The sequence below is a fragment of the Leptospira bandrabouensis genome, from assembly GCF_004770905.1.
In the GTDB taxonomy this organism is placed as follows: domain Bacteria; phylum Spirochaetota; class Leptospiria; order Leptospirales; family Leptospiraceae; genus Leptospira_A; species Leptospira_A bandrabouensis.
In genome coordinates this window covers 115,344-172,778 of record NZ_RQHT01000010.1, presented here as the reverse complement: position 1 = coordinate 172,778, position 57,435 = coordinate 115,344, and the positions used below count along the sequence as shown (strand labels likewise).

The 57,435-nt window shown below is 38.8% G+C and carries 62 protein-coding genes (2 of these 62 running past the window's edge); 33 read left to right on the top strand and 29 right to left on the bottom strand.

What is annotated here, in order from left to right:
* On the bottom strand, positions 1–450 hold the 5' end (the start) of the coding sequence (locus EHR07_RS02955) for an efflux RND transporter permease subunit (protein ID WP_135743703.1). It extends 2,754 nt beyond the left edge of the window; only the first 450 of its 3,204 coding nucleotides appear in the window; the start codon lies at positions 448–450; its stop codon lies beyond the left edge, outside the window.
* 12 nt (positions 451–462) lie between these two features.
* A complete protein-coding gene (locus tag EHR07_RS02950; protein ID WP_135743702.1) occupies positions 463–2,343 on the bottom strand; it encodes a hypothetical protein in 1,881 nt (626 codons plus the stop codon).
* 106 nt (positions 2,344–2,449) lie between these two features.
* Between EHR07_RS02950 and EHR07_RS02945 the strand changes: the two genes are divergently transcribed.
* From EHR07_RS02945 to EHR07_RS02935, 3 genes are read left to right on the top strand one after another with little or no spacing between them, the layout of a single operon-like run.
* Positions 2,450–3,109, top strand: coding sequence for a MotA/TolQ/ExbB proton channel family protein (locus EHR07_RS02945; protein ID WP_004788069.1), 660 nt, complete (start codon positions 2,450–2,452; stop codon positions 3,107–3,109).
* A gap of 11 nt (positions 3,110–3,120) precedes the next feature.
* Positions 3,121–3,762 carry an energy transducer TonB gene (locus EHR07_RS02940; RefSeq protein ID WP_135743701.1) on the top strand — a complete coding sequence of 214 codons (642 nt, stop codon included), beginning with the start codon at positions 3,121–3,123 and terminating at the stop codon, positions 3,760–3,762.
* Between the two features lies 1 nt (position 3,763).
* On the top strand, positions 3,764–6,175 hold the full coding sequence (locus EHR07_RS02935; protein WP_135743700.1) for a fibronectin type III domain-containing protein: 2,412 nt from the start codon (positions 3,764–3,766) through the stop codon (positions 6,173–6,175).
* Positions 6,176–6,189: 14 nt separating this feature from the next.
* On the opposite strand, the gene EHR07_RS02930 is transcribed toward EHR07_RS02935, so the two are convergent.
* Genes EHR07_RS02930 through EHR07_RS02920 form a run of 3 tightly spaced genes read right to left on the bottom strand, consistent with a single transcriptional unit; the run spans position 6,190 to position 8,223 of the window.
* Entirely contained in the window at positions 6,190–6,447 is a 258-nt protein-coding gene (locus EHR07_RS02930; protein WP_135743699.1) for an LA_0364 family Cys-rich lipoprotein, read from the bottom strand.
* Complete coding sequence (locus EHR07_RS02925) at positions 6,444–7,856, bottom strand: UTP--glucose-1-phosphate uridylyltransferase (RefSeq protein WP_135743698.1); 1,413 nt, start codon at positions 7,854–7,856, stop codon at positions 6,444–6,446. Before EHR07_RS02925 ends, EHR07_RS02930 begins: the two co-directional genes overlap by 4 nt.
* A gap of 1 nt (position 7,857) precedes the next feature.
* Positions 7,858–8,223, bottom strand: coding sequence for a hypothetical protein (locus EHR07_RS02920; RefSeq protein WP_135743697.1), 366 nt, complete (start codon positions 8,221–8,223; stop codon positions 7,858–7,860).
* Between the two features lie 115 nt (positions 8,224–8,338).
* Here EHR07_RS02920 and EHR07_RS02915 point away from each other — a divergent pair, with 115 nt between their 5' ends.
* Positions 8,339–9,181 (top strand): esterase/lipase family protein, encoded by an 843-nt coding sequence (locus EHR07_RS02915; protein ID WP_135743696.1) that lies wholly within the window; start codon positions 8,339–8,341, stop codon positions 9,179–9,181.
* A gap of 89 nt (positions 9,182–9,270) precedes the next feature.
* Here EHR07_RS02915 and EHR07_RS02910 read toward each other — a convergent pair whose 3' ends face one another.
* From EHR07_RS02910 to EHR07_RS02900, 3 genes are all read right to left on the bottom strand, one after another.
* Positions 9,271–9,717, bottom strand: coding sequence for a four-helix bundle copper-binding protein (locus tag EHR07_RS02910; RefSeq protein ID WP_135743695.1), 447 nt, complete (start codon positions 9,715–9,717; stop codon positions 9,271–9,273).
* Between the two features lie 73 nt (positions 9,718–9,790).
* A complete protein-coding gene (locus EHR07_RS02905; RefSeq protein ID WP_135743694.1) occupies positions 9,791–10,162 on the bottom strand; it encodes a hypothetical protein in 372 nt (123 codons plus the stop codon).
* Positions 10,163–10,202: 40 nt separating this feature from the next.
* Positions 10,203–11,426, bottom strand: coding sequence for a TraB/GumN family protein (locus EHR07_RS02900; protein ID WP_135743693.1), 1,224 nt, complete (start codon positions 11,424–11,426; stop codon positions 10,203–10,205).
* A gap of 60 nt (positions 11,427–11,486) precedes the next feature.
* Between EHR07_RS02900 and EHR07_RS02895 the strand changes: the two genes are divergently transcribed.
* The 15 genes from EHR07_RS02895 (at position 11,487) to EHR07_RS02825 (ending at position 29,203) form a co-directional block, all read left to right on the top strand.
* The gene (locus EHR07_RS02895; RefSeq protein ID WP_135743692.1) at positions 11,487–11,990 is read left to right on the top strand and encodes a chemotaxis protein CheD; all 504 of its coding nucleotides are present in this window, start codon (positions 11,487–11,489) and stop codon (positions 11,988–11,990) included.
* Positions 11,991–11,996: 6 nt separating this feature from the next.
* Positions 11,997–12,851, top strand: coding sequence for an HDOD domain-containing protein (locus tag EHR07_RS02890; protein ID WP_135743691.1), 855 nt, complete (start codon positions 11,997–11,999; stop codon positions 12,849–12,851).
* A gap of 42 nt (positions 12,852–12,893) precedes the next feature.
* Complete coding sequence (locus EHR07_RS02885; RefSeq protein WP_135743690.1) at positions 12,894–13,430, top strand: shikimate kinase; 537 nt, start codon at positions 12,894–12,896, stop codon at positions 13,428–13,430.
* Between the two features lie 449 nt (positions 13,431–13,879).
* Positions 13,880–18,457, top strand: coding sequence for a glutamate synthase large subunit (gltB, locus tag EHR07_RS02880; RefSeq protein WP_135743689.1), 4,578 nt, complete (start codon positions 13,880–13,882; stop codon positions 18,455–18,457).
* On the top strand, positions 18,450–19,892 hold the full coding sequence (locus EHR07_RS02875; RefSeq protein WP_135743688.1) for a glutamate synthase subunit beta: 1,443 nt from the start codon (positions 18,450–18,452) through the stop codon (positions 19,890–19,892). Before gltB ends, EHR07_RS02875 begins: the two co-directional genes overlap by 8 nt.
* A gap of 211 nt (positions 19,893–20,103) precedes the next feature.
* Positions 20,104–21,075 (top strand): LA_0442/LA_0875 N-terminal domain-containing protein, encoded by a 972-nt coding sequence (locus tag EHR07_RS02870; RefSeq protein WP_135743687.1) that lies wholly within the window; start codon positions 20,104–20,106, stop codon positions 21,073–21,075.
* 192 nt (positions 21,076–21,267) lie between these two features.
* Positions 21,268–22,698 carry a cytochrome-c oxidase, cbb3-type subunit I gene (gene ccoN, locus EHR07_RS02865; protein WP_135743686.1) on the top strand — a complete coding sequence of 477 codons (1,431 nt, stop codon included), beginning with the start codon at positions 21,268–21,270 and terminating at the stop codon, positions 22,696–22,698.
* Positions 22,698–23,393 (top strand): cytochrome-c oxidase, cbb3-type subunit II, encoded by a 696-nt coding sequence (gene ccoO / locus EHR07_RS02860; protein WP_135743685.1) that lies wholly within the window; start codon positions 22,698–22,700, stop codon positions 23,391–23,393. The genes ccoN and ccoO overlap by 1 nt, the downstream gene beginning before the upstream one ends.
* Before the next feature lie 4 nt (positions 23,394–23,397).
* The gene (locus EHR07_RS02855) at positions 23,398–23,547 is read left to right on the top strand and encodes a hypothetical protein (protein ID WP_002991638.1); all 150 of its coding nucleotides are present in this window, start codon (positions 23,398–23,400) and stop codon (positions 23,545–23,547) included.
* 5 nt (positions 23,548–23,552) lie between these two features.
* Positions 23,553–24,083, top strand: a complete 531-nt coding sequence (locus EHR07_RS02850; protein ID WP_135568538.1) for a c-type cytochrome — start codon at positions 23,553–23,555, stop codon at positions 24,081–24,083.
* A 1-nt stretch (position 24,084) separates the two neighbouring features.
* Positions 24,085–25,404, top strand: a complete 1,320-nt coding sequence (gene ccoG / locus EHR07_RS02845; RefSeq protein WP_135743684.1) for a cytochrome c oxidase accessory protein CcoG — start codon at positions 24,085–24,087, stop codon at positions 25,402–25,404.
* Positions 25,404–25,901: a FixH family protein gene (locus EHR07_RS02840; RefSeq protein ID WP_244288905.1), complete on the top strand. Its 498-nt coding sequence runs from the start codon at positions 25,404–25,406 to the stop codon at positions 25,899–25,901. The genes ccoG and EHR07_RS02840 overlap by 1 nt, the downstream gene beginning before the upstream one ends.
* Entirely contained in the window at positions 25,898–28,360 is a 2,463-nt protein-coding gene (locus EHR07_RS02835) for a heavy metal translocating P-type ATPase (RefSeq protein ID WP_135743683.1), read from the top strand. The genes EHR07_RS02840 and EHR07_RS02835 overlap by 4 nt, the downstream gene beginning before the upstream one ends.
* Positions 28,342–28,539, top strand: coding sequence for a cbb3-type cytochrome oxidase assembly protein (locus EHR07_RS02830; RefSeq protein ID WP_135743682.1), 198 nt, complete (start codon positions 28,342–28,344; stop codon positions 28,537–28,539). The genes EHR07_RS02835 and EHR07_RS02830 overlap by 19 nt, the downstream gene beginning before the upstream one ends.
* On the top strand, positions 28,517–29,203 hold the full coding sequence (locus EHR07_RS02825) for a sulfite exporter TauE/SafE family protein (protein WP_135743681.1): 687 nt from the start codon (positions 28,517–28,519) through the stop codon (positions 29,201–29,203). The genes EHR07_RS02830 and EHR07_RS02825 overlap by 23 nt, the downstream gene beginning before the upstream one ends.
* A gap of 57 nt (positions 29,204–29,260) precedes the next feature.
* On the opposite strand, the gene EHR07_RS02820 is transcribed toward EHR07_RS02825, so the two are convergent.
* The 7 genes from EHR07_RS02820 to EHR07_RS02790 all read right to left on the bottom strand — a co-directional run bounded on the left by EHR07_RS02820 (position 29,261) and on the right by EHR07_RS02790 (position 32,536).
* Complete coding sequence (locus EHR07_RS02820; RefSeq protein ID WP_135743788.1) at positions 29,261–29,548, bottom strand: hypothetical protein; 288 nt, start codon at positions 29,546–29,548, stop codon at positions 29,261–29,263.
* A gap of 132 nt (positions 29,549–29,680) precedes the next feature.
* Positions 29,681–29,944 carry a hypothetical protein gene (locus tag EHR07_RS02815; protein WP_135743680.1) on the bottom strand — a complete coding sequence of 88 codons (264 nt, stop codon included), beginning with the start codon at positions 29,942–29,944 and terminating at the stop codon, positions 29,681–29,683.
* Positions 29,925–30,449 carry an RNA polymerase sigma factor gene (locus EHR07_RS02810; protein ID WP_135743679.1) on the bottom strand — a complete coding sequence of 175 codons (525 nt, stop codon included), beginning with the start codon at positions 30,447–30,449 and terminating at the stop codon, positions 29,925–29,927. Before EHR07_RS02810 ends, EHR07_RS02815 begins: the two co-directional genes overlap by 20 nt.
* Positions 30,450–30,452: 3 nt before the next feature.
* Complete coding sequence (locus EHR07_RS02805; RefSeq protein WP_135743678.1) at positions 30,453–30,905, bottom strand: Spy/CpxP family protein refolding chaperone; 453 nt, start codon at positions 30,903–30,905, stop codon at positions 30,453–30,455.
* An 88-nt stretch (positions 30,906–30,993) separates the two neighbouring features.
* Positions 30,994–31,374: a TIGR04452 family lipoprotein gene (locus EHR07_RS02800; protein WP_135743677.1), complete on the bottom strand. Its 381-nt coding sequence runs from the start codon at positions 31,372–31,374 to the stop codon at positions 30,994–30,996.
* 92 nt (positions 31,375–31,466) lie between these two features.
* Positions 31,467–32,147, bottom strand: coding sequence for an SH3 domain-containing protein (locus EHR07_RS02795; RefSeq protein ID WP_135743676.1), 681 nt, complete (start codon positions 32,145–32,147; stop codon positions 31,467–31,469).
* 38 nt (positions 32,148–32,185) lie between these two features.
* Positions 32,186–32,536 (bottom strand): hypothetical protein, encoded by a 351-nt coding sequence (locus EHR07_RS02790; protein ID WP_135743675.1) that lies wholly within the window; start codon positions 32,534–32,536, stop codon positions 32,186–32,188.
* A gap of 68 nt (positions 32,537–32,604) precedes the next feature.
* Here EHR07_RS02790 and EHR07_RS02785 point away from each other — a divergent pair, with 68 nt between their 5' ends.
* The 3 genes from EHR07_RS02785 (at position 32,605) to EHR07_RS02775 (ending at position 35,145) form a co-directional block, all read left to right on the top strand.
* Positions 32,605–34,008, top strand: a complete 1,404-nt coding sequence (locus tag EHR07_RS02785) for an aspartate ammonia-lyase (RefSeq protein ID WP_135743674.1) — start codon at positions 32,605–32,607, stop codon at positions 34,006–34,008.
* Between the two features lie 65 nt (positions 34,009–34,073).
* A complete protein-coding gene (locus EHR07_RS02780) occupies positions 34,074–34,457 on the top strand; it encodes a response regulator (RefSeq protein WP_135743673.1) in 384 nt (127 codons plus the stop codon).
* A 52-nt stretch (positions 34,458–34,509) separates the two neighbouring features.
* Positions 34,510–35,145: a lytic transglycosylase domain-containing protein gene (locus EHR07_RS02775; RefSeq protein ID WP_135743672.1), complete on the top strand. Its 636-nt coding sequence runs from the start codon at positions 34,510–34,512 to the stop codon at positions 35,143–35,145.
* 16 nt (positions 35,146–35,161) lie between these two features.
* Here the strand turns inward: EHR07_RS02775 and EHR07_RS02770 are convergent, their stop codons facing one another.
* On the bottom strand, positions 35,162–36,493 hold the full coding sequence (locus EHR07_RS02770; protein WP_135743671.1) for a hypothetical protein: 1,332 nt from the start codon (positions 36,491–36,493) through the stop codon (positions 35,162–35,164).
* A gap of 101 nt (positions 36,494–36,594) precedes the next feature.
* Between EHR07_RS02770 and EHR07_RS02765 the strand changes: the two genes are divergently transcribed.
* Together EHR07_RS02765 and EHR07_RS02760 are read left to right on the top strand one after the other, a co-directional pair.
* On the top strand, positions 36,595–38,613 hold the full coding sequence (locus EHR07_RS02765) for a protein meaA (protein ID WP_135743670.1): 2,019 nt from the start codon (positions 36,595–36,597) through the stop codon (positions 38,611–38,613).
* Between the two features lie 103 nt (positions 38,614–38,716).
* Positions 38,717–39,706, top strand: coding sequence for a P-loop NTPase family protein (locus tag EHR07_RS02760; RefSeq protein ID WP_135743669.1), 990 nt, complete (start codon positions 38,717–38,719; stop codon positions 39,704–39,706).
* On the opposite strand, the gene EHR07_RS02755 is transcribed toward EHR07_RS02760, so the two are convergent.
* From EHR07_RS02755 to EHR07_RS02725, 7 genes are all read right to left on the bottom strand, one after another.
* Positions 39,699–40,121: an acyl-CoA thioesterase gene (locus EHR07_RS02755; protein WP_135743668.1), complete on the bottom strand. Its 423-nt coding sequence runs from the start codon at positions 40,119–40,121 to the stop codon at positions 39,699–39,701. The genes EHR07_RS02760 and EHR07_RS02755 overlap by 8 nt on opposite strands.
* Positions 40,121–41,761: a glycerol-3-phosphate dehydrogenase/oxidase gene (locus EHR07_RS02750; protein ID WP_135743667.1), complete on the bottom strand. Its 1,641-nt coding sequence runs from the start codon at positions 41,759–41,761 to the stop codon at positions 40,121–40,123. The genes EHR07_RS02755 and EHR07_RS02750 overlap by 1 nt, the downstream gene beginning before the upstream one ends.
* 4 nt (positions 41,762–41,765) lie before the next feature.
* A complete protein-coding gene (locus EHR07_RS02745; protein ID WP_135743666.1) occupies positions 41,766–42,692 on the bottom strand; it encodes a diacylglycerol/lipid kinase family protein in 927 nt (308 codons plus the stop codon).
* Positions 42,692–43,330 (bottom strand): TetR/AcrR family transcriptional regulator, encoded by a 639-nt coding sequence (locus EHR07_RS02740; RefSeq protein WP_135743665.1) that lies wholly within the window; start codon positions 43,328–43,330, stop codon positions 42,692–42,694. The genes EHR07_RS02745 and EHR07_RS02740 overlap by 1 nt, the downstream gene beginning before the upstream one ends.
* Positions 43,330–44,946, bottom strand: a complete 1,617-nt coding sequence (locus EHR07_RS02735) for an FAD-binding oxidoreductase (protein ID WP_135743664.1) — start codon at positions 44,944–44,946, stop codon at positions 43,330–43,332. Before EHR07_RS02735 ends, EHR07_RS02740 begins: the two co-directional genes overlap by 1 nt.
* Positions 44,947–45,034: 88 nt before the next feature.
* Positions 45,035–45,487 carry a VanZ family protein gene (locus EHR07_RS02730; protein ID WP_135743663.1) on the bottom strand — a complete coding sequence of 151 codons (453 nt, stop codon included), beginning with the start codon at positions 45,485–45,487 and terminating at the stop codon, positions 45,035–45,037.
* A gap of 41 nt (positions 45,488–45,528) precedes the next feature.
* On the bottom strand, positions 45,529–45,834 hold the full coding sequence (locus EHR07_RS02725) for an HU family DNA-binding protein (protein ID WP_004788037.1): 306 nt from the start codon (positions 45,832–45,834) through the stop codon (positions 45,529–45,531).
* A 177-nt stretch (positions 45,835–46,011) separates the two neighbouring features.
* On the opposite strand from EHR07_RS02725, the gene EHR07_RS02720 reads away from it, so the two are divergent.
* Together EHR07_RS02720 and EHR07_RS02715 are read left to right on the top strand one after the other, a co-directional pair.
* Positions 46,012–47,289: an STAS domain-containing protein gene (locus EHR07_RS02720; RefSeq protein WP_135743662.1), complete on the top strand. Its 1,278-nt coding sequence runs from the start codon at positions 46,012–46,014 to the stop codon at positions 47,287–47,289.
* Positions 47,290–47,838, top strand: a complete 549-nt coding sequence (locus tag EHR07_RS02715; RefSeq protein ID WP_135743661.1) for a hypothetical protein — start codon at positions 47,290–47,292, stop codon at positions 47,836–47,838. It abuts the gene before it with no gap.
* On the opposite strand, the gene EHR07_RS02710 is transcribed toward EHR07_RS02715, so the two are convergent.
* Positions 47,747–48,283, bottom strand: a complete 537-nt coding sequence (locus EHR07_RS02710; RefSeq protein WP_135743660.1) for a hypothetical protein — start codon at positions 48,281–48,283, stop codon at positions 47,747–47,749. The genes EHR07_RS02715 and EHR07_RS02710 overlap by 92 nt on opposite strands.
* A 78-nt stretch (positions 48,284–48,361) precedes the next feature.
* Here EHR07_RS02710 and EHR07_RS02705 point away from each other — a divergent pair, with 78 nt between their 5' ends.
* Positions 48,362–49,864: an HDOD domain-containing protein gene (locus EHR07_RS02705; protein WP_135743659.1), complete on the top strand. Its 1,503-nt coding sequence runs from the start codon at positions 48,362–48,364 to the stop codon at positions 49,862–49,864.
* Positions 49,865–49,872: 8 nt separating this feature from the next.
* A complete protein-coding gene (locus EHR07_RS02700; protein WP_135743658.1) occupies positions 49,873–50,124 on the top strand; it encodes a hypothetical protein in 252 nt (83 codons plus the stop codon).
* Here EHR07_RS02700 and EHR07_RS02695 read toward each other — a convergent pair whose 3' ends face one another.
* The gene (locus EHR07_RS02695) at positions 50,125–50,565 is read right to left on the bottom strand and encodes a Crp/Fnr family transcriptional regulator (protein WP_135568343.1); all 441 of its coding nucleotides are present in this window, start codon (positions 50,563–50,565) and stop codon (positions 50,125–50,127) included.
* A 109-nt stretch (positions 50,566–50,674) separates the two neighbouring features.
* Between EHR07_RS02695 and EHR07_RS02690 the strand changes: the two genes are divergently transcribed.
* On the top strand, positions 50,675–51,757 hold the full coding sequence (locus EHR07_RS02690) for an acyltransferase family protein (protein WP_135743657.1): 1,083 nt from the start codon (positions 50,675–50,677) through the stop codon (positions 51,755–51,757).
* On the opposite strand, the gene EHR07_RS02685 is transcribed toward EHR07_RS02690, so the two are convergent.
* From EHR07_RS02685 to EHR07_RS02670, 4 genes are read right to left on the bottom strand one after another with little or no spacing between them, the layout of a single operon-like run.
* The gene (locus EHR07_RS02685; RefSeq protein ID WP_135743656.1) at positions 51,702–52,304 is read right to left on the bottom strand and encodes an NADPH-dependent FMN reductase; all 603 of its coding nucleotides are present in this window, start codon (positions 52,302–52,304) and stop codon (positions 51,702–51,704) included. The genes EHR07_RS02690 and EHR07_RS02685 overlap by 56 nt on opposite strands.
* A complete protein-coding gene (locus tag EHR07_RS02680) occupies positions 52,301–52,957 on the bottom strand; it encodes a DUF1569 domain-containing protein (protein ID WP_135743655.1) in 657 nt (218 codons plus the stop codon). Before EHR07_RS02680 ends, EHR07_RS02685 begins: the two co-directional genes overlap by 4 nt.
* Positions 52,958–52,964: 7 nt before the next feature.
* A complete protein-coding gene (locus EHR07_RS02675; RefSeq protein ID WP_135743654.1) occupies positions 52,965–53,675 on the bottom strand; it encodes a ParB/RepB/Spo0J family partition protein in 711 nt (236 codons plus the stop codon).
* A complete protein-coding gene (locus EHR07_RS02670; protein WP_135743653.1) occupies positions 53,659–54,585 on the bottom strand; it encodes a ParA family protein in 927 nt (308 codons plus the stop codon). Before EHR07_RS02670 ends, EHR07_RS02675 begins: the two co-directional genes overlap by 17 nt.
* Positions 54,586–54,766: 181 nt before the next feature.
* Between EHR07_RS02670 and EHR07_RS02665 the strand changes: the two genes are divergently transcribed.
* The 4 genes in view from EHR07_RS02665 to EHR07_RS02650 are tightly spaced (at most 32 nt apart) and all read left to right on the top strand, a layout consistent with a single transcriptional unit that may run on beyond the window.
* Complete coding sequence (locus EHR07_RS02665) at positions 54,767–55,801, top strand: putative porin (RefSeq protein WP_238778667.1); 1,035 nt, start codon at positions 54,767–54,769, stop codon at positions 55,799–55,801.
* A gap of 32 nt (positions 55,802–55,833) precedes the next feature.
* Positions 55,834–56,508 carry a M48 family metallopeptidase gene (locus tag EHR07_RS02660; protein ID WP_135743651.1) on the top strand — a complete coding sequence of 225 codons (675 nt, stop codon included), beginning with the start codon at positions 55,834–55,836 and terminating at the stop codon, positions 56,506–56,508.
* On the top strand, positions 56,509–56,988 hold the full coding sequence (locus tag EHR07_RS02655; RefSeq protein ID WP_135743650.1) for a low molecular weight protein-tyrosine-phosphatase: 480 nt from the start codon (positions 56,509–56,511) through the stop codon (positions 56,986–56,988).
* A protein-coding gene (locus EHR07_RS02650) for an NAD(P)/FAD-dependent oxidoreductase (RefSeq protein ID WP_135743649.1) crosses the window boundary here: on the top strand, positions 56,985–57,435 show its start. The gene runs 821 nt beyond the window's last position; the window shows 451 of its 1,272 coding nt (coding positions 1–451); its start codon is at positions 56,985–56,987; its stop codon lies beyond the right edge, outside the window. Before EHR07_RS02655 ends, EHR07_RS02650 begins: the two co-directional genes overlap by 4 nt.

Genomic DNA, 57,435 nt, shown 5'->3' with positions numbered 1-57,435 from the left:
TCCTTCTGGTAAATCAGCAAAAAGAGAAATCCTCATGATCGGTTGGTCCGAGGGATCAAACCTCTGGACCAGTGGTTCTTTAGAAGATTCAGGGAAGAGAGGTTTGACGCGAGCGGTTTTATCCCGAACTTGTTGCTCCGCGTATTTGATATCAGTGGTTAAGTTAAATTCCGCAAATACCATCGAAATCCCCTCTTGGTTTCTCGAGGTGATTCGTTTGAGGCCGGAGATAGAACTGAGTTCCTCTTCCAATGGTTTGGAGATGGAGGTTTCGATTTCCTCTGGCCCTGCCCCAGGATACACAGTCGATACCACGACAAAGGGAATATTGATGTCAGGGAAAAGGTCGACACCGATTCGTTTTAAGGAAATAAATCCTGTAATCACCATAATGATGACTAACGAAGAAATGAAAATGGGGCGTTTGATCGAAAAGGAAGCAATACTCATAAACTTTTTTCTCTATTTGAGCAATTTATATTCTTGGAGACAAGCAATACCGGAACTCTCTCTGTAAGTAGACAGTAACGTTGACTTACTATTCAAGATTTTTGTTCGATTTTCAAATTTTTCTTCTACAAAACTATCCGGACAAACATCACTCAATAAAAGAACGGAATCAAAATCTGTCCATTCTTTCCATCGGTATTTGTTATCGTTTCGTACCATCCCTTGTTTATAGGTCTTGAGTTTCATGGCAAGATCGAAATCCGAGGCAAGCACTCTACCTCGTGTATTGTATTTTTCTTCAAAATGGAAGGCATTGATGAGAATGTATTTTTTATCAGGTACGATCTGTTCGGCAATCTCCCTGGCAGGTTGGAAATCACTAACATTCATCCCACGGTAACAAAACATTTTTGTTTCATAAAATTTCCCGGACAAAATCCCTTGTGAATACAATGAATTCGAAAACACAAAAATTGAAGTGAGAAGGAAAACGGAAACTGATGCCAGTTTTTCCATTTTTGTCTCAGCTAACTCGTACAAACGCAAGATCCAAAGAAAACTCATAAGCCCGATGGCAGGGATAAACTGCAACACATGCCTCGGTTGTTTATTTCCTGTTGTTACTTCTAAAATGAGAAGTTCCAAAAACAAAATCAAAGTCCCTGCCAGAAGTGGATCTTTTAATTTGGATAGAAATTTGGTTCCCGATCGGAACAAAAAATAAAGAAGGGATAAAACAGAAAAAAGGATTAGAGTTCGAAACCCCCAGATAAAATCAAAAACCCCTGGCACGGAAGGATCGAGTCCTGGTTCTGTCCAAAGTGTTAAGAAAAAACTACGAGTGTAGGCATTCACAATCATTTGGGCATCGATAAGGGCATTGACCCGATCTGGGTTCATAAACAACCATAAAAAGGCCGGGAAAACTGCATAAATCCAAAGGACCACGGCAGTTTTTGGAAATACTTTTTTGATTTCATCTCTTTTGCGGAAAAAATAAACAGACAAATCAACAAACAATAGAAAGGTGATTCCAAACATAAACTGTTTGAAACCCTTTTGGTTGAGATTGATTTTTGTAACCACCCTTAAAACTGGCAAAGAAAATACCATAAGCACTACAAAAACTAAATATACGAGCCTTATACCTCTCGCATAATTTTTTAATAAATATACCAAAACATCTTTGTATTTAGCAGGGGATCTAAGTAACTCATAGGCAAAACAAGCCATAAAGAATAAAATTCCATAAGGATACTTAGTAAAATAAAAACCAAATAAAGAAAAGAAAACAAGCCACTTCGTTCCCGAATCAATTTCAGATTCTCTGTTGTCTGTATCGTACAAACGGTAGATTGCATAGATAGAAAACAAAAGAAAAAACATGGATTGAGTTTCTAACATCGAAGAAAGCGAATAAGCTGGCACTTCTCCCGTTTGGATGGTTAGGATAAATATCAGTCCTGAAAGAATTCCTGCCAATAACAAGGATTTTGTGATGCGATAAGAGATATAAACCAAACCAGGGTACACTAAAATTAAAAAGAATAGTCCTAAAAAAGAATCCCGATAGGTTTCGTAAGCATCAATTGGCAGAAATAGTGTAACAAAAGTTAGGACCGAACGAAGCGGAGGCCAAGTCGGACTTTCCAAAAATGGCATTATCCCACGAAACCAACTTCCGTTTCGAAAATCGACGTACTGATCCAAAACTTGATTGAGTCTGATGTTCTCATCCCAAGACAAAAAATCTTTGTTGGGGCAAAGGTTAAGAAAAGTCTTCCATGACTTTGTAGCATAGAACACTACCAAAGAAATACCAAAAATGATGAAAATAAACCCCAAAACACTGGGAAGAATGTTTTTTGCCTTCATACCAATCCTTGGAATCATTCTTTCTCCTAGGTCGACTTGGAATCAACCGAAGTTCTTTTTCTGCAATTTTTCTCTTTGATTACAGTCCAAGGTAGAGAATTCTGTCCGTTAGAAGGTTCCAAAAATGCAAGATTTCGTAGACCTTGGGGAAAAAATCATCTTCCTCGTTATGTTATTTGCGAGTATTCTCGCAATTGCCGTATTTATCGAAAGGTTGATTGTTTATAAACGTAATTTTAACAAAGAATCCGAGTCACTTCTCGATTCACTCACTCTTCTCATCCGCCATAGAGACTTAAAAGGGACAGAAAAACTCTTAGAAACTCACCCTATGGAAAATTCTTACACGCGGTTCATGCATTTTGTTTTGGAACGAGAAAAGGAAAACCACAAAGGCCTAGAAGAGCTGATGGAAGGGAAAATTTTGAAAGAAAAATTGGGTCTGGAAGAAAGACTCCCCATTCTCAACACCCTTGGAAATAACACTCCCTTCATCGGACTATTGGGAACGGTGCTTGGGGTCATCAAAGCCTTTTATGGTCTTGGTACTCTTGGAAACTCAGGAGCGGAAGTGGTGATGCGAAGTATCTCAACAGCCCTCCTAGCTACGGCCGCTGGACTTGCTGTGGCAATCCCTGTGGTGATGGCGAATAACTACTTCACTCGTAAAATGAAACTCATCATCGGACACTTAGAAATTCTTTCTAAAGAAATCCATGCCAGTTTTATCACGAGTGGAAAACACAACCAGTCCTCTAGTTCAACACCGAATATCCACCACTAGAAGATCCTTCCATGAAATCATTTACCTTATATCTGCAATACAAACTGAGACGGTTCGGGCTCTTTCGGGCCAGTCTCTTTGCCTCTGTTGGGTTGCACCTATTTTGTTATTTGATTTATTTTATACTCACACTTCCGAGCAGTGCTGCCTACCAAGAAACATCGATGGAAGATATGGATGTTTCCTTTGAAGAAATTCCTCCCGAACTCATTGGCGGAACTTCGAGTCCAGCCCCTGTCGAAAAACAAGAATGGGTGGAAGGATCCAGTAAAGATGCAGAAGAAAAACCTGATAACTCTGACTTAAATCCCAACCAACTATCAGGAAATGGAACCGATAAAGACGGGTATTTATTTTCCTTCAATGGAGATCGTCCTCCGACTCCCATCATTGACTTTGATTTGAAATCATATTTTCCAGAAGCTGCCAAGGCAGCAAACATCAGCCAAAAGACTGTGGTGGTGATGGTGCAGGTAGACGAACAAGGTGTTCTGCAAGGAGTCAAAATTGTTTCCGGCAGAGCAGGATACGGATTTGACGAAGCTGCCATTCGCATCATCCAAAGAGCTCGTTTTTCACCTGGTTATGATAAAGGGAAACCAACTCGAATGGCACATAGACTCCCTATCAGTTTTGATTTAGAAGAGGACTGAAATGTTAAGGAACAACAAACATAGAATCGCCATTGGAACTATTTTTATAGTGGTTTCAGTGATCATCGCCGGATTCCAGTCCAAACCCATTACCGGAAAAACAGAATCCAAATCCTCGGCAAGAAAACCAGGCCTAGTTCCCGATCCATTCGAACTCTACCAAACCATCCCCCCTTTCCGAGCCGAAGGAACCAGTTCCGACCTTCCTGGAAGTTTTGATCTTAGTAATGAATTCCCATCTCCCTCCGACCAAGGAATTTACAAAGATAACGTAGGTTATACGGTAGGGTATGGACTTATTTCCTATTTAGAGGCCAAAAAAAAAGGGATTCGGAATTTATCTGCCATCTCACCCAATTCTGCCAATGGACAAAAAGTGCTCTACTCACCTAACTTTATATACAACCAACTAAACAGTGGGAAAGACCAGGCAGTTTCTCTTTTGGATGCGTTGGTTCTTGCGGAAAGCCGAGGTTCTGTCTCTTTAGAACAAATGAACGAATCCTCTTCCAGTTTCCGCACAAGACCCAAAGCTGACATAGTCGAATTAGGAAGAAAAGCTAGGCTTCGAAGAATTTATCGAATCGAACCACATGATCTGACTTCCATCAAACTTGCATTAATCGAAAAAAAACCGGTACTCATAGGATACTTGGTTTATGAAAATTTTCGGGATCCAAAACCAGATACAGTTTTCGAAATCGGAACGGGTGAAATTTTAGGAGCACAGTCTCTTGTCATTTTAGGTTTTAATGATAAAAAGAAAGCATTCAAAGTATGGAATTCTTGGGGAACAACCTGGGGAGACCAAGGGTATTTATGGATCTCTTACGATACCTTCCCCAAATATACAAAGTCGGTTTATGTAGCCGACCCTGAAACGGAAAATGAACTCCTGACTCCAAACAAACTGAGTGATGCTTTGGAATCATTAGAATACGGGGAACACAACCTATATCCTCCCAAAGAAGTATTTGCTTCCCGAGGTGATTTTTCCGATCGCATTCGCATTAGTTGGTCGAGAGAAAAAAGAGCCATCGGTTATGAAGTTTATCGCAAACGAAAAATTGATAACAAATACCAATTGGTTGGTCTTTCCAAACAAGCCTTCTTCGAAGACTTCGGAATCCAAAAAAACACGGCCTACAATTACCGAGTGGCTAGTTTGGATGAAAATTTTCTTTCGAAAGCCTCTCTGGATTCAAACGATGGTTATGCGGTAGATCCCCCCAAACCTGCGGGAATTCTTCCTGTCACGAACCTTCGCGCAACAGTAGCTCCGACCAATGATCGAATTTTATTAGAATGGGACCCGCAACCTATCTCCACCACTTATGCCATTTATAAATGGAACCCCATGGCAAGGATCTACCGATTTTTGGGTAAAACAGAAAAAACATCCTACATTGATTTAAAAGCCAGTCGCAATGGAGATAGCGAGATCTACCAAGTGGTCCCGGAAAGAAACCAATTGATTGGTGAGTCTAGTTATTATGTTTCGGCTCACTTAGACCCGTCGGAAGTATTAAAACCAAGACCAATCAACCTAACCGCTTCCAAAGGTTTGTATGCGGGATCCACAATTTTGCAATGGGAAGGATCGCCGAGTGCTCTTAACTACCGTATCTTTCGTAAATCGAATGGATCATGGAAAGAAATTGCAAAAACTACAGAGTTACAGTTCAAAGATAATGAATCCACTGATACAGAATCTTTTTATGCAGTAGCTTCTGAATTTGAGGGGAACTTGTTTAGCCATCCTTCGGAACCAGACATTGGATTTCCTTCGCTTGTTGCAGGTAGGTCTTTAGGAATCAAACCTCCCGAACTCAATGTTTCTGAAAATCGAAAGACAAGCGAATTTTTATTCAGCTGGAATCCGATTCCCAAAGTTACATCATACAAAATTTATATGCGCAAAAAAAATGATCCGGAGTGGAGTCTTGTCAAAGAAACATCTGAGACAAATTTCAAATTACAAAATCTAACCAAAAATCAGTTTTATTTTTTTGCGATCCAATCTGTTTCCAAAGGGAGCGGTGAAAGTTTATTTTCAAAACCTGTGACATCAGTGATTTCAGAAACTGTAATCGATACAAAAAAAGTGAAAACTTTTGGAGAGTCCGCCATACAAAAGTTTATTGGGCCGTGGACTGCCATGTATTGGGACGGGAAAAACAAAATAAAACCGGTTCGATTGACCATTGAAGCTGAGGATGTGGAAGGAAACATCATCATGAAATGGAATGAAAACGAAATCTTTCGTGGCAAAAACATAGTAGATTCCGACCTACTGGAAGAAAAAGGCAAATGGAAAATTAAACTATCACCTAACTATGATTCTCTATCAGGTGAATTTGAAGATAAAGGATTAGTTCCTGAAAAAAGCCAACTGTCTTTTATTCGAGAGTAAATCAAAACCTGAAACTAAAAAACAGTTCCACTTTCGCAGTTTTTGCGACAAGTTTTCTCTAAACCGATACAACTTCCTACGAGTGCGGCCAAGTCTGGGCCGCTATAATCGGGGCTATTTGTCGCGATTTTATAAAATGCGTCATTTTTTAAAAAACAATTACCTTCTATCGTAGAACATTTATTTCGTTCGTAACATGCCGAACGAAACGAAAATGGCGAACCACAATTTACTAAAACAACGAGGGCAATGAATGGATAAAATAATTTCATAGAGTGATGGTTTCGTTTTCAAATTCATTTCTACCAAGTGAAGAAATGGATTTTAATTCACCCGATACATTCTGAAACAGAACTTTACCTTTGATCGTGATGGGGATATCAAATAAAATTTCACCTGTTACTTTCAATTCTTCACAATGCACTAAAGATGGATACTTTTGGAAAAGATGATCGAATTGATGTATTTTTTTATAATAGGTTTCATCAAGTTGGACAAGAATTTCCCCGAGCCCTGCCGCCTTTCTTTCCTTTGTCATCGTGAGTGAAAAATCAGAATTTAGTACATAGGCATCGGAACGACGAATCAAATAATCTTCTGTTTTTTTAACAGGGGCAAACCGGTCTCGTGGGATGATGATTCCTTTAAATTTAGAAAAATTTCCCACAGCACTTCCCATTGCCGTTTCTAATTGAATGACCGATTTTCCATCTACTTGTTTAGGATTGACAATGAGTGATAAAGAAAAGTTTCCTTGGTTGAATCTTTCTTTTAAGGCACGAAGATTGATCCAAAGATTGTTCGTTGAAAAAGTTCTAAATTTGCCTAGCCCACTAAACTCATTTTCATGTTCCTTGGGAACCTGAGCCGTTTCCAATAACTCATATTTTATGAATTTTCCACCAACCATTTTGCGGTAGATGGCTCCTCCCTTTTTGTCTGCTAAAGTTTTAGGAGTCATCTCCATTGCAAAATGAATGTTTTCTTTTAAAAGATAACTGACAATATGCGGATCAACGGTAGCTCCTAAGTTGTCCCCATTGGAAAGGAAAGCAATTTCATAACCTTTCGAAAGTAATTCATCCAAAATGCCTTCTTGCACCATCGTAAAATAAATATCACCATGTCCCGGTGGGCACCAATTTTCTTTTTCATTTTTGTTTTGGATGGGTGCAAAGGTTTCTGCATCTAACCTTGGAACTTTGTTTTGTAAAAAACTGGTTCGTAGAGTTTGTTTGAATCCGTTTTTTTCTAATTCCTTTTGTGAGTCTTTTTGTGTATTATAAGAATCCATAAAAAGGAGAGGAACATCAATTCCATACTCGGAACGAATGTACTCAATTTGTTTTGCCATAACCGCAAGAAAAGACATCGAATCCTTAATCGGTATGAGGGACTTTGCCTTATCCAAACCCATACTGGTTCCAAGACCGCCATTCAGTTTGATGACAACCAATTTGGAAAGTAAACTGAGATCGATAGGATAAGATGAATGGATGGATTCTAAAGAAATTTCATCGGTTTTTGGATCTAAATCGCCAACTTCTTCCCATTTGACAATTCCGGTTTCCCCGTTTCGCACAGCATCTACCTTTGTGATAAAATCGGCAATGAAGGCATCTGTGAGGCCTGCCGCTTTCATTGTTTCTCTGATCAGTTGGTCCGATTTCTGTTTGTCCATATTATTTCCCTTCGTGTGGTTCCCCAAGTTCAATCCGGTAAGGTTCCTCTGTGATCCCCGGATTCCATAAAAAAAATACGAGGATACTGCGACCCTCTTCTTTTGGAAGAGCAACGGTTTCTTTTCGTTCGTATTTTGGCATAAAAACTTCGAAATTGTACATCCAATATTTTCCCTTTTTTCTGGTTACTTGGCGTATCCCTTGTTTCAAAGGATCTATTCTCGTCAATTTTCCATAAGGAAGGGGGTATTTAGTTTCCCAAATTTGGGGTAAAAGTCTCGCTGCTTCTTCATAATTCCCTGGATTTGCCCAGAGAACTGTAGAGAAAAACCCAAAACATAAAATAAGTGAGAAACTCAAACGCATACGATTCTAAAAGGCAATCCTATGTGAGTACGGTTATCGGTCAATTCAGGAATTCTTCTGGTGTAGGAATTGATTTTCATAGACAAGAATTGAGTCTGGCAGAATTATTTAATTCATGTTTCGATTTATAGAATATCTGGAACGTTTTTGGGCGCTTTTATCGTTTTATCTCCCTAGCCATTTGTTTGTGGAAAACAATAAGGATAAAAACATTTTGATAGTCCCTGGTTTTCAGGCTGGGCGTTCCTACTATTCGAGACTTAAATCCAATTTAGATAACTTGGGTTTTAAAGTAGGAATTCTTTCCACTCTCAGAAACCCCCTCTCTTTGGAAGAAGCCGTCAAACATCTTGCCAGTCAAATCCTAACAGCGCCTAACGAAGTTACTTTGATTGCACACAATACGGGCGGACTCCTCGTTTTGATTTTACCTGACGAAGCCAGACGAAAAGTAAAACGACTCATCACTCTCGGTACTCCCTTTCATGGATCAGACCGATTTACGAATACAAGACAATCCTATTGGGGTTATGAATCGGATTGGGTAAAAACAAATTATAAAAATGCTTTGTTCTTTCCCCTCTTCCAACCTCTATCTGCCATTGAAGATTTTTCCTTTCCCCCACAAGAAAGTACAGAATTTGGCCAAGGTCGTGACTTATGGTTCGATATTCCTGGAAATTACAACTTAGTCAGAAGAAACGAAAACATTCGAACACTTAGAGAATTTTTAGGAACTCCTAAAGACAATATTGCCATACCTGCTTCACCAAAAGCTAATCCTGAATTTGCCGTTCCCAAAAAGATCGAAGTGGATTTTTCTAAATACGAACCATCGGTTTATAAAAAGAACCAAAAACAACTGGCGGCAAAAAAGAAGTCAGGAGCGAAAAAAGCCAAACCGGCACCAAAGCCAGTGGCCAAACCAAAACCTAAAAAAAAGGCGAAAAAACGTTAGATTTTTAGAGTTTTTTTAACAAAAAAAAACTGCCCGCCAAACAGCGGACAGTTTTTTCGTTCAAAATCAATCTTCAGTTAATCGATCTATTAAACTTTTTTTAACTCTTTCACACAAGCAAGGCAGCTGTCTCGGCACTCTTTACAAACGGCGTGGTGGTTAGCATGTTTATCACATTCTTTAGCACAGGCCTCACAAACTTCAATACAAAGGTTTGCTAATTTCTTTGTATAAGCGGAAGATTGACTTGCGAGTTTTACAAAGGATTCACATAAACTAATCACTTCTCTTGTACTTGTGGCACAAGCAGCTAAAGACTTATCTCCCTTTCCCAGTTCCGTAAGACAATGGCTAAGGCAAACTTCAGCTGCAAGTTGGCAATGCATCGCTGCCATCATTGCTTTGGAATACTTAGATTTTCCAGAAGAGGAAGCTGCCATCGTTGAGTGATCATGGTCTTCTGCCGAAAGTGTAGATAAAATTCCTGAAACGGCAACTGCCATCCCTGCTTTTTGTAATAATTCTTTGCGATTCATATCGTATAACCTCTGTTAAAATTTAAAAACAAATAAATTAAAAATCACTTCACCAAGAATTGGCGTGGTAATCTCAAATCAGAAGTCGGATCGTTTTTGTGGGAAAATAAGAAGGAGAACGGCGAGGGCCAGATACTAACCACTTTGTGGACGAATCAGGAAGGTATTGTGGTTTTACAGCGGAGAATCCATTCCAAACCACAAATTTCATCTGTTTCCAAATCGGGAAATCTGTTCCACTGGAAGTTTGTAGTTCTTCGTGTGTGATGGGGCACTCACAGGAATTAGTCGCATCCTCTTTGGAATCAGCGGTTTGGTGGCAAGGCGGAACAGATGCCCGCTCCACAAACTTTTCTGCAGAAGTACAAAACCCAAATACGGATGATTTACACCCTAAATAAGTGAGAAAAATTAGAATGAATCCAATTGCAAACTTACGTTTCATACTCTTCTGCTACAGTGCTTAGACGACTCTATCTTACTCTTTAAAATAAATTCTTCAAGCCTTTTCCTGCGACAATAAAAGTACCAATGGTCGATCCAAATTGAGGAAGGAAAAAAACGAGAAAAATATGAAGGACACGGTTTTTCCAAAAACCTGCCACGGATTCTGAATCTTCTGCGATATGTTCGAAGTCTTCCACAAGAGGTTTCCGCAAATAGGATTCCGAAAGAGCACTGACCCAACCTGCTTTAAAGATGGGCACAAAAGTTCCAATCGGAGCTGTGATAAAGGCAAGTAAAATTGAAATGGGATGTGCCCAAGCGATGAGAGCACCAAGTGCAGCCAGTCCCCCTTTGATATAAATGAGTTTTGAAAATAAATCCATCCCTGCTTCCCCACCTTGGCTCCAAGTAGTGTAACCAATGAGGCCTGCAAAAAAAACAGGATATAAAATAATACTAATATTGTCCCACCATTTGCGTTTGGGAACTTCATCTAACACGGATAAATCGTTAATTGATTGAATATTTCGTTCGATCCCAGCTAAATGACCAGCACCTACAACAGCCAAAACTTTTTTTGCCGACTTCCCTTCCGCAGCTTGTCTTATTTTTTCTGCTAAATAAACGTCTCTTTCATCAATGATAACATGTTTGACCGATTCATATTTTTTGGGAATTTGAGAAAACAGGTCTTTTAAAATATCATCTGATTTCATTTCTTCGATTTTATCATCTGAGACATCTTCCCGAACGAGAAGCGAAGCAAGAAGAGCACTAAATAAATACATTTTAGAGAAAAAACCTACATTTCCCCAAGACCTTTTCAGTGTGGTCTGGATTTCGCGGTCTACTGCCACCACTGGTTTTTTTAATTTTCTTCCCAGAGTGATCGCTTTTCGCATTTCATCCCCAGGTTTGATATCTTTGTTTCCAATTTTTTTCTGAAAAGAAGAAAGGATAAGACTGGATAAAAGTAACCACATCTTTCTTTCTTTAAAAACTTTAAATATATCTAATTTTTTTAGATAATCGGGGTCTTCTACCGACTTCATTCGTGATTCACATAACTCTACACAAATGATATCTGGTTTCAGTGCCTGAATCATTTTTTCGACTTCTTCTACACTTTGTTTGGAGACATGTGCGGTTCCAAGGATGTGAACTTCTGATTTTCCGATGGTTTGGAAAAGATAAGGTTCCGTTGTTTTGAAACCTTTTTTGGTAGATTTTCTTGTGGGAGTTGATTTTTTGATTGAACGCATAAGGAAAGGTTACTATCTATAATACCTAAGTAACGGTTCCACTCTCTAGAAACAAGTAGAATGTCTATAAAATCCAAAATCATCAATGTGGGAATTGCCGACATCAAGGTCGGAAAAGATATGGATGTGCTCCGAACTACATTGGGTTCGTGCATAGGAATCGTTTTGTATGATCCAGAACAGAAAGTGGGTGCCATCTCCCATATCATGCTTGCCAAAGATCCCACAGGCAAAGATGCGGTGAAGTTTCCGCACAAGTACGGGGAAACGGCTCTACCCATCCTCATTGAGATGATGAAACAACAAGGTTCCAATATTGGGCAATATTCTTGTCGTATGTTTGGTGGAGCCTCCATGTTCAAAGGAATCAACTCCCAGTTTTTGCAGAACATCGGGGAACAGAATATCATTATTGTCAAAAAATTTATGGAAGAGAATAAAATCCCTGTCATTGTGGAAGATGTGGCAGGGAACGAAGGAAGAACTATCAGTCTTTATTGCGACGACGGACGCGTATTGTTAAAAAAAGCTGGTATGGAAAAATACCTTTATAAGGTGCGTTAGGCGAATATGCTAAAATCAAAGGTTGATGAAATACTACAAGACGTAAATAAACTGCCTGCCATTTCGGCTGTTGTCTCAAAGGTATTGGAAAAACTCCAAAAGCCAGACGTAAATATTGCAGACCTGGCGCAGGAAATTTCGAAAGACCCTGCCATCACGGCCAACGTAATCAAACTTTCCAACTCGGCTTATTATAGAGCATCTAAACCCATTCGTACGGTCCAAGAAGCACTGATGACTCTTGGAATCAAAACGGTAAAAGAAATTGTACTTCTCACAGCTGCTAAAGGGATCCTCTCCCAAGATCTAAATAGTTACCAATTAGAGGCAGCCCAACTTTGGACCTCTTCTTTACTCGTAGCCGAACTTTCTAGTAAAATTGTACAACATAAAAAACTTAAAATTGATAAGGATCTTGCCTTTACTTCTGGATTACTATGTAGTGTGGGAAAAATTGTTCTCGCACAGTTTTTCAGCCCTGTCATGATGCAAATCAAGGCAGATCTAAAAGACAACCAAGAACCCTTCCCTAACTTAGAGAAAAAATACTTTGGGTACACTCACATGGAAGTGTCCGAAAATCTTTTGAAACGTTGGAACTTCCCGCAGGAATTGACGGATGTGGTGGCAAATTACCTCACACCAGAAAATTCCAAAAACAATCCGATCCTTACTTCTGTAGTACATATTGCGAGTATCCTCATTGTTGTTTCTGGAATCGGAATCGATATCGGTGGTGAATCTGTTCCCATTTCTCCTTTTGCACTTAGCCAAACGGGTGTTACAGAAGCAGATATAGAAACTTATTTTGTGCACATTCCTGACTTACAAGCCGGTCTTGCCGATTTACTCAACGTATAGTTTTTAACCACCATACTTTAACAAACGTTTGAACCAAATTTTATGAACATAATATTCATTGGAGCAAGAGGCGCAGGTAAATCCAAGGTCTCACGTTCCCTTTCTAAAAAAACAGACTTCCCCGTTGTTTCAACCGATTCCACAGCCGTTTACGAAGCTGGTGGAATCTCCATTCCCAGTTTTGTGGAAAAGTATGATTGGAAAAAATTCCGTGAATTAGAATATTCTATTTTGCAAAAGCTCGAAAATGCCAACGGGATCATTTTGGATTGTGGAGGTGGGATTTTATTTGATTTGGACGAATCTGGAAATGAAATTCCAAGCAGGAGAAAACTAGATATCTTAAGAAAAATCGGACGGATTGTGTATCTGGAACGGGATTTAGAAGAATTAATTGAAAAAGTCAAGGGAGATTCCACAAGACCCGACCTTTCCAAGGTAAATTCCTACCGTTCGATTTTGGAAAAACGGTTGCCCGTTTACCAAGAAGCCGCTCATTTTAAACTGAATTTATCCAAACTCACAAAAGAAGAAGCCGCCGAACGAGTGCTCGATTGGCTTGGGATCAAATCCAAATAAAGGATCTATTTCTCTTTTAACACGAGAAACTTCTCCCGACTGATTCCGAGTTGGAACGTCGTTTTTAAGATGATTCCCTCCATAACGTGCCGCCATGAAAGGCACCCCACCCAAAATCCACGACCCATCCTTACGGTCTCAAGAAATGCTAATCGACCCTCCAATAGACTCCCGAAATACCCCTTGGTGGGTACGCTGGGATTTAAGCGATCTTCCTATGGAAGTTGCAGTTCGCTTCTTTCTTGTACTATTAGATTTTTTAGACTAAATCCAAAATTGCACCTAAAACAATCCAAATGTACATATATTATTCTGTTTGATTATAAGTTATGCATTTTCGAGTGTTTGATTTTGCCTAAAAATAAATCATTTTGCTGAAAACAAAATAATTGGACAGTACACCCAAATTCAAAAACAAGGTACAGTAATTGCTTTAGAGTAGGGTACGTATGTCAAAATCCAACCAACCACCCATCCTTCCGCCACTTGGCCCACAGGCCCAAGGTATGTATGATCCTGCCTTGGATAAAGATTCCTGTGGTGTTGGTTTTATCGCAAATTATAAAGGCAAACGTTCCCGCGATATCGTCGACAAGGGGATCCGCCTCATGTGCAATTTAGAACACAGGGGGGCAGAAGGGGCAGATCCAAAAACCGGTGACGGTGCTGGGATCATGATCAATATCCCGGATGCATTTTTTAGAAAAGTCCTCCCCTTCACGTTGCCAAAAGAAGGCGATTATGCAGTGGGATTTTTGTTCCTCCCGCAAAACACAGAAGCCCGAACTGCAGTGGAAAACGTAATCGAAAAAATCATCGTGGATGAAGGGGAAGAATTTCTCGGATTTCGAGATGTCCCAATTAACAAAGAATATGCGGGTGTAGTTGCCTCCAAAACACTTCCAGTATTTAAACAAGTATTCATTGGTAAAAAATCCAAAAAAATTAAAACTTCTGACGACTTCGAAAGAAAACTATTTCTCATCCGTCGTTTGATTGACAGACGAATTCGAACTGAGATGAAACTAGACCGTTCCCAATACTACGTACCTAGTTTCTCATCTCGTACCATAGTATACAAAGGGATGTTACTCGGTGACCAGGTCAAAAAATTCTATGAAGATTTAAAATCTCCTGACTTAACTTCTGCGTTTTGTTTGACTCACACTCGGTTTTCAACAAACACCTTCCCTACCTGGGATTTGGCTCATCCTTACCGACAAATTGCGCATAACGGAGAAATCAACACTCTACGTGGGAACATGAACTGGATGGCGGCTCGCCAAATGGTGATGCAATCTCCACTTTATGGTGATGAACTTCGCCGTATGCTTCCGATTGTGATGGAAGGCCAATCGGATACAGCTACCTTTGACACTGTTCTGGAACTACTAGTGATGGGTGGAAGGTCTCTTCCCCATGCAGTGATGATGATGATTCCGGAAGCATGGTCTAAAAACAAAGCCATGGATGCAGACAAACGCGCGTTCTACGAATACCATGCAACCTTTATGGAACCTTGGGACGGCCCTGCTGCCATTGCTTTTACTGATGGTAGAATCATTGGAGCAACCCTGGATCGAAATGGACTTCGTCCGGCACGTTATATAGTTACCAAAGATGATGAAGTCATCATGTCCTCTGAAGCTGGAGTTCTCAATCTTCCCCCAGAAGAAGTTTTAGTCCAAGACCGTCTTCGTCCAGGTCGTATGCTTCTCATCGATATGGAAAAAGGTCAAATCCTTGACGATGAAGAAATCAAAAAACAAATCGCTACCCAAAAACCTTATCGCAAATGGGTAGAAGACAATATGATTCGTATTGGATCTTTACCAGATCCTGAGAACGTAAAACAACCGCAACACGAAACCATCCTAGAACGCCAAAGAGCTTTTGGTTACACTCATGAAGATGTGTTTACCATCATCAAACCTATGGGTGTTTCTGGAGAAGAACCAATTGGTTCTATGGGTGTGGATTCTTCCCTTGCAGTCTTAAGTGAAAAACCACAACCCCTATTCCGTTATTTCAAACAAAACTTTGCGCAAGTGACCAATCCACCAATTGACCCCATTCGGGAAGAACTTGTGATGGAACTCACAACTTATATTGGTCCGGAGGGAAACCTACTTTCGGAAGAACCGGAACATGCACATCGTTTGGAATTGGAACATCCAATCCTTACCAACGAAGATTTCGAAAAAATCAAACAAATCAGTGAAGGACATTTCAAAGCCAAAACTTTTGAAATCCTTTTTGATCCTTCTAAAAAACATGATATGAGAAACTCTCTCGATCGTGTTTGTGCTGATGCTGCCAAAGCAATTCGTGAACAAGGAGTGAACCTCATCATCTTAACCGACCACGGTGTGGGTGAGAAAAAAGCGGCCATCCCATCTCTACTTGCAGTGGCGGGACTCCACCACTATTTGATTCGAGAAGGTCTCCGCACTCGCGCAGGGATAGTTTTAGAATCTGGAGAACCAAGAGAAGTGGCCCACTTTGCCTTGTTATGCGGATATGGTGCCAACGCCATTAATCCATACCTGGCTTTTGAAACCATTGCTGATCTTTCGTTACAAGGATTACTCCCAGAAGTTCCTAATTACAAGGATGCAAAAAAGAAATATATCAAATCCATTGGGAAAGGACTTTTTAAAGTATTCTCAAAAATGGGGATCTCCACATTACAATCGTATTGCGGTGCTCAAATTTTTGAAGCTGTGGGACTTGATTCCGAATTAGTGAATACTTACTTTGCAGGAACTCAGTCTCGCATTGAAGGACTTTCTCTTGAGATGTTGGAAGAAGAAACTGTTCGTCGCCACAAAGCAGCTTACGATCCTACTTTTTTCCCGAACAACCTAGAACCAGGTGGAGTGCACTACTATCGTAAAAACGGAGATAGCCATCTCTATACACCGATTACAGTTCACAAACTACAAAAAGCAACTCAAGACAACGATTACAAAGTATTCAAAGAGTTCTCAAGCCTAATCGATAACCAAAACGAAAAAGCAATCACACTTCGCAGTTTGTTCCAACTTGATTTTGAAGGATCCAAAGCGATCCCCATCGAAGAAGTGGAATCGGTAAAATCCATACTCAAACGTTTCCAAACAGGAGCGATGAGTCATGGTTCCATTTCTTGGGAAGCACATACCACACTTGCGATTGCGATGAACCGAATTGGTGCCAAATCGAACACAGGTGAAGGTGGAGAAGATCCAGTACGATTCAAAACCCTCCCGAATGGAGATAGCATGCGTTCGGCGATCAAACAGGTTGCGTCCGCGCGTTTTGGTGTGACTATGGAATATCTAACCAATGCCGATGATATCCAAATCAAAATGGCACAGGGCGCCAAACCAGGTGAAGGTGGACAGCTTCCAGGCCACAAAGTAGACAAATACATTGGTTGGTTACGTTATTCCACTCCAGGGGTAACTCTCATTTCCCCTCCTCCTCACCATGATATTTATTCTATCGAAGATCTAAAACAGTTGATCTTTGATTTAAAAAACTCGAATCCAAGAGCACGAGTTTCTGTGAAACTTGTTTCCGAATCGGGTGTAGGAACTGTGGCTGCCGGTGTTGCCAAAGCACATGCGGATCATATCCTGATCGCAGGACATGAAGGAGGAACTGGGGCAAGTCCCATTTCTTCTATCCACCATGCAGGAACCCCTTGGGAACTCGGGCTTTCCGAAACTCACCAAACACTCGTTGCCAATGGACTTCGGGACCGTGTGTATCTGGCTGTAGATGGAAAACTCCTCACAGGAAAAGACGTGGTTGTAGGAGCCCTACTCGGTGCTGAGGAATTTGGATTCTCCACTTCGGCACTTGTCTCTGTGGGTTGTATCATGATGCGTAAATGTCATCTCAATACCTGCCCAGTAGGTGTTGCGACACAAGACGAATTTTTACGAAGTAAATTTACAGGCAAACCAGAGTATGTTGTGAACTTCATGACCTTTGTGGCGGAAGAAGTTCGCGAGATTATGGCAAAACTTGGATTTAGAACGTTTGAAGAAATGATTGGCCAAGTAGAAAAAATCAAATTCAAACGACCTCACCACCATTGGAAGGCGCGTGGTCTTGATTTTAGCAAAGTGCTCCATAGACCAACTCCTGTGTTCCCTACTGGACTCTATCGTGCCAAAGAACAAAACCACCACTTGGATGAACAAATTGACAACGAACTGATTCGTAAGTCACTGGCTGCGATTGACCACAAACAACCTGTGAAAATCCAAACATCCATTGTGAACTTAAACCGTTCTGTCGGAACCATGCTCAGTCACGAAGTGACTAAAAAATACGGAGTGGACGGACTGTCAGAAGACACAATCGATATCGAATTTACAGGAACCGCAGGACAGTCGTTTGGTGCTTTTGTAACCAAAGGAATGACACTTCGCCTCATCGGAGAAGGAAATGACTATGTAGGAAAAGGACTTTGTGGAGGAAAACTTATCTTCCAAACCCCAAAAAATGCTCCTTACAAAGCAGAAGAAAATATCGTCATCGGTAACACTTGTTTCATTGGTGCAACGAGTGGGAACGCTTATGTCAACGGAATTGCCGGCGAAAGATTCTGTGTTCGTAACTCAGGGGCTCATGTCATCGTAGAAGGAACCGGAGACCACGGTTGTGAATATATGACTGGTGGCCGGGTCATTATCCTTGGAGACATCGGACGTAACTTTGCTGCTGGTATGTCTGGTGGGATTGCTTACCTTTGGGATCCAAAGAAAAACAAAGAAGCTCTCATCAACAAAGAGATGGTCGACTTAGATCCGTTAACTGACGCAAGTGAAATTGCAGAAGTCAGAAAAATGGTAGAAGATCATAAAACTTATACTGGTTCCAAACGAGCTGAAGAAGTTCTTAAGGATTGGGATACAGTAGTGAAACAAATGATCAAAGTCATTCCAAGAGATTATAAAAAAGCTCTAGAAAAGATGGCCGAAGAAAAAGCTTCAGGAAAAGCAAACAAAGAGGGGGTAACAGCTCGTGGGTAAACCAACAGGATTTTTAGAATTTAAAAAAGAATACCTTCAGAAGATTGAACCGAAGGAACGAGTCAAAAACTACAAAGAGTTTGAAAAACCCTTTCCTGAAGCAATCGCAAAAGACCAAGGGGCTCGTTGTATGGACTGCGGGATTCCTTTTTGCCACGGCGAAACAGGTTGCCCTGTGGATAACCTCATTCCTGAATTCAATGACTTTGTTTACCGAGGTCGTTGGAAAGAAGCTTGGGAAAATCTTTCTAAAACCAATAACTTCCCTGAATTTACAGGAAGGCTCTGCCCTGCTCCTTGTGAGTCCGCTTGCACTTTAGGAATCATCGAACCACCAGTATCGATCAAATCGATTGAAAGAACGATTATTGATCGTGCTTGGGAAGAAGGATGGGTCATTCCACAACCTCCTGTTTCTAAATCTGGGAAAAAAGTAGCAGTCGTTGGTTCAGGTCCTGCAGGACTTGCCGCTGGACAGCAGTTAGCTCGTGCCGGACATACTGTCACCATTTTTGAAAAAAATGATCGTATTGGTGGCCTACTCCGTTACGGAATCCCAGATTTTAAAATGGAAAAAAGACATATCGATCGCCGCATGAAACAAATGGAAGCAGAAGGTGTTACCTTCAAAACCAATGTCAATGTGGGAGTGGATATTACAGCAAAACAACTATTAGCTGATTTTGATGCAGTGGTTCTTGCTTGTGGATCAGAAGTTCCGAGAGACTTACCAGTTGAAGGCAGAAACAGTAAGGGAGTTCACTTTGCTATGGAGTTTTTGTCTAAAAACAACAAACACGTAGCAGGTGATGACATTGAAATCATCAATGCCAAAGACAAACATGTGATTGTCATTGGTGGTGGTGATACTGGATCCGATTGTGTAGGTACTTCCAATAGACACGGAGCCAAATCTGTCACTCAAATCGAACTTTTCCCAGAACCTCCAAAAGAAAGAGATGTTTCTACTCCTTGGCCACTCTATCCGAAAATGCTTCGCACTTCCACTTCTCACGAAGAAGGTGTGAATCGAAGATGGGCGGTTTCTACTATGGGTTTTAAATCCAATGAAAAAGGAGAAGTCACTGCCATCTACGGATCTGAAGTGAAAGAAGAAAATGGAAAGTTTAGTCCAATCCCCGGAACCGAATTTGAATGGCCTGCCGATTTAGTTTTCCTAGCGATGGGATTTGTAAACCCAGTCAAAGAGGGGTTACTCGCTGATTTACAAAAAGAAGGATTGGAACTAGATGGACGTGGGAACGTAAAAGCAGATTTCGGAACCAAACCAGGATCTTTTGCCACTTCGGTTCCCAAAGTTTACGCTTGCGGAGACGTAAGACGAGGGCAATCCCTCATTGTTTGGGCGATTTCGGAAGGAAGGAAATGTGCAGACCAAGTCCATCACTTCCTAATGCAAGAAGTAGAGGCATAAAACCCTCTGCTTTCCTAACTACCACATTTGGAACATACTTTATCATAACATGGATAATTTATTTCCAACTGTGGTTTGGCCTTAGAATCGTCTTTTCCAAAAAAATTCTTGCCTAACTTCCAAATTGCAAAAATCATTGGAGAGACCAATTGAAACGTAGCAAGTAACACTATAGAGATTGTTATATAATATTCCAACACTTGAGATACCCTTGAAACTGACTATTACACAATTCATCAAAATCGCAACACTTTTGGTAGTGCTCACAGGAAACCTATCTGCAGAGAACATCCTCCTCAAAAAAGGAGGGACTCTCCAAGGTAAGGTAGTGGAACAGGACCAATACAAGCTAAAAATTCGAAAAGAAGACGGAACCACAGTGGTCCTAAACAAAACAGATATTCTAAAAGTTGTTTATAAAGACCACCTAACTGCGGCAGAGGAAGACAAACTCAGGAAAGCAGAAGAAGACAAAGAAAGGCTTAAAAAAGAAAAAGAAGAAGCCGCAAGACTCAAAAAAGAACAAGAAGAAGCGGCAAAACAAGAAAAAGAGTTGGCTGCCAAAAATGCATCCGCCGATGCAGAAGCAAAACGAAAAAAAGAAGAAGAGCTTAGACTTGCAGAATTAGATCGAAAAAACCTTACAAGAGGTGGGGCTACTTGGAGATCTGCTGTTCTTCCTGGTTGGGGCCAATGGAAACAAGGCAGAAAAGTACAAGCTATTGTTTATCCTTCGATCATTGCTGTTGGACTTTTTTTCACTTACGACAAACATCGAATGTATTTGAATGCCAAACGTGATTATAACAATTTAGATAACCCTTACACAACCAATGGTTATTTTCGTGCTGCCTTCTCTCCACAAACAGCAGCCACAGTTTCCCCAGCTGAAGCCGTAGTCGCAGGTCAGTTTGGTCCATTCAAAGGCCAAAGAGAATCGGTAGAAAGACATTACCGAGACATGCAATACATCGGTGTGGCTACACTGTTAGTATATTTTTGGAATATCTTTGATGCTTATTACTTTCATCCGACTGGCTCTGGACTTAGTCAGGAAGACACAAGAAAAGAAAAATTCTTTATGCATTCTACTGTAGACAGAGTAGGATACCACCCAACTGCGATTGCTGGAGATCGTGGTATCGAACATCGTACACAATTAGGTTATGAATTGACTTTCTAACAGCAGTTAGAAAGTCCGCCCCTCCCACTCAACCAATTAGACTCAGTCTAAGTCTCAAACCTACCCTTGACAAAAATCAAGGGAGGATTCTAAGAACCGCATTCTGTTTTTCTTTCTTTTCTTCGTCACTTTATAGACAAAGGAATTAGTTCTCTATATAAATGGAACTGATAAAGATTAAGGAGAGAAACATTGGCTACGGAAAAAACTCAATATGACGATTTTATCGTAAAAGGGTTTATCATTTCAGCGTTAGTCTGGGGCGTTGCATCAATGACATTTGGTGTCATTATTGCCTTCCAGCTTGTATATCCACAGCTGAATTTGGAATTACCTTGGACGAGCTTCGGAAGGTTACGACCTCTACATACCAATGCAGCCATTTTTGGATTCGCATTGAGTGTTATCTTCGCCACAGCCTACCATACGGTACAAAGATTGTGTCGAACAAGAATGTGGAACGACACACTTTCCAAAATACACCTGGCACTGTATAACCTAACTATTGTCCTTGCAGCGATTACATTACCACTTGGATACAGCCAATCAAAAGAATATGCCGAATTAGAATGGCCTATCGACTTATTGATTGTTGTATGGTATGTAATTTTCTTTGCAAACTATTTGATGACGGTAATCAAAAGAAAAGAAGAACAAATGTATGTAGCGATTTGGTTCTACATTGCTTCCTTTGTAACAGTTCCACTTCTCTTTATCGTAAACAACATTGTTATCCCAGCAGGCCTTTTAAAATCCTACTCGGTATACGCAGGTGTGTTTGATGCCAACATCCAATGGTGGTATGGACACAACGCGGTAGCTTTTGTTCTTACGACACCGTTTTTGGGACTTATGTATTACTACCTCCCAAAACACATCAAACAACCCATCTACTCACATAGACTTTCGATCATCCATTTCTGGTCGTTAATCTTTATTTATATTTGGGCAGGCCCACACCATTTACTTTACTCTCCAATTCCAGAATGGTTACAAACAACAGGGATGGTTTTCTCCATCATGTTATGGATGCCTTCTTGGGGTGGTATGTTAAACGGATTCCTCACACTGACCCAAGCCAAAGACAAAATCAAAGTAGATGCTACCCTCAAAATGATGTTAGCTGCCGTTACTTTCTACGGTATGTCAACATTTGAAGGTCCACTTCTTTCCATTCGTGCCGTTTCCGCTCTTGGACACAACACTGACTGGATCATTGGTCACGTTCACTCAGGAACTCTTGGTTGGGTTGGATTTATGTCAGCCGCAGCACTTTACTACTTAGTTCCAAGACTTTGGAACTCAAACCTTTATAGCGAAAAACTTGCTAACGCACACTTCTGGCTAGGAACTCTTGGTATCCTACTCTACATCATCTCCATGTGGGTATCTGGTATCACTGAAGGTTCTATGTGGCGAGCAGTTGGCGAAAACGGCGAACTCGTTTATAAAGACTGGGTGGAAATTGTTGAGTTCTTAAAACCATTCAGATTATTCCGCGCGATCGGAGGAACACTCTATCTAACTGGGATTGTTCTTATGGTGTATAACTTTATCAAAACCATTCAAAACAAAGATAGTGGGTTTGTAGAACAAGACTTACGTATAGGAGTGAAATCATAATGTTTGGATTTAACAAATTCTTAGATTGGTTTTCTGAAATAGCAGACCATTGGGATACAAAAGGGGTTAAGTTTACTATCTATACAACGATTGCCGTTGTGATAGGTGGACTTTTCGAACTCATCCCTCCGTTTTTTCTTACAAAAACGGTAACTCCGATTTCAACTGTGAAACCATATTCCGCATTGGAACTAGCGGGTCGTGACACTTATCAAAGGGAAGGTTGCATCGGATGCCATACACAAATGGTACGCCCTTTCAAATGGGAAGTAGATCGTTTTGATCCAACTAAGGCTTATGGACGAACTGGATATTCCAAAGGTGGAGAGTATGTTTATGACCATCCATTCCTTTGGGGATCCAAAAGAACTGGTCCAGACTTAGCACATGAATCACAAATGCTTCGTTCTGATGAGTGGCATAAAAACCATTTGATCAACCCAAGAACTGTGGGTGGTGTACCTAATTCAATTATGCCTGCTTACCCTTGGTTATTCGAAGAATCTCATAAAGTCGATGTGGAACAAGTTGTATCCAACATGAAAGCTCTAAAATCCATCGGAGTTCCTTATACTGAAGAAGATTTTGCTAACGCACCATCTCTTCTCAAGGACAAAACCGAAGGAGAAGCACTTGTAGCCTACCTACAAAAACTTGGAAGAGATTCAGCTGAGTTACAAAAAGGTATGAAATAAGATCATGAACGATGCAGATATTCTACTCGTTTATAAAAGTTTGAGATTGCCGATCCTTGTGATCGCAATCTCTTACATCACCTACTACGTTTATAAAAAACGTACTAAAGACGAAATGGAGAAACCCAAGTATAGAATGCTTGAGGAGGATTAATACGAATGAAAGAACCAAAAGAAGTAGACGGAATCTTCCAAGCCGACAACCCCATGCCCACTTGGTGGAAATTGGTATGGCTGATCAGTATCATCGTTTCCATCGGTTACGTTGTATACTTTCACTGGTATTCTGAATGGCCGCAAGAGGTTGCTTTTGAAAAAGAAGTTGCTGAACATGAAGCGCAATTTCCTGCAAAACAAGCCGTTGTTGCAAATACAGAAGACGGATCAAACCCTTATCGTGATGATGCAGTAGCGATTAAAGAAGGCGAAGGAACATACAAACAAATTTGTTCTGCTTGCCACGGCCCAACTGCAGAAGGTGCGGTAGGACCAAGTCTTGTGGACAAAGATTGGATTCATGGGAACACTGATAAAGAAGTGTTTAACAACATCATGAAAGGAATTGGACCAGAAAGACAAAAACTCAACCGAGGTGGAATGCCAGCTTGGGAAGGTTTAGGTGCTGAGAAAGTTTATGCTGTTATGGCATGGCTTGCAACTAAAAACAGTAGTTTGGTAAAGGCAAAGTAAAATGATCATTTCAAGACCACAGAAAGGAAAGGTAAGAACACGTAGAAACTTCGTAATGAGTTTTCTCGTAGGTTTATTTTTAATCGCTCCTTGGGTGGTGTTACCAGAAGGTAGCCCTCTCATTCGATTGGACATCCCGCACAGGGTGTTTCACTTGTTTGGTGGTCTTTTTATCCCGCAGGAAGGACTGATCTTATGGTTTTTCCTTCTTACGATGGGACTTTCACTTTTCTTTTTCACCTCCGTCATCGGCCGTGTATGGTGCGGATGGGGGTGCCCTCAAACTATTTATACCGATCTTTTCGATCGAATTGGTCGGTTTGTTTTAGATTCTAAATATGGAAAAAAAGATGCATCCATCGTAGGCAAATACACAGTGTATTTTCTCTGGATTGTAGTCTCTTTTATCGCATCTTTTCATTGGATTGGCTATTTTGTTAGCCCATACGAAATGTTGGCAGACTATGTTAGTCTCTCTTTCGTAAATCAAACATACTTTTATTTTACATTATTTTTTACGGCAGCAATGTTTATCGATATCGGATTCATCCGGGAACAGTTCTGCCGATATGCCTGCCCTTATGCAAGGTTCCAAACTCTCCTTATGGATGAACATTCTTGGAACGTCACTTATGATTTTAAAAGAGGGGAACCGCGTCGGGATGGGAAAACCAAAATTGGGGATTGTATTGCCTGCAATATGTGTGTGGTGGTCTGCCCTACCGGGATCGATATCCGTGATGGTTTGCAAGTGGGTTGTGTAGCCTGTGGGAAATGTGTGGATGCTTGCACTTCCATCATGGCAAAAGAAAACAAAAAAACTCTGATTGGATATTTTTCACTCAAACAAATTGAAACAGGGGCAAAAATCAAATGGATTAGACCAAGAACTGTGATTTATGCCATCCTACTCACGGTGGTTGTTACAGGTGCTATCATTCAACTTGTCACAAGAACTCCTATGTCAATGATTGCGGCATCTAACAAATCAATGCCTCCCATCTTAATTCCAGACAATAAAATCAGAGCCTTTGTTGCTCTACGCATTCAAAATATTGCGCCGATTGAAAAAGAATTCCAACTTTCTGCTTCTGACACAAGACATGGAAAAGAAATCTTAATTCGCTCCGGCGAAGAAAACAACAAATTCAAATTAGGATCAGGCGAAATCAAAAGTATTTCTGTAGTATTAGAGACACAACCTCTCACCGAACAAGAATTAAATGAAGGTTATTTGCCAGGTTCCATTGTATTACAAAATGCAGAGGATCCAGAGGAACGATTGGAGAAAAAACTCTCCTTAACATTACCAAGGAGGTAATGATGTTTAAAGAATTACACCCCAGTCTAAGAAATGCCATGTATGTGGTTCTGTTTAGTTTTACAGCACTTGTTGCGGCAACTTTTTATACCATTCGTTTGACCTATAAAAACTTTGAACCAGTGATGGACAAAAACTATTACGAAATTGGTTTGAACTATGAAAAAGCCATCGAGAACCAAAAAGAACTTTTGAAAGAAGGTTATCTAATCAAAACCAATTGGGACAACCAAGTCTTACTCCCAATGGGTGAATCGGAAATTTCGGTCCAACTGGAAAAAAACGGAACACTCACAAATCAAAACGCAAAATCGATGATAGTTTATTTGGAAAGAAATGCAACTACCAAAAATACAGCGCATTTCAATTTAACACCAACAGCCAATGGGTTTGTTGGAAAAATCCCACTTTTAGAAAAAGGAACATGGAATTTAAGACTGGTTGCTGACATAGATGGTAAGTCCTTTGAAAGAGAAGGAAAAATATCTGTTAAATGAACGAAACTGTTTCTGATCTAACAAAAACAGAATGTGACCACTGCGGAAATCAGATCCGGTTGGTAAGGATCGAAGCAAAAGTCGGGAATGATACAAAAGTTTTTTGTTGTGAAGGATGTGAAACGGTTTATTCCATCATTAACTCGCTTGGTGGAAGTTATTACTACAATTTAAAGGGAAATACCAAACTCGATCCAGTTAGGATCGAGGACTCTGATGCAGATGTAGAAAACGAACTTGTTTATGAAAAATTTGTTCGAAAGTCGGGAGAATTTTCCGAGGTCTCTGTACAAATTACAAATATCCATTGTTCGGCTTGCGTATGGATTAACGAAAAAGTTTTAAACGAAGAAGAAGGAATCCTTTCCGCTCAAATTAACTTTGCTTCTGGAAGAGCTCGGATTCGGTTTGACCGATCCAAAATCAAAATCTCTCGTATTTTATCCCTCATCCGCGCCATCGGTTATAAACCCGTACTTTTTTCGCCCACAGATGGCACCATAGAAAAAACAAAACAATTAAAGACCCTACTCCTACGCATTGGTGTGGCTGGATTTTGTTTTGGAAACATCATGATCCTAAGTGTGGCTTTATATTCCGGTTACTTCACTGGAATTGATTTGGACATCAAACGCCTCTTCCATTATGCTTCTTGGGTATTTGCCACTCCCGCTTATCTCTATTCGGGATACCCTTTTATGTCCGGGTTCCTAACAAGCATCAGACGAAGAACCCTTTCGATGGACTTCCTATTGTTTTTAGGAATTTCAATGGCCTACTTCTATTCGGTTTATGTAACTTTAACTGATGTTGGAGAAGTTTATTTTGACTCCGTGGCAATGATTTACTTCTTTATTTTGATTGGGAAGTACTTCGAAGAAAAAGCAAGGGTGTTTGCTTCCGACAAATTGGAATCCATCCTTTGCAAACTTCCCGAAACATCAGTGCGAGTGACTGAGGCTGGCGAAGAAACCATCCCTAGTTCCGAAATCAAAATTGGCGATACGATTCGAGTGGCTCCAGGAAAACGTATTCCTATCGATGCGATCCTAATATCCGAACAAACTTATGTAGATGAATCTTTTTTGACAGGTGAGTCTTTACCCATTCGAAAAAAGAAAGGAGATACAATTCTTGCAGGTTCACTCGCTATGGATAACCCTGCTCTCATCGTTGCGGGATCTGATTACCATGCATCGACACTTTCTTCCCTCAAACTCAGGTTAGAGGAAGCCTTACACCTCAAACCAAAACTACAAATCCTAACAGAAAGAATTGCGTCTTACTTTATCTCCGTTGTCTTTGGCCTGGCTTTTCTTTGTTTTTTTGTATGGTATTATATATCCGGTGGAAATTTAGAACAAAGTCTTGTCACAACTATCTCGGTACTTATTGTAGCTTGCCCTTGTGCACTTGGGATATCTGTTCCAACAGCTCTTGTCACCAACCATATCCTTAATGCCGATAAAGGTGTACTCTTAAAAAATCCATCCGTTGTGGAAGCACTTGCCAAAGCCGATACCATCTTCTTAGATAAAACAGGTACACTGACCGAAGGTAAGTTTTTAGTAAGACAAGTTTCAGTCAAAGAGGACCACCTACCGCTTGTTTATCGAATTGAAAAAGAAGTCAATCATCCTTTAGCAAAATCTCTTGTGAAGTATTTGCAACCTTTTAGTTCTGTTACCAAACGAGCTGAGTCCATTATACTTTCCCATTTAGAAAACATTCCAGGAAGAGGCGTCAAAGCCGAGTTAGAAGTGGATTCTAAAAAACTTTCAGTTCTCATCGGAAATAAAACCTTACTCGAAACAGAAAAAATCCCAATGGAAAATTTACCCGAAGGGGAAGGTTCTTTGATTTTACTTGCTGTGAATGGAATGTATCTGGGAAGTTTTTTACTCGCCGATGAAATCCGTCCTGGAGCTCGTTCCTTTGTTTCTCTTCTTAAACATTTTGTTCCGAATATTTCTATCCTTTCAGGGGACCGTTTTGCGGCAGTGAAATATATTGCCGACTCTCTCGGTATTGAGAAATATGTTTCTGACCTTTCACCAGAAGACAAAAGAAATCTTATCAGTCAGGCGCAAGGAAAAGGAAATGTTGTCATTATGGTGGGTGACGGGATCAACGATAGTTTGTCTTTGGCTCAGGCCAATGTATCGATCTCTCATACAGAAGCAGAAGACTTATCTTTAGAAAAATCAGATGTGGTATTGACTTCTGGAAATTTGAATGGACTTGTCCATTCCCTACTCTCTGCCAAAAAAACAAGAGAGGTGATCTTACAAAACATCATCATTTCCTTTTGTTATAACTCGATTATGTTGCCCCTTGCCATGTTCGGTCTTATGTTACCAGTGATCTGTGCTGTATTTATGGCCTGTTCCAGCTTGACAGTCCTTCTCAATTCTCTTTCCATAAGAATAAGGATCCCCCAATGGAAGCCCTCTACTTAACAATACCTATGGCAATGTGTATTGCCGCCTTCTTTCTTTATGTCTTTATCACAGCCTTTCGAAAAGGTCAGTTCGAAGACATTGAATCACCTAAATATAGAATGTTCTTTGAGGAAGAATACCCTCAAGAGAACCAATCTAAACCAAATTCAACTGATGGACCAACTAGCAAATCTTAGTTTTTTTGGCTCCATTTTTGTTTATGGATTTATTAGCAGTTTCCATTGTGTAGTGATGTGTGGTCCCTTTGTTTCGTTATTACAAACGGAAAAGGGAAAACAAATCCCCATTTACCTCTATCACTCAGGAAGACTCATATCCTATTCATTTCTTGGTATGGTATTAGGATTTCTTGGGAAAGGTGCCAATGCTCTCGGTGATTTAACGGCGGTTCGTGGGGTCGCAGGGGTTCTCACTTTTTTATTTTTAATAGTCTTTACCATCCGCACCTATTCCACAAAATCAACTTCTTCCTTTGGATATTTACCACAAGGAATACGTAAGTTTATAGAAACCATTCGTTCCCGGTTTAGTAAAAATGGCCTTGGTTTTGGAATTGGGATGGTGAGTGCCCTTCTCCCTTGCGGGGTATTGTATCCAGCGTATGCCGCTTCCTTTGCTACAGGTTCACTTCTAAACGGTGGATTTGTGATGTTATTCTTTTATATGGGAACGGTTCCCGCATTAACTGGCCTTGGATGGATCGTTGGGAAATGGAGACACAAAATTCCAACTAAGTGGATCCCTGCTTTTGGGACTATTGTGATTTTAACTTCTCTTGGCTTTTTACTCTATCGATTATTCTTCCACTCTCACGGAGAATCCTGCGACCACCTTCTATAAAGTAATTTAGCTTTGACTGTTTCCTTCCTTCTACCCTGTCGGAGGTTCGGATCTAAATTAAAAACCGCGTCCTCGGAAGTATTTTTCTTTGAAGTGGCTTACTAAATCCTGGTTAATTTTGTTTTCGTTGTTATTGCCAATCACTGCAATGAGTTTTTTTGCCACATTTCTATCGTGGTTCGCTAACCAACGTCGATACTGCGTATTGAGATCCGACTCCCCTACCAAAATCACCTCTGTTGGAGCTTGTAGAGTTTTTGTGATGTCTTCAAAATCCCAGACGTCTGAATCCACTGACTTCTCCCAAGTTCTCGATTCCATTTGATCCGATTCAAACTGAATCATCTCTATTCTCTTTTTGTTGAGGTATAAAATGCAGGCGTTCATAATTTCACTTCCCACTTTAATTATGACGCAAGAAAAATTAAAAACATACTCTTTTTAAAAAAAACCTCCTGTTCTCTTTCTTGATATATGTCAATACAGACTCAAACTCACAATAGATTCTGAACTTAGTTCCTCAACCAGATAATGGACATTAGTTGAGAGCTCACTCGGTTCCCAAACAAATTCATTGTAAAACACAAAACTAAAGAACAGTGTGCAAGCTGCCAAAGTGGCATAAACTTTGCGTTTAGTCTTCTCCTTCCTGATCCTTGCCTTGGTTTGTCTTACCAAACGCAATTCAAAGTCAGAATCATTTAGAAGATGTTCCCATTTTTTAGGATTCTTGGAATTCATTTCTACCTCCAGGTATATGTTTACGGATCCATTCTTTGGTTCGAAACAATCGAGATTTTACAGTTCCTTGTCTCACTTCCAGTTCTTTCGCAATTTCTTCCATGGTTTTACCAGCCAAATATAGACGTAATGTTTGGCGATATACTTCAGGGATTTGCATAAGCATAGACTCAATCCATTCATCTCTTTCAAATGAAGCTTCTTTCCTTACCCCAGACAATTGGACTTTGTTTTTGACCAAATACCTTTTTGCCTTCTCTTCTTCTCGTAATCGTTTTTCATTCATGCGAAGTGCTTCATTGCGAGCGATGGTGTAAATCCAAGTAGAGATTTTGGATCTACCATCAAAACCACCTTTTTCCAATGATTTAAAAACACGGAAGTATACTTCCTGCACTACATCTTCTGTAGAATCATCAAAACGATCGATGAGGGTATCACCGACCGTTTTTAAAACCAAATGTTTGGTTTCTTTGACTACTGTTTCGAAGTCAAATTCTGGCATTGTTCACTCTTCCGGTGGTTGGTGACGACTTGCGAAACGCTCCACTAAATCAGCAAACTTCTCCCTTTGTTCTGGCTTGAGTACTGCATGGAATTCAACGAGTTTTGACTGAAAAAACTTACGCATTTCTTGGTGGCGAGTTTCTCTTTCGATACTCATTTTATCTAACAACTTAGTGTCAATCTTCTCAGATCGAATCTGTGTTGCCATTTCTTTGGCCCAAGATTCGTGTTTCGGTTTCATTTCCTTGTGTTTGGCAATGAGTTCCGCTTTGATAGACTCTAACTTTGCTTTTTGTGTATCATCTAAATCTAGTTTTGATGTGAGTTTTGAAGCTACCCACTCGATTCTTTTTTCAAAATCTTTGTGTCCACGGCAATTTCCAAAAGCAAAAGCCATCACCGATACAAGACCGACTGTTGTTGTGATTTTTAAAACTTGTTTGAGAGAGATCATAAAACCTTCCTTGTTTGTTTGGTGAATATGACCCGAAAGAATGAGGAAGAGTTCCCTACCTTCGAAAAAAGGCAGGGAATTATTAAAATTAAAAACTAGGAAATGGTTCTCCCGTTAAGTATCCATCTGTTTTTAAGTCTTGGCAAGAAAGGATATTTGCAATCGCTGAACCAAAAACAAAACCCTTAAATCCTTTGATATCAGAAATACACTGGTCCACATCAGCTTTAATATAATATTTATCAGATTCAATTTTAGCGATATCTGCTGCTACTAAACTGTAAATTGAGATAAAAGGCCGACCGACCAAAATAGTTGAATTGATTAGGTCTGTCTGGATTGCTGCATCGGTAATTTTGGACGCAACTTCGGTACCTTTCTCACGATCGATCGTTGCTCCCACTGGATTTAAGACAAGACAATTGGTTAGCGAAAACGCTAAAGCAACAAACAGAATTTTTTTTAACATAAAAGTTTCCTTCGATAATGGTTTCACCAAATTTAAATCCCATATCACTTTGATTCAAGAAAAATCCAACGAGGACTTTTATTTAACAAAGGTCAATCGCCAACGATAAATATCGTTAGATACCAGTTGTTTTTCTTTTTTTCAAAAAAAGCTCTGTAGTCTAGAGGACTACGTAAAAACCGATCGCATACATAACCTGGTTTGCCTTGCGGTGTACATATTTTTTTCCAGTTACAATTACTTTCTTTTTCGAGTCGTCTTCCATCCAAATCATCAGCTTCTGCTCTTACAATTTGGTAACTGAGTTGTGTAATTGACTTTGAATCTTTAGTAGCATCTTCTCTTACATTTACATTTTTGCCAATCACCAAATAATGAGTGAAGGGGTCGTAGTCACCAGGGAAAGTTTCAAAAAAATAAGGAGCTACCATTTGGCCTTCACTATTTTGCCGAAACCCTAACTTGATAGTTTCTTCCATAAGTTCCCAAAAATTGGAAGAGGATGGTTTTTCTGTTAGTTGGAAGGTTTTTAAAAAATCTTTTTTCCCAGCTTCTCCACCAAAAGAAAAATGGATGTCTTTGTCGATTACCTCTTCCAAAGCTTTTCTATCTTTTGATTTTAGAATTTTTAAAAATTTTATTTTAAATTCATTAAAACTTTTATCCTTCGTTGAATGATCAATAGGTGTTAGTGTTTTGGCTGCAAAAGGTTCACAGGGTAGAAGCACAGCAGGAACTAGAAAGGACAAGAAAACGAAACTGTATTTTAGCATAAAACTTGCAAAAAAGATAAGCCGTTCCTTTTAAAGAATCAATTCTTTTTCAGCACGTTTACAGCAATACTGCATTGTTTTGTGAAACCTAAATTTTCACGAATTTCTTCCAAGGAAAGTTTTTTCCGTTTGAGCTCACAAACTTTCAAAAAAAGTTCGGTATACTCTTTGTCTAATTTTTCTCCCTCTTCATCTTCTTCTGTCAAAACGAGCTTAGCAATATCGATACAAGACCTTTCTGAATCCGGCAATAACTGAAAAATAGTTTTTACAGTTTCTTCTTTCTGTTTACAAGATACATTCGCGGAATTTTTTTCTTTTCCAAACAAGGAAAACAAACAGAAAACAAATAGGAAAATTGATAAGAATGGGTTTTTCATCGGTAGCATGATAAATCTTCTTTCCATTTGGATTTGGTCGAGTATCTTTCGTCCTATCCAATAGAAAATCAATACCTATGACAAAACTAACACGCAGAGAACACGACCTTTTGGGAGAACGAGACCTTCCCGCAAATGTTTACTGGGGAATCCATACCCTAAGGGCTTTGGAAAATTATCCCATTACTGGGAAAACCATTGGGACCTACCCCGATTTAGTGAGAGCCCTTGCCTATATCAAAAAAGCTTCTGCCAAAGCCAATTGGCAACTAGGCCAACTTTCAGAGGAAAAAACAAAAATGATCTCTGATGCTTGTGATCGAATTTTGAAAGGAGAATTTCATTCCGAATTTGTCGTAGATGTCATCCAAGGGGGAGCAGGAACTTCCACCAATATGAATGCCAATGAGGTGATCACAAACATTGCACTAGAAATGTTTGGATTTCCCAAGGGAGACTACTCCCACTTACACCCGTTGAATGATGTAAACATGTCCCAAAGTACTAATGATGTTTATCCCACATCGATTAAAGTGGCCGCAGTATTTGCCATCAAAGGTTTACTCAATGCAATGGGCGAACTCCAATTGGCTTTTCGCAAAAAATCAGAAGAGTTTAAAGATATTTTAAAAATTGGCAGGACTCAATTACAAGATGCAGTCCCTATGACTCTTGGTCAAGAATTTTCAACGTATGATGTTATGTTAGGTGAGGATATTAGCCGATTAAAAGAAGCAACTTCCCTTATCGGTGAAATCAATTTGGGTGCCACTGCCATTGGAACAGGGATCAATACAGATATTCGTTATTCAAAAATTGTAACAGAAATTTTAGCAAATGATACGGGACTCAGTTTGGTGGCGGCTCCAAATTTAATCGAAGCCACTCAGGACACAGGAGCTTTTGTTCAGTTGTCCGGAATACTCAAACGTATTGCGACAAAGTTATCAAAAATATGTAATGATTTACGGCTTCTTTCCAGTGGACCCCAAGGTGGATTTAATGAAATCAACTTACCTGCCAAAGCGGCTGGTTCTTCCATTATGCCAGGCAAAGTAAATCCTGTGATTCCCGAAGTGGTCAACCAAATTGCTTATGAAGTGATTGGAAATGACATCACCATCACGATGGCCGCAGAAGCAGGTCAACTCCAGTTAAATGCTTTTGAACCTATCATTGCCCATAGTCTTTTTAAAAGTATTGAACATTTAACTGCTGGTTGTAAAACATTAGAAATCAATTGTATTAGTGGGATCACTGCCAACCGTGAGTTGTTAGAATCGAGGGCTAAAACTTCTGCGGGTCTTGCAACCGCACTCAATCCTTACATCGGATATGAAAATGCAACCCTTGTCGCAAAGAAGGCACTTTCCGAGAACCGCTCCGTCGAATCGATTGTTTTGGAACTCGGATTATTGGAAGAAAAAAAATTAAAAGAAATCCTGAGACCTGAGATTCTCACATCACCGCATACACTTTAAAGGATGTTTATTTCTTGCTTTCTTTTTATTTTTTATCAAAATTCGCTCGGATCTCTCTGTAATTTATGAAACATTTAAATATGGTTTACCTAGTGGAAGATGATGTGATTACCACATTTCTTATCAAAACTTTGATGAAAAAGTTTTCCTTTGCCGATGAAATCGAGGGATTCCAAAATGGGGAGGATGCTCTGAATGCACTCCTCGCAAGTTCCAATGATCCAGATATGTTATTTTTAGATTTGAATATGCCTGTGATGGATGGTTGGGAATTCTTAAAAGCAATTAGCAAACATCCAAAATACGCAAAACTGCCCATCTATATTTTGACCTCCTCTATCGACCCCACAGACAAAGCTCGTTCCACTGAATTCCCAAATGTCAAAGGGTATCTTGTCAAACCACTCTCCCTCAAAGATTTGCAGTCCATTAACCCAGAAGTCGGCTAATGAGACATATTTTTTTTCTTTAGTTTTTACAAACTCTGTCGATCCTTAGGATGTGAGACTTTCTGATATTCCTTCTGTATCATCTGTGTTAAACCGAATGGAATCCCTTTCCAAACTGTCAGAAAATCCCAAATCCCTTGTCTCCTTTCCCGATGTCCTAGAAAGAGAATGGAACCGTTCCCATCCGGAAATCCAACTAAAAGGATTGAATCCCAAGGAAAAAGCCGATGGAATTTCTCTCCCCTTCCCCGAAGAAGTTGGATTCAAATCCAATACCTCTCTCCAGCCGGATACGAAAACCAAACCAAATGATATCTTAGGAACCATTGAATCCATTGCCAAATCCCAAGGAATGGACCCTAACTTAGTCAAGGCGATGGTGAAAGCCGAATCAGGATTCAAACCCAATGCGGTGTCTCCGAAAGGCGCAATGGGTCTTATGCAACTCATGCCAGAAACCGCTGAATCACTGGGAGTGAATGATCCATTTGATCCTGAAGACAATATAGGCGGTGGAGTGAAATTTTTAAAAGGTCTTATGAAGGAATTCAAAGATCCAGAAAAAGCAATTGCCGCTTATAATGCGGGCCCTGGGGCTGTGAAACGTTACAAAGGGATTCCTCCTTACGAAGAAACTCAAAAGTACGTAAACAAAGTGAAACGATATTATAAAGACTTTAGTTCCTAAAAGTTTTTAATAATTCTCAATAGAAAGTTAAATATCCAAATTTTTTCTGTAATCCCGCAGTATAAAGATCAAACGGACGTTTGGCGGGAATCGAAAACCAGGCATCGTCCACTTTTTTCGCAATAAAATTCAAATTCTTTTCATTTTTTATTTTTTCTGATGTAGCCCTTTGGATGAGAACATCATCTTCACTGATGGGAACAATGGAAAAAGTTCTTTGATTCCTTCGAAAGAGTCCCGATTTCTGAACCAATTGTATGTCTTGGTTCCAAATTCCTTCTACATATAAGAAAGATTTATCAGAAACAGTTTCCTCACGCATGTATTTGGTTTTGGTACCTGTCTGGAAATAGAAAGCAAAAGAGAATTCTTTCGGTAAATAAATAGGATCCGATTTTAAAATAAGAGCCTGTCCAAAAGCTTTGGTTAGATTTTTAGATTGGAGTTCCCAAGGTTCTTTGTCAGAAGCACTTAGATTTTTGAATATAAAATAAATGGAAACTGCAATGGAGACTACGATTACAATCGATGCCGTGACTGTATTTAATTCTTTTTCTGTTTTTAATAATACGTGTCCAATTCCAAGAACTACAAGTGGCAAAAGGATCAGAAGTGCAGATGTGTACCAAGTTTTGAATAAAAAACTAATGGAGTTTGGTCCAAAAAAATCTGCATACGAAAAGTAAATGAGAGAGAGAAGAAAAAATCCTAAATATCCAAGTAAAAATAAAAACGGCACATTTTTCTTTTTATAAAACACTGATGTTTTTTGGGCTGCCTTTCTCGAACCACGAATCCCAGTCAGAATCACAAAAAAGGTAAACCCCAAATAAAACATAATGAAACTAGAAAAGAAAGCAAGGATAGTAAAGGTGGGAAAAACAAGAAGATCCGTCATCTTTTCCAATCGGAATGTTAAAAAAACTAATAATAAAAATACAAGGCAAAGGGTTTCTGTAAAATAAGAAGTGGGAAATCCATAAGAAAAAGGTAAAAAAGCAGCCAGATAAACCAAAAGATAATGGTTACGTTTCCACTCTTCAGACCGAAGCAGTAGCATAAACAAATGGAGAAACAAACTATAAAAAAGACCAGCTAACACAAGAAAGGATGGAATATAATTCATTCCAAAGAGTTTTTTCCATGCGACCACAAACCAAATGGCAAGAGGTTCCCGGGAGGAAACCAGTCCCCCCTCTTCCACAGCTGCCTTAATATTGGCCAAAAACTCCCATTCCGTTTCTGAAGTAGGAAAAGGTCTAAAATAGGAGAACAAAGCAAAGGCAAAACTTAAGAATAAGATGCTAAAAAAGAAAGGAAGTGGTGAAAAAGGTTTTGGGTCTCGCATCTTGGAAAAGGCTCAATTTGCCTAGTCCTGTATAAATTTTTAGGTGAAAATATTCCAGAAGATTTTCAATTATACATAGAATTTATAAAACGAGGCAAAGAATGTCCGCCGAAAAAAAAGAATACCTTCTCGTGGACGAGAATGGACAGGGAAAACCTGACAAACCGTGGATTTTTAGGACTTATGCAGGTCATACCAATGCAAAAGCCTCCAATGAGTTGTACAGAAAGAACCTTTCTAAAGGCCAAACAGGTCTTTCCATTGCATTTGATCTCCCTACCCAATGTGGATATAGTTCCGATCACGAGGTATCACGTCCCGAAATCGGTAAGGTCGGTGTTCCTATCAATTCACTTGAAGATTTTCGCATTTTGTTCGACCAAATCCCGATCGAAGAAATGAACACATCTATGACCATCAATGGAACTTCCATGTGGTTACTTTCGCTATATGTGGCCCTTGCCGAAGAACGTGGAGTTCCTCTCGAAAAATTAAACGGAACCACACAAAATGATCTAATCAAAGAATATTTAGCTCGTGGAACCTATATTTATCCGCCGAAAGAATCCATGAAAATCATCGTGGATATGTATGAATATTGTTTACACAATATCCCTAAGTGGAACCCATCTAACATCTGTTCTTATCACTTACAAGAAGCTGGTGCGACCCCTGTACAAGAACTTTCATTTGCACTTGCCACAGCCATTGCCGTGTTAGATGCCATCAAAGAAAGAAATTGTTTTACCGCAGACGAATTCGAACAATGTGTGGGTCGAATTTCTTTCTTTGTCAACGCCGGGATTCGTTTTGTGGAAGAGATGTGCAAAATGCGCGCCTTCACCGAAATGTGGGAAGAAATTACCAAAGAACGTTACGGCGTAAAAACCGCCAAATACAGAGTGTTTCGATATGGAGTGCAAGTCAACTCACTAGGACTTACAGAAGAACAACCAGAAAACAATGCATGGAGAATTCTCATTGAATCCTTAGGTGTGACACTTTCAAGAAATGCAAGATGTCGTGCCCTCCAACTTCCTGCTTGGAATGAAGCATTATCCTTACCAAGACCTTGGGACCAACAATGGTCACTTCGATTACAACAAGTTCTTGCTTATGAAACAGACCTTCTAGAATATCCAGACATCTTTGAAGGATCGAAAGTGATTGAATCCAAAGTGAAGGCTCTTAAAGAAGAAGCAAAACTGGAAATCCAAAAAATCATCGATATGGGTGGTGCCCTTGTTGCCATTGAAAATGGTTATATGAAGTCTCAACTTGTAAAATCACAAACAGAAAGGCTTTCTAAAATCAATTCCAATGAACTTGTGATTGTTGGTAAAAACAAATGGACCGATGGAATCAAATCTCCACTGATGACAGACTCCGATGGTGGAATTTTTAAAGTAGATCCAAAATCCGCAGAACAAACGTTAAACGTTCTAGCAGAAGCAAAGTCTCGTAGGAATGCCGATCTTGCCAAAAAATCCATTGAAGACTTAAAAAAAGCAGCAAAAGAAGGAAAAAATCTGATGCCTTTCTCCATCGCTTGTGCCAAAGCACTCGTCACCACAGGGGAATGGGCTGATGCACTGAGGGAAGTTTACGGAGAATACAACCCACCTACCGGTGTGGATGGACAAAAACTCTTTTTGTCGGATGATAAAGTTTCTACGGTTCGTTCCAAAGTGGAAGCCTTTACTAAGGCCAATGGACATAGGCCAAAAATTGTCGTGGGGAAACCAGGACTTGATGGTCATTCCAATGGTGCAGAGATGATTGCAGTCTCAGCAAAACATAGTGGTTTTGATGTGATTTATTCAGGGATTCGCCTCTCTCCTGAAGAAATCGTACAATCTGCTGTGGAAGAAAATGCCAATGTGATTGGGCTTTCCATCCTTTCTGGATCTCACAAAGAAATCGTAAAACAGTTGTTTGATGAACTAGCGCATTACAAGGCAAAAATCCCTGTTGTGATTGGTGGAATCATTCCTGAATCCGATTTTGATGAACTCAAAAAAATGGGAATTCGAGAAATCTTTACTCCAAAAGACTATGATCTAATGTCGATTATGGAAAAAATCATCGACATCGTTTCTGTAGAACCTGCTTTCGCTTAAAAACGAAAAGCAGTTTTTACATTTAACCTTCCATTGTGGATTATAATAGATCTGCAATGGAAGTTCCACTACTCTGACTTATGTTTTATAATGGCTACCACACTTGATTGATACCAAAGAATCATTATCCCAACTGGTTTCAGAGGCACTCCCCGGTGAAAAATATCCGATTGCAAAAATCATTTCAAAAATTGAAACAGAAAACAATTTAGAATTTCGCGAGTCCTTATTCCAAGAACTAATCCTTCAGAACCCAGACACTAAAGAAGGACTTACCATCGGTATCACAGGAACACCAGGTGCCGGCAAATCCTCGTTACTTGGTGAGGTTTGTAAACTTTTTTTAGACCTTGCCCCTGATAAAAAAATGGCTATTGTTGCCATTGATCCTTCTTCCAATGTGAGTGGAGGTTCCATCCTCGGTGATAGAACTAGAGTCACGCTTCCAAGGAGAGACAATCGTATTTATTTCAGATCCCAACCTTCTCAATTGGAATTAGGAGGACTCAATCCATATACTTATCATGTCATTCGTTTCTTAAGAAAAGTTTTTGATTATGTATTTATAGAAACAGTAGGAATTGGCCAAAACGAAATTTCTGTTTCTCTCATTTCCGATTTATCCTTTCTTGTAATGCAACCTCTTGGTGGAGACCAAGTACAATTTATGAAATCGGGAATTATGGAAGTGCCGGAAGCTTTTATCATCAACAAATGTGATGAAGAGTCTTTGGCAAATTCCAGTTATTATATGTTAGAATCCACTTTGGAATTCATCAAAGACATATTGCCCGACCAGTCCCTTCCTCCAATTTTTAAAACATCGGTTACCAAACGAAAAGGAATCGAAGAACTATTGTTATACATTTTAAAATACCAAAACCGAAAGGACAAAAATTTAGAAACCCTCACCCAACTCACACAATGGATTCGCAATGAATATGGCAGGTGGGGAATATCGATTTGGGAAAAGTTAGAATCTTCGCAGTGGAACCAAGCTGTAAAAAGAAATCCATTAGGTGGGATTCATAAACTGAAGTATGAAGAAGAAGAACGGAAATTTGTTTCTCTGATCCAAACAAAAATCAAATAAGGACTTTTAGAAAAACTTCCGGGATAGGGCATGGTTTTCTCTCCGCATAATCAAAGAAAACGATAGCAGTTTTGGCACGGGCAATTTCTTTTCCGCCATTTTTGTGAGTAATCACGTAAACCATTTCCAATGATTTTTTCGAAACATTGTCCACAAAAAGTTGCATCACCAATTCATCCGGAAAAAAGGCTTCTGATTTATAAACGATGGCAACATCAGAAACCACAATCCCCTTCCCTTCCACATTGATTTCTGTCCATCCATGGGAATGGAAAAAACGTGCCCGACATTCGTGGGTTAAGGTTAAAATGGCATCATGTGCAAGATGCCCGGCAAAATTGATATCTGAGATACGGACACTTAAGTCCGTAGAATAAATTTGTTTTTCAGGAATATCGATAGTGATCCGGGCCATTAATCAACAAACCATTTGTATCTTTCATCAACTAACTTTGATTCTTCTTTCAATCGGTCGGCATTCCAACCAAGAATTTTTGCAATCTTTTTATCAAGCCTTGTTCTTTCTGTGGGATCAAGGAGCCCGACAGTACCTACACCAGACCTTCTAAAATAAAAATCCGTTAGATGAAAAATATCTTCATGAGTCACCATGTATTCTACTTCTTCTTCATAATATATTTCACCGTTAGGGATCCGATAAAAATCTTTTCCTTCGATTGATAAAATTTTCCAGGTGACACTTCCATACCGTCTTGCCAATGTTTCTATCTTTGCACCAGAAACTTTCGGGAATTTTAACTGCAATTCATTTACAAGTTCTTTGAGACTTTGGTATCTTCCTCCAAGCAAAGGAGTGAATTTTGTGGCACAAGGAGATTCTTGTCCTTTTGTGTACTGATCAATTGCAGTTACTAAATTCTCGGCAACAGCGCGACTTGTTGTATACTTCCCACCTAACGCTGAGAAAAAACCCGGGAATCCTTCCTTTTCATAATGAAAGATCTCTGATTTTCTAGAAGCAGAGTAAGTTCCTTCCGTACTTCCTGGATCTTCAACCAGAGGCCGGAGACCGCCATAAAAATAATCCACATCTTTTAGACTGAGTTTTGCAAATCCAAAACTATAATTTACCTCATCCAATAAATCCACAAGTTCAGACTGTTTGACTTTAAATGCATCTGGATCATCTTCATAAGCAGTATCAGTGGTTCCAACAATGGTTTTCCCACGCCAAGGAATGACGAATAGATGAGAGCCGTCTCTTTTGGAAAGCACAGCACATTCATTCCCACAAATATTGCGAACGACGGCATGAATCCCTTTAGAACGAACGAGTTTTTTCTCAGCAGTGACTCCTGTCATAGATTCGATCACATCCGCCCAAGGACCTGCTGAATTCACAACTATCTTAGTAGAAACTAACACCTTTTTCCCTGTTAGTGTATCGGTAAGACCAACTGTGTATCCACCGCTATTTTGTTTTTTTAAAGTAGTAACCGCAAGGTAATTAAAGGCATGTGCTCCCTTTTCTTTGGCGGATAAAATAAATTCCGTTGTGTGTTTTTCAGGATTGGGATTGGCATAATCATAATATTGAAAACTACCTTTCAGGGACTTTCTATCTAATCCCAATACTTTATAGATGGTCTCTCCGACTGAATTCCATCTGTATCTAGGAAGTTGAACATCGGCATCAATCTCTCGATTTCGATCAAAAGAAAGGGCATTGTACAACTCCATTCCAAAAAACAAAAGAATTCTTTGAAATAAAGAACGAATGGGAATGATAAATCCCATTGGCCTTACTGCATGAGGAGAAATTTTAGCAAGATACCTTCTTTCTGAAAGTGATTCACGCACAAGTCCAAATTCAAGATTTTTTAAATATCTTAGTCCACCATGAATGAGTTTAGAAGTAGCTTGGCTTGTTCCAGAAGCATAATCATTTTTTTCTACAAGTAAACAATTGTAACCGCGAAGTGTGGCATCCCAGAGAACATTTGCACCCGTAATCCCACCACCAATAATGATGATGTCGTATTCGGCTTTTAAATGACCTAGTCTCGAACTTTCTTTTTTTGTAATTTGATTCATAGGATTAACATTTGATTGGAAGGGCGTTCGGTATCACTTTGAAATGAGCAGGAAGTTGTCCCATATTCTCACCATCTACATCAATAAAAACATTTTCGTCTGACTCTGCAGTCAGTTCAGTGATTTGTTTGGAAATGACTTTGGAATCTTCCGATAACTTTCCTCGATATAAATTACCGAACTTACGAAGAGTTTCGGCTACTGTCACATCTTGGATCGCAAGTAAATCCATTTTACCATCATCGAGTTTTGCTTTTGGCGCAAACCACATTCCACCACCCGCATACTCTCCATTAGCGCAAACAATCAATCTACATTTGTTTGTAATTTTTTCAAATTTGGAAATTGTAAGAGTTATCTTTTTGTTTGTATAAGTGAATAAACCAAGAATCGAATATAATAAAAATACTCCCTTCCCTCCAAGAATATGAGCCAATTTTGACCGATTGACTTTATAAACAACTTCACCACCCATCCCAAAATCAGCCAAATTCAAACACAAATAATTGCCTTTCGTTTTATCTGCTTTCGTATAGGTAACAGCTATCAAATCAATCACTCGTTCTTTTCCATTTAGAATTTGTTCTAAAGCTTTGATTGGGTTTTTTGGGACTTTCACTGTTTTTATAAAATCGTTTCCCCGCCCCGCAGGGATAGGGCTAAAAATAACGTTTTTGTTAATTAATTTTCCATTTTCAAAAAGTCCATTAATCACGTTTGAAAAGGTTCCATCTCCACCGATACCTACTATCCAATGGAACCCTTGTTTGATGGCATCTTTTGCAATATCACGTGCCGCTCGTTCCTTGGTAGTAGCTTCAAACTCATAAGGAATCCCTTTTTTAATTAATTCGGGTTCTACTTTTTTCCAAACTTTTGCAGAGAGACCTCCGCCAGATACAGGATTGATAATCACTTTCATCTTTCTCATTAAGTCTCTCCTTTATTCCCAGAAAATAATCCATAGAATAATACATGTTCAATCGTTTCTAAATAGGCCTTTTCACTTTTGATTTCGTTTTGGAAATGCCCATCTAAAATCACCTCTACCGCTCCACGAATCATCCCCCATGCAACGGCTACATTCGGATAAGTTCCTTTCGAATTGATTAGGTTTTCTTGTTTGGCTTGTTTATAGATTTTTTCTAAAAGAGTTAAACGATTGGTTCTTTCGTCAGTCAGGAGTTGACTTATATCTTCCGATACGTTGTTAATATTTAAATTAACGCCACATTGTCTGGCAACAAGATACATATGACGATCGCCCAAACAATGATCGATATAGGCCCTAATCGCTTTTCTAGACATTTCAATCGCTGTCTGTGCCTCAAATGCTTTTTCCAAACGTTTGCGCAAACGAACATAGTCTTCATATTGAATGCGCGCCATCAAATCATCTTTACTTTTAAAATGGAGATAGATCGTTCCTCTACCAATCTCCAATTGTTTAGCAATGTCATCCATCTTTACTAAAGACGGATGTTTAGTTCTAAAGAGTTCAATGGCACAGTTGAGGATGTCTGATTCTCTCTGCGCAAACTCGCGTTTTTTCCTTTCAGAAACACCCATTATTTAAGTCCTAATAGTCCACCTGGGTTCATGATTCCTTTCGGATCAAAAGTTTTTTTAAGTGATGATAAAACGCGAAGTCCTTCTTTACCCACTTCTCCTTCCATCCAAGGAGATAACATCCTTCCAATTCCATGATGGTGTGACAACGATCCTCCATTTTTATGGATGCTATCTATAATTCCTTTGTGAAACTTTACAAAGCTGGACTCTTCATTTTTTTTATCGATAGGACTTAAAAATATAAAATACAAATTGGCTCCATTTTCATAGGCATGTGAAATATGAACCATACAAGATGTATTCTCATGGCTTTTAATATATGCCCTAGTTTTTTCCCATAACCCATGAAGATTTGACCAACTAACGGCTGTCTCTAAGGTGTCTATTCGAATGCCTTCGTCCATCAAATAATCTCTAAGATACGCACTAGAATACCTTTGGTGTAACCATTTATTAACCGGAGACTCGCCCGTCGAAAACCCACCATTCTGTTTCGCAATTTTTTTGATCTTTTTTAAAACTTCTTTTGCATAAGTTGGATCACCATCAATGATGATATGCATTAACGATCTTTCCATTGGTTTGTAACCGATGAACCTAAGAAAATAATCTTCTTTACCACCATGAAGGCCACTCATATGAAAGGAAATGTCCGTTTCTTCTGGGTCTTGGATTCGAAAGAAATGCGGTTTTCCAAATCCGGCCTGCATCACATCTCTCATGGTTTCCACAGCTTTTTCAAAGTTTTTAAAGATGAAGGAACCTTTGGCAGAGTTTTCAGGATGGAATTTACGAATTTTTAAAGTAGCTTTAGTGATAACTCCAAAACTTCCTTCTGTTCCTAAAAACAAACGGAATAAATCAGGTCCAATGGATGCGGCAGGATATGATTTTGATTCAAATTTTCCTGCAGGAGTAATCGCTGTTAGACTAAGGAGAATATCCTCAATTTTCCCATAACCCGTGGAAGCTTGTCCTGCCCCTTTGGCGGCAATCCAACCGCCAACAGTTGAGAATTCGAATGATTGTGGGAAATGACCGCAAGTATATCCACGTTCGTTCAAATGTTTTTCTAAAACAGGTCCATAAACTCCCGCCTCAACAGTGACAGTGGAATCAATAGCATTAAATTCAATGATACGGTTTAAGCGAGATAAATCTAAAGAGATCCCACCTTTCGGAGCTTGCAAAGCTTTTGTAACTGTAGATCCTGCCCCAAATGGAATCACAGGAATTTTATTTGTATTAGCAAGTGCGATGATTTCGACAACTTCCTGTTCCGACTTTGGTGACACAACTACATCCACTACGTCGGATACTTCACCAAACCTTGCTTTATAAATTTCTGTATAAAATTTCCCAATGGAATGCCTGGCACGAGAAACATCGTCTAACGCTACGTAGTCTTTTCCGACAATTTGTTTTAACTTTGTGATAACAGCTTGTGAGAGTTTAGATTTTTTTAATGGATTTAAAGGAAGTTCTCCTTTGGGGAAGGACGCTTTGAACTCTTTATCAACGGGGAACTGCGATTCTAAAAATTTTAAAGTATGCTCTGGTAATTTTTCTTCTACTTCGGGAGATCCCCATTTATAAATCGTACGAGTTTGCATATTGGTAACCAAAAATCCTTATTTGTTCCAGAATTTGAACCAAGTTCAATATTTGACAATTAAAATAAACAAACCTCCCAAAAAATCTTTAACCACGAAGTTCTTTGATGTATTCGGCTCTCACTTGATCCACAAAAGCATGGGTTAAGGTGGTTCCGAATAATTCGGATAAGGTTTCTACTAGAACATCATCCAAATCAAACCCTGTTAAAATCCATTCGATTAATTCAAAAGTAATGTCCAAAGCAGGAGTTGGACATTGTTCAGACTTACCTTTAGCAATGTTTAATAACAAAACTGTGATCTGAGAAAACTTTTTCTCATCAATTAAATGACGTATCTCAGTGGGATAAGAGACCATTAACTTCTGTTTTATGGCATTTGGCGTAAACACAACCTGATCTTCAGTAAGACCTAATGCCTTTAACAAATGTTCTTTTAGATTTTTTTCTGAATGATGGCTTTCTTGCCAAACGAGAAGGATTTTCTCACCGACGAGAGAATCTTCGAAAGGTAAAAAAGGATAAGGTTTTTTATCCATAAAATGCCCAGGCGGTCATCCTCCTGGGTTCACAAACTAAATTATTTTTTAGGAGGCACAACAGCGTCTTTACAAGTCTTAGATAGCGTGAATTTAACAACAGTTTTAGCAGGGATTACAATCGCTTCCCCAGTGGCAGGGTTTCTACCTTTACGTTTTGGACGATTGCGTTTTACAAGTTTTCCTAATCCAGGAATCACAAATGCTCCGTTTTTCTTAGTTTCCTTGTAAGCGAGTTCAACGAAGGAGTCTAGGAACGCTGCTACATTCTTTTTGGTCATACCAGTTGTTTCAGCAAGTTCACTGAGCATTTCGGACTTCTTCATTGGGGTAGGAGTTGTTGCCATACTTTGATTTTCCTCTAAACCATTTAACGGTTACACATTATTTACAAAACTACATGATTTGGTACAAGACTAAATTTATTTTGGATACAATTTTTCTTCAAATTTCCTAAGAAATTCGAAGTTTTTTTAAAAAAACCTTTATTTCCCTAAGGAAAATGGGAATTTCTTCCAAAACTCATGCCTTCCACCAAGTATAAAAAGGTCGTAGTGGTCTTCAAACGTACCAAATACGAATTAGATTTGGAAACATACGGCTCCATTCAGGCCTACAAGGAAGTCGCACGCCAAAATCCAGAAGTCTTTGAAAGAACTTTGGAATCACACGAAAGACAATTAGAGTCTCGTAATTTTCTAAAATCCCAAGTTTTTCCCGATGCCGACTTTGTGTTTCGGGAAAACTTTGATCCAGAAAATGGAACCAAATATGATCTGATTGTGGCTCATGGTGGTGATAACCATTTTACTTATGTTGCCCATTTAGCAGGAAATACACCTTTAATTGGATGTAATTCAGATCCCCAATCTTCCGTGGGAGCTTTACTTGGTTTTAACGCCGAAGAACTAAAGATAGCTGTCAAAACGAACTTCAAACAAACACAAATAGAGTCCTGGTCACTTTTAGATACGGAAATACTATATCCGAATGGAACAAAACTAAAAACCGTACCTGCCATTTGTGAACTTTCCATCCGAAACAACAGCCCAGATCTTACTTCCCGGTTTTGGATTTCCTACCAGGGACAAAAAGAAGAACAAAAATGTTCAGGATTACTTGTTTATACGGGGGCAGGGTCAACAGGTTGGATAAGCTCTTGTTTTCCAAAAAAATTCTCACCATTTTCCAAACATGAGCCTTTTTTCCATGTTTATTCCCGAGAAATACGAGTGAAGTCCCGAGAAACAGAGTTTTCCTTGGCAGATTTTAGGGCTTTAGATCAAGTGGAAGTTATTTCTGAAATGAACGGTGGACTCGCAGTTGATTCTCTGACAGAGAGACATTATCCGTTTCCACCCTATACCAAGGCGACAATCCGGTTATCGCCTGAGAAATTATCTGTAATTGTTCCGCTAAAGAGAGGGGAATCCATGCAAGACTTACCATACGAAATAGAACAGAAACGTATCAATGGAACCGTCATCGTCCAAATTAAAGGTCGTATGGAATCAGGTCCACTTGACCGCATCACACAAACGATCCTAGATGAAATGGTCGGAGCCGATAGAAAACATCTTATTTTAGATTTTTCTGAACTTAGATACATTTCCAGTTTAGGAATTCGTATGATATTGGATGTAAAAATGAATTTGCAAAAAAGGAATAAAGAAATGGCACTCGTTGGTGTAACAAGTTCCATCTTACAAGTGTTTCATCTTCTTGGGCTTTCAAACGCATTCCAATTTTATCCAGATCGCGAAGAAGCACTAAAATCTTTTGAGGAGCCATCTAAGCCATAGATGTCTCCACGAGTATCCGTTTGGATCACGAATGCTATTTTTTTATCATTTATTGTTGTTTCCCTATTCTATTCGTTAGTTTATTTCGAAAATCAAAACTTAATAATTGAAACTGCAAACTTAAATGAGGAAAGAAATAGAAGTTTTGCCATAGTTCAAGAACTCTCTCGTGTCAAAAACCAATTTCCAATTGCTTACCAATGCCATTACAGTTTTGGACTTAGTAATGGTTCTCTCCATGAAATTACAGAAAGGATTCCCTACTCGATTTACAAAAAACTAAGGTTAGGTGATACAATCCAGGTTTATAAAAAGGAAATTAGAACTTTTGGAAAACTAACAGCTATTTCTCGGATAAAGGGGAATGAAGAACCACTTCCCCTTTTGGAAAACTTAGAAAGGTACTTTCGATATGGGTTTATCTATTTACTCGTATTAGTTGGTGTAACTTTAGTAATTAGGGCTTTGGGATTACTATCTCAAACTTATCCTTCGCAGCAAAAACTAAATGAGATTGACGAGATTGTTGTAAATAAGTCTCAGGATTAACATCAAAACTTACAAAACACATATATTTATCGTGTTTTACTACATACATAAACTCTGAATAATTTAGGTGCGTGTTCTGAGTCATAAAACCGCGAAGCCATTTACTTTCTCTGTATACCCTTTCGTATTGAATATTGGTAGCATCGATTTTTTTGATCGCTTCAGCTGATTCTTTGGAATAATCCCTGCTCATAATCTCTTTTTTTAAAGTCTTGATTAAGTTATATTCCAATTTTGCTTTATTAGGTGGCAAATTTTCAGGGCGGGTTTTATAATAGTATTCAAATAACTCTTTATCTTGTCCCTCTTTTGCATCGTGATTTTCTTGGTTCACGTCTGTGGGGGTAGCTTGCGGTTTAGTGTCCTGTGCAGAGATAGAGACAACTGCTACAAATAACACAAGGGTAATCGAAAGGGATTTTTTTAAGAGTTCCATAGTCTTCATTATCGGATTCCTGACTCAAATTTCAAAATAAAATTTTCGGTTTTCAAAAAGAGAAACAAGGTTCAAAACAGGTTTATCATGTCGATTCCTCCGCTCATTACCTTCCAAGAGGACTTTCTTTCCGGAAAGCTGATTTCCAAGGAATATGTCCACTTTTCGGAAATCGACTGTCCAGAACTAGATGTTTGGATTGGGAGAGTGGTTCGTAGTATCTCTTTAGAATTCCTACATGAAATCCTTTTTACCATTCTCAGTGAACTACTAGTAAACGGATGTAAGGCTAATGGGAAACGTGTTTTTTTTAAGGAACAAGGTTTGAATCTCTGGGATGATAAAGACTACGCCAGAGGAATTCCCATGTATAAGGATGAATTTGGTCATAACCGCAAAAGAGTCTTTTTGGCACTCGATCATTCCAATTACAAGATAACATTAAGCACCATTTGTAAAGAAGACTATATCGAATTCCGAGTTAGAAATAATGCAAAAATCCTTCCAGAAGAAAAAAACAGAATATTAAAAAGGGTTGAAGCTTCCAAAAAATACAAAAACATTAATGACGCCTATCGTGAGTCAGTTGACAATGAAGAGAGCTCTGGACTTGGGATTGTACTCATCCACATTTTACTCAGAAATTCAGGGATATCGAATCAATTCTTTCAATTGATGACAACCGATGATTTTACGGAAGTCATCATTAGGATTCCGAAACAACTCATACCAAAAGAAAATCAAACTAATATAAAAAATTTGTTATTACGTGAAGTAAATAGCCTTCCTCCGCTACCTCCGCAAATTCAAAAGCTGATTCTGATTGCAAAGAAAAAGGATGTCGATTGGCACGAAATAGCGGCTCAAGTAGAAAAGGATCCAGCCATCACTGCGGAAATTCTAAAAATTGCAAATTCTCCTTTATTTGGAGCACATACACCGATTATTTCCGTGTTGGAAGGTGTCAAAAGGATTGGTCTAAAAAATCTTGAATCCATATTTTTAACATTAGGTGCGAAAAAAATACTTAACTCTCGTTACGCGAAACAGGTGTTAGTATGGACACATTCTTTCAAAACTTCTATGTATGCAAGGTTTCTAATAGAAGATCGTAAAAAACATTTGAAGTTATTAGAACCTGCTATCATTTCTGCCCTACTTCATGACTTAGGTAGAATGGTTCTTCTTTCCCTGGACTTAAGTCAGGTAAACCAAATTAGAGTTCTTAGAAGTGATGATAATAATGAAATTTCAGAATGGGTAGAAGAATACACTTTAGGAACCACACATTCAGAAATCGGTCATTTGATGGCAGAAAAGTGGAATTTCCCAGAAGAGATTTTAGATGTCATACGATACCATCACAAACCTTGGCAATGCAAAACTAGAAACAATATCCTATGTCAGATCATTTATCTGGCAGACATTCTTGCCAATATAGGTCGTGGTAAAGGAAATTATTTCACTGTCGAACCTGAGGTTTTGGAATATTTTGAAATTTCTTCAGAAAAGGAGTTTCGCGATATGCAAGATAGTTTTAAACTCAAATTTGAGGAACATAGAGAAGAGTATCAAAATCTCTTAGCGTAATTTTTATTATGAACTGGAAAGAATTATTAAACCTCGAAGACAATCAATTAGAAGATCCGAAACTTGCAGATGAATTTAATTTAGTGGGACATCCAGAATATCCTAGTATATCCACACTTCCACCAGAAGAAACATTAGAAATTCTAAAAGAATTCTTATTGGGAGAAGGTCAGGTAGTGAATATCAAAAACCTTTTAAGTTATGCTCCCATTTTAGAAATTACATTAATTAAAAAGAATTTACCAACAATCTACGGATAGTCATTCTACATCTTGAACATCACTAATAGCTATTTGATGTTCTTTTCCAACTTCATTACTAAATTCAATTTTCTTAGCTACTGATTTTTCCATACTACTGATGAGTAGTTCATTTGTGCGTGCTAAACGGTCTGCCATAATCGATACCATCTTTGCGGCAAACTTTGGATTTTTGACAAGAAAGTTTTCCAACTGTTGTTTACTCTCAATCACAGCAACTTCGCAATTTGTAATTGTCCTCGCCGTTGCACTTCTTGGATTTGAGCTAAACAAAGCCATTTCTCCAAAAAAATCTCCAGGTTTCATAAGTGCCAATCGCGTCTGGCTATTGTTCACCGTAAAAAAAATCTCAACGTTTCCTTGGAGGATGATGTACATCGCATTATTCAGTTCCCCTTCTTTGAAGATTCTCTGATTTGGCGGAATGTTGAGTTTGCTCATTGATTCGTGGCTCCTATATCTATTTTTGGCTATTTTGCCTAAAATCTGAATTCATTTTCCTTTGCACCAGGAAATCTGAAAAGAAAATGCCGTAAAGGAGATAGGATTTATGGAATGGGAATTACTAGGGATCATACTAACGGGACTGGCTGCTTTGTATCTTTGGGTCTTCCGTATCCCCTACTCCATCCCACACCCACTGGCTGCAAAACAAGGAAGAGAAACCAGATTTGATGTCCTGAGAGGTTTTGCGATGGTTGGAATCGTTCTTATCCATATCCATTCATACTTCCAATTTTTTCATCCAGCCGATCAATCTGTGATCAGAACTACCTTATTTTTTTCAAACCTTTCTAGGTTTTCTGTGCCGATGTTTATACTAACATCTGCTATATTTTTGAGAAAAAAAGAGGGCTACTGGAATTCAAAGCTAAAAAATCTCGTTTTACCTTATACTCTAGCGTCTGGCATCGGTTATTTAGTAAAATACAATCATTACAATATATTAGAATTTATCCAATTTTATTTTTTGGGAAAAGTATTCGCGCCCTTTTATTTTGTCCCACTATTGATTCAGTTTTATGTATTGTTTTATCTGTTTGACAAAATTCTCACATACAAATTGTTTTCGAGGTCATTGTTACTTATTTCTCTTTTATTAAATTTATCTTCTAATTTGGGTTTGTTAGATTCCATACTTCCGAAAGATTACCATTCGATTTCTATTTTAAATTATATTTTTTTCTTTGTATTTGGTATCTACATAGGCCTTTTTTATGAAAAAAAAGATCAAACAACAAAAAAAGGGGGGGTATCGCTTTTATTTGGAACCCTCACCCTATTATTTTTATTCTTTCTAATTCTGTTTAGTTTTGACCATGTTGTGGATTTTAAAAATCACCACTTGGTGTATCCTATATTTTTCTTTTTTGGAGTTTGGGAAATTTTACCTACATTCAACAGAAAGATATCCGAATGGATATCCTATATTGGAAACAATAGCTTATTTATATTTCTGCTCCACCCCTTTATCATTCATTTGATGCATAGTGTGGATCCATATAGTTTTGGTGGCCCAATTCTCGGTTATATTGTTACTTTGATCTTAAACGTAGGAATCCCAATTATCATTGCTTTTACAATCCAAAAGGGTAAGTCTTTATATCGATTACGCCACTCTGACGAACGGTAGCAAAAGCTTTTGCATATTCAACTAAAACGTTTAAAGTATATATAAGTCTGGATCTTATGTATTCATCATCCTTATTCTCAGGATTTTCAGCGTTTAAGACAGACTCTACATGCCGAACAATCACGTGATCAGGCAAATAAACAATCCGAGTGTTTTTATAACTAGACATTCTTAATTCGGCGTTAGGATAACTACCGCCCATCCCACTGGATACAGTAATAATCAGTCCTGGTTTGTGTGAAATATCACTACCACTAAGGTAAAGAAAAAAGTTTTTCAGAGCAGGACTAGCCATTCCGGCATATTCTGGAGATAAAAAAACATAGGCATCGGCACTCCCGAGTCCAACACTGTATTCTAACCAAAACTTCTTTATTTCTGAATCTTTTTCCCACATAGATGGTTCCCATAATGGAAGAGGATTTCCACCTAAATCAAAAAGTGTAACTTCGATACCTTTTGATTTTAATATTTCTGCAAGGAATTTACCTACTTTCAATGATTGAGAGTTCTTTCTGTGGCTACCGGCTATTAAACAAATTTTCATCTTAATCCACCACCACTTCCCTGATTTTTATTTCCTTTGTTATGAGGTTTCTTTTTGTTTTTCCATTTGCGACTATTATGGCCACTCGGCTTAGTATCTCTGTCGTCTTTTTTCTTTTGCTGATGGTGGTGTTGATGTTGTTTTTTATCTGCAAAAGCCTTTTCTTTCTTTTGTTCTCTATCTTTGGCAAACCTAAGTTTCTCATCACCATATAATTGGATGTAACCAAATAAAAAGGCAGCAAGAATTCCATGAATTCGTTCCCATTGTTTTTTATCTAGTTCACCAAATACCGGATGATCAGCAAAAGGCCCTGAATGTAATTTAAAAGCAGTTAAAGAAGTTTTTAATCTTAATAATGCAGATTCTGCATCGCCCAAATCTTTTAAAGGGAATCCTGGGATTTGGTTTGCTTTGGTATAACTACCTTTAGAAAGAAGTTTTGCAAACTTATATTTCCCTAATATTTTATTGATGGTATTTCTTTTGGTTGTGGAACCAATTCTTTGAATCGATAATTCGATAGACTCTGCCAAAAAATCATAAACTTGGCTTAATGTGATGTCTGCCTTTTGTTTTTTTTCACAAACAACAATAATTGATAACTCTCTTTCAATATCGTCTATCGTTTTTAATTTTAAAGTTGATTTCATTTTTCCCCTATTCGTTGATTCCGTACTTCTTTTTGAGTAAACCGAGCTCTTTTAAAAAGTTATCTCGCACTCTTCCATTTAGTTTACTCAAATTGATACTAATACGGCCCGAACCAGATCCTGGTCGGGGTGAAATGGTTTCACCCCCTCTGTTTTCTTTACGTTTTAGCAATTCTTCGAGATTCTTTACTGATAGCGGTTTACCACTGATCATCAATTCCATTACAGATTTTTGATCGAGCCTTGCTATACTACTAAGCTGTTTCACATATCTTCCGCTGTAACCCAACAGTTCTGAAACTTCTTCTGCCGTTTTTCTTTTTTCCTTACGAAGATACTGGATCGCTTTACCCACTTCCCATGGATTTAAGTTTTTCCTCTTTTCATTCTCTGCAAGTGACATCTCGTAACAAACGTCCTCATTTGCATCCGTGACGATTGCAGGAATTTCTTTCCATCCCAATTTGATTGCAGCTCGGTACCGGCGTTCCCCGGCAACAATCAAATACTTACCTTTATCTTTCCTGACAAGAATTGGTTCTATTAATCCCAACCTTTCCATTGAAGGTACTAAATCTGCCGTGTCTTCACGACCAATTAAACGTGGCTGTGTAGGGTTCGGGAAAATCTGGTTTAATTCTAAATGCGAAGGGTTCTTTTTCTTCTCAGAATACGCAGAGATTAAATCTAAAGCTTGGAACTCAGTTTTTTTGGACATCTATTTTACTTTTAACCTCTGCCGCAAGTTCTCTAAAATTTTTCATAGTTGCTAAGTCAACTTTAGCAAGGAAAGACATTTTTGCCTGGGCCTGAGGAATGGCCTCTCGTCTTTGGATCACTGTTTCAAAAACAGGAAAATATCTTTTTACTCCTTCAGCTAGACCAGCAAGTGCCTTTTGACCTTCATACTGATTTAAAACAGCACCCAAAAGTTTCAACCTTTGGTTAGCTTTCCTTTGAATCTTCAGGAACGTTTCATAAAGATCCCGAATACCCTGCAAACTAAAAGCCCTAGTTTGAATCGGCACAAGTATGTAATCTGCGCAAATCAAAGCATTCTCTAAAATTAAGCCAAGGGAGGGGGGACAATCTATAATTATATATTCATAGCGAGACCGCAGAGGAAGGATCGCCTCGTTTAACAATTCGAAATCATCCCTTTCGTAAGGAGTGGTTAAATTTGCAAGTTCAAGGGTAGAGGGAAGTAAATCAAAATTTTCGCCAATTGTTTTGATAGCCGGTTCAATGTTCTTCGCCTTCTTACCTCGGTATCCTAAATAATCCATTACAGATGGTACTTCATCTTTCAAAAAAAGCTGAGTGGCATTTGCTTGAGGGTCCCAATCAATCAATAATACCTTGTGGTTTTCTGCGAGAGCTTCGGCTAAATACAAACTAATCGTTGTTTTCCCTTCCCCTCCCTTTTGGTTCGATACTGCAATTACATGACTATCAAAACCATCTCTTTCGATAGGTTCGAAATATTTTAACAAAATCGACTGTTTAAATTCTTTGGATTTCCAACCAGGTATTTTTAGGTCCACCGCTTTTTCAGTAAACTCTTTGGTACCCAAACCAACGAATTTGGCAGCTTCCTCTTCAGTCAATAAAGGATCAGTTTTTCCCATAACCTACTAGATGGTGAGTGAACCTGTCTAGACTGTCAATTTAATTATGTCTCTTAGGGGTGAAATGATTTCACCCCTAAGAGAGAATTTATTGGACATCCATAAAACAGAAACCAAAACAACCACCCTCCTTCCGAATAAATTTAGGAATTTACAACTTAGGGGTAAAATAGAACCTAAGTTGGTGCCGAAAATACTTAAATTTACTTTATTATTTTTACTCTTAAACATAAACCCCATTTCTGCAGAAATCATCTGGGGACCAACACTTGAAAAATCTGGCGGCGAATATATATTCGAAACGGGAAACAAATACCCAAACTTATCAGGGATTCGCGGAGGTTCACGAATCTCATTTCCAAGATCATTTACGTTATTTGGCATCCAAGGAATCGTAACCAAGGATCGCTTCGAAATTAGTGGAGCGCTAAAAACCACAGGATGGTATCAAAAATCAGGACAAGCACGTGATGAAGACTTTTTTCTCGGTTCCATCTCTACTGAAAACACTACCAATATAGCAACACGTGAATGGAGTTATAGAGACTCTGCGACGGTATATGCAGGTAGTCGAAATTTTGCAGACGGAAAAGGCAAATCAACAGTCTCCGAAAATAGAGCCGAATTCTTTGGCAGATATTACTTTCAAAGTGCAAATCCAAATTACTGGGCAGACGGGTCAGGTTTCTTTCTATCAGCCGGAGCCAGGTATTCTTATTTTAAATATTATTTTTATGATGTGAATCAATTCATAGAATCTAGTCCTGTTTTTTATGGGCCGATAGGGCTTGGATTGAGTTTCTCAAATGATCTCTGGGAATTTTTTGGTGGCGGTGGATACCGCCATTCTGAGGGAGATTTCTATCTCGATATAAGTTTTATGCCATCATTTGGAAGAATCAAAACAAGGGATTTTCATGTACAAAGATCCATCAATTTTTTCTCAGAAAATTATGGTTTAGGTTGGACATCAAAGGCTGAGGTTGGTTACAAGATAAGTTCAATTTGGCTGAGTTATTTAAGGGTCAATCATCGAAGGTTTTTTTCAGAGGGAAGATTCACTTCGCAAGGTGGTCTTACAACAGAAGATATTGCATCCAATTTAGTTAGTGGATTTAAATCTCACATTAATATAAAAGATTATTCAATCGAAATAGGTGTTCTAAACAAATTAGATTGGGACCAAAAACTAATTAATAATGAAAAAGTGGAATAAAAAAACTGACTACTAAATTTTCTAATCACATAATGATCGATTTAACGATAGAAAGAAAAATCACCAAAGGAAGAAATATTTCACTGGTAATTTATCAGAATGGCAGAGTGGTACTAAAACATCCCGCCAGAATTCAAAAAAAGCAGCTAGAGGATTTTTTATCAGAAAAGAGGGATTGGATAGAATCCAAATTAGAACAACTACCAAAAGATATTCCGCAAAAATTAAAGTTCGAAGAGGGGGAAAAAACTATTATCTTCGGAAGTTCCACAAAGATATCCATAATACCGGGAAAAAAATATGTATATTTTGATGGCATCATCAATATCCCTAATGCTAAAACCGCAGAATCTCGCATTCGTAAGGGAAAACAAGCATTGAAGGATTTGCTTTTACAGAAAGTTTTGCCACTAGTCGAAAAAATCTCACTCACTTTAAATACAAAAGTAACAAAAATTTCGATAAAACCCATGCGTTCTCTTTGGGGAAGTTGTAACTCAAAAAATCAGATCTCCATCAACCTTAGTCTAGTTCATTGTCCAGACTATATTATCGAATACATAATTCTTCACGAAATAGCACATACAATCGAACACAACCATTCCTCAAAATTTTGGAAGATTGTAGAGTCACAAAACCCGAATTACAAAATAGCAGAGAAATGGCTTAAAGATCTTGGCAAAAAATATATATATTACCTTAATTAAATGAAAGAAAAAATAAAAGTTCTCTTTATCTGTTTAGGCAACATTTGCCGTTCCCCTGCTGCTGAAGGTGCGTTCAAAAACCTGGTAAAACAAAGGAAGTTAGATCACTTATTTGAAATTGATTCTTGCGGAACCTCCGGTTATCATGATGGAGAATTAGCAGATCCAAGAACAAGAAAAGTGGCAGAGACTCGCGGAATTCGTTTAACACATCTATCTAGAAAATTAACTAAATCAGATTTAATCCATTTTGATTACTTATTAGTTATGGATGAAAACAACTTCCATGAAGTACGTAGTCTAACTAATGAGAGTAAAATTCAGGATAAAATACTTCTATTTGGGAAGTTTAGAAGTGATGCAGGTGCTCCAATTGTGCCTGATCCTTACTACAAGAACGAAACTGCATTTGAAAAGGTTCAAGATCTTGTAGAAGATTGTTCTTTAGGATTTTTAAATTTTTTAGGAGAAATAGAATGACCCAAATAAAGAAAAAAATCTTAATCATTGGGGCTGGGTTTGGTGGCTTACAAGTAATCAAAACATTAGCTAATAATCAATTATTCGAAATCACTGTTGTTGATAAAAAAAATCATCATCTCTTTCAGCCGCTTTTATACCAAGTAGCAACCGCAGTACTTTCACCCGCTGACATCGCCATTCCATCTAGGTCTATCACAACTAAGTATAAAAATGTAAAAATACTTTTAGGTGATGTCACTGAAATCGATTTCAAAAATCGAATCGTCAAATTCCAGAATAATTCCGAAACTTACGACTATCTCATACTAGCAACAGGAGCAAGAACAAGTTATTTTGGAAACAATAGTTGGAAAGAAAAAACCTTAGGCCTGAAAAATCTAAAAGATGCTTTGGCAATTAGAAGAAGAATTTTACTTTCTTTCGAACAAGCAGAATTAATAGGAG

Coding starts and splice junctions, on each gene's coding strand:
- EHR07_RS02740 (WP_135743665.1), bottom strand. CDS start 43,330: ATGGGTGTTTCTGAAAGGAAAAAACGCGAGTTTGCGCAGAGAGAATCA.
- EHR07_RS02835 (WP_135743683.1), top strand. CDS start 25,898: ATGAACGAAACTGTTTCTGATCTAACAAAAACAGAATGTGACCACTGC.
- EHR07_RS02680 (WP_135743655.1), bottom strand. CDS start 52,957: ATGAAATCAACTTTAAAATTAAAAACGATAGACGATATTGAAAGAGAG.
- EHR07_RS02850 (WP_135568538.1), top strand. CDS start 23,553: ATGAAAGAACCAAAAGAAGTAGACGGAATCTTCCAAGCCGACAACCCC.
- EHR07_RS02855 (WP_002991638.1), top strand. CDS start 23,398: ATGAACGATGCAGATATTCTACTCGTTTATAAAAGTTTGAGATTGCCG.
- EHR07_RS02915 (WP_135743696.1), top strand. CDS start 8,339: ATGTTTCGATTTATAGAATATCTGGAACGTTTTTGGGCGCTTTTATCG.
- EHR07_RS02820 (WP_135743788.1), bottom strand. CDS start 29,548: ATGATTCAGTTTGAATCGGATCAAATGGAATCGAGAACTTGGGAGAAG.
- EHR07_RS02935 (WP_135743700.1), top strand. CDS start 3,764: ATGTTAAGGAACAACAAACATAGAATCGCCATTGGAACTATTTTTATA.
- EHR07_RS02705 (WP_135743659.1), top strand. CDS start 48,362: ATGTCGATTCCTCCGCTCATTACCTTCCAAGAGGACTTTCTTTCCGGA.
- EHR07_RS02885 (WP_135743690.1), top strand. CDS start 12,894: ATGAACATAATATTCATTGGAGCAAGAGGCGCAGGTAAATCCAAGGTC.
- EHR07_RS02685 (WP_135743656.1), bottom strand. CDS start 52,304: ATGAAAATTTGTTTAATAGCCGGTAGCCACAGAAAGAACTCTCAATCA.
- EHR07_RS02930 (WP_135743699.1), bottom strand. CDS start 6,447: ATGAAATTATTTTATCCATTCATTGCCCTCGTTGTTTTAGTAAATTGT.
- EHR07_RS02730 (WP_135743663.1), bottom strand. CDS start 45,487: ATGGATAAAAAACCTTATCCTTTTTTACCTTTCGAAGATTCTCTCGTC.
- EHR07_RS02940 (WP_135743701.1), top strand. CDS start 3,121: ATGAAATCATTTACCTTATATCTGCAATACAAACTGAGACGGTTCGGG.
- EHR07_RS02715 (WP_135743661.1), top strand. CDS start 47,290: ATGTCTCCACGAGTATCCGTTTGGATCACGAATGCTATTTTTTTATCA.
- gltB (WP_135743689.1), top strand. CDS start 13,880: ATGTCAAAATCCAACCAACCACCCATCCTTCCGCCACTTGGCCCACAG.
- EHR07_RS02780 (WP_135743673.1), top strand. CDS start 34,074: ATGAAACATTTAAATATGGTTTACCTAGTGGAAGATGATGTGATTACC.
- EHR07_RS02735 (WP_135743664.1), bottom strand. CDS start 44,946: ATGCAAACTCGTACGATTTATAAATGGGGATCTCCCGAAGTAGAAGAA.
- EHR07_RS02670 (WP_135743653.1), bottom strand. CDS start 54,585: ATGGGAAAAACTGATCCTTTATTGACTGAAGAGGAAGCTGCCAAATTC.
- EHR07_RS02895 (WP_135743692.1), top strand. CDS start 11,487: ATGTCTATAAAATCCAAAATCATCAATGTGGGAATTGCCGACATCAAG.
- EHR07_RS02755 (WP_135743668.1), bottom strand. CDS start 40,121: ATGGCCCGGATCACTATCGATATTCCTGAAAAACAAATTTATTCTACG.
- EHR07_RS02830 (WP_135743682.1), top strand. CDS start 28,342: ATGGAAGCCCTCTACTTAACAATACCTATGGCAATGTGTATTGCCGCC.
- EHR07_RS02805 (WP_135743678.1), bottom strand. CDS start 30,905: ATGATCTCTCTCAAACAAGTTTTAAAAATCACAACAACAGTCGGTCTT.
- EHR07_RS02745 (WP_135743666.1), bottom strand. CDS start 42,692: ATGAGAAAGATGAAAGTGATTATCAATCCTGTATCTGGCGGAGGTCTC.
- EHR07_RS02950 (WP_135743702.1), bottom strand. CDS start 2,343: ATGATTCCAAGGATTGGTATGAAGGCAAAAAACATTCTTCCCAGTGTT.
- EHR07_RS02770 (WP_135743671.1), bottom strand. CDS start 36,493: ATGCGAGACCCAAAACCTTTTTCACCACTTCCTTTCTTTTTTAGCATC.
- EHR07_RS02675 (WP_135743654.1), bottom strand. CDS start 53,675: ATGTCCAAAAAAACTGAGTTCCAAGCTTTAGATTTAATCTCTGCGTAT.
- EHR07_RS02905 (WP_135743694.1), bottom strand. CDS start 10,162: ATGAAACGTAAGTTTGCAATTGGATTCATTCTAATTTTTCTCACTTAT.
- EHR07_RS02695 (WP_135568343.1), bottom strand. CDS start 50,565: ATGAGCAAACTCAACATTCCGCCAAATCAGAGAATCTTCAAAGAAGGG.
- EHR07_RS02925 (WP_135743698.1), bottom strand. CDS start 7,856: ATGGACAAACAGAAATCGGACCAACTGATCAGAGAAACAATGAAAGCG.
- EHR07_RS02765 (WP_135743670.1), top strand. CDS start 36,595: ATGTCCGCCGAAAAAAAAGAATACCTTCTCGTGGACGAGAATGGACAG.
- EHR07_RS02790 (WP_135743675.1), bottom strand. CDS start 32,536: ATGCTACCGATGAAAAACCCATTCTTATCAATTTTCCTATTTGTTTTC.
- ccoO (WP_135743685.1), top strand. CDS start 22,698: ATGTTTGGATTTAACAAATTCTTAGATTGGTTTTCTGAAATAGCAGAC.
- EHR07_RS02810 (WP_135743679.1), bottom strand. CDS start 30,449: ATGCCAGAATTTGACTTCGAAACAGTAGTCAAAGAAACCAAACATTTG.
- EHR07_RS02720 (WP_135743662.1), top strand. CDS start 46,012: ATGCCTTCCACCAAGTATAAAAAGGTCGTAGTGGTCTTCAAACGTACC.
- EHR07_RS02700 (WP_135743658.1), top strand. CDS start 49,873: ATGAACTGGAAAGAATTATTAAACCTCGAAGACAATCAATTAGAAGAT.
- EHR07_RS02840 (WP_244288905.1), top strand. CDS start 25,404: ATGATGTTTAAAGAATTACACCCCAGTCTAAGAAATGCCATGTATGTG.
- EHR07_RS02710 (WP_135743660.1), bottom strand. CDS start 48,283: ATGAAGACTATGGAACTCTTAAAAAAATCCCTTTCGATTACCCTTGTG.
- EHR07_RS02655 (WP_135743650.1), top strand. CDS start 56,509: ATGAAAGAAAAAATAAAAGTTCTCTTTATCTGTTTAGGCAACATTTGC.
- EHR07_RS02900 (WP_135743693.1), bottom strand. CDS start 11,426: ATGCGTTCAATCAAAAAATCAACTCCCACAAGAAAATCTACCAAAAAA.
- EHR07_RS02785 (WP_135743674.1), top strand. CDS start 32,605: ATGACAAAACTAACACGCAGAGAACACGACCTTTTGGGAGAACGAGAC.
- EHR07_RS02750 (WP_135743667.1), bottom strand. CDS start 41,761: ATGAATCAAATTACAAAAAAAGAAAGTTCGAGACTAGGTCATTTAAAA.
- EHR07_RS02690 (WP_135743657.1), top strand. CDS start 50,675: ATGGAATGGGAATTACTAGGGATCATACTAACGGGACTGGCTGCTTTG.
- EHR07_RS02920 (WP_135743697.1), bottom strand. CDS start 8,223: ATGCGTTTGAGTTTCTCACTTATTTTATGTTTTGGGTTTTTCTCTACA.
- EHR07_RS02800 (WP_135743677.1), bottom strand. CDS start 31,374: ATGTTAAAAAAAATTCTGTTTGTTGCTTTAGCGTTTTCGCTAACCAAT.
- EHR07_RS02660 (WP_135743651.1), top strand. CDS start 55,834: ATGATCGATTTAACGATAGAAAGAAAAATCACCAAAGGAAGAAATATT.
- EHR07_RS02795 (WP_135743676.1), bottom strand. CDS start 32,147: ATGCTAAAATACAGTTTCGTTTTCTTGTCCTTTCTAGTTCCTGCTGTG.
- EHR07_RS02945 (WP_004788069.1), top strand. CDS start 2,450: ATGCAAGATTTCGTAGACCTTGGGGAAAAAATCATCTTCCTCGTTATG.
- EHR07_RS02725 (WP_004788037.1), bottom strand. CDS start 45,834: ATGGCAACAACTCCTACCCCAATGAAGAAGTCCGAAATGCTCAGTGAA.
- ccoG (WP_135743684.1), top strand. CDS start 24,085: ATGATCATTTCAAGACCACAGAAAGGAAAGGTAAGAACACGTAGAAAC.
- EHR07_RS02910 (WP_135743695.1), bottom strand. CDS start 9,717: ATGAATCGCAAAGAATTATTACAAAAAGCAGGGATGGCAGTTGCCGTT.
- EHR07_RS02815 (WP_135743680.1), bottom strand. CDS start 29,944: ATGAATTCCAAGAATCCTAAAAAATGGGAACATCTTCTAAATGATTCT.
- EHR07_RS02825 (WP_135743681.1), top strand. CDS start 28,517: ATGGACCAACTAGCAAATCTTAGTTTTTTTGGCTCCATTTTTGTTTAT.
- EHR07_RS02890 (WP_135743691.1), top strand. CDS start 11,997: ATGCTAAAATCAAAGGTTGATGAAATACTACAAGACGTAAATAAACTG.